Genomic DNA, 57,671 nt, shown 5'->3' with positions numbered 1-57,671 from the left:
AGTAATGCCTTTGCCATTTCTTCAAAGCTTGGGCTCCCCGACAGGATCATCGAGGCAGCCAGCGAGCAGATAAGTACAGAGGACAAGCGCTTTGAGGATCTTATCGCAGATCTTGAGATGAGCCGTAAGACCATCGAGAACGAGCGCCTTGAGATAGAGCAGTACAAGAAAGAGGCCGAGGAACTCAGAAAGCAGCTCGAGCAGAAGACAGACAAGCTGGACAGACAGAAGGAAGATATTCTGCGTGAAGCCCACGAACAGGCAAGGCAGATCCTTCAGGAAGCCAAAGACGTCGCCGACGAGACCATCAAGGTATACAGAAAAGCCGGTCCGAATGCTTCCATGCAGGACCTTGAGAGGACAAGGACGAAGCTCAACGAGAAGATATCCGACAAGAACAAGGCGATCACTAAGAAGAAAGAGCTGCCGGCAGATCACCAGATTCTCAAGGAATCTCAGCTCAAGCTTGGCGAGAGCGTAAAGATCGTGTCCATGGGACTTAAAGGAACCATCTCATCCAAGCCCGACAAGGATGGAAATCTCTTTATCCAGTGCGGAATCATGAAGACCAAGGCCAACATCAGAGACCTGGTGCTCATTGGAGATGAGGATCCCAAGGCTGCCATGAAGAAGTTCTACGGCAGGAACACTTCGGGAGGCGGCAAGATGGACCTCTCCAAGGCTTCGACCATCAGGACGGAGATCAATCTTATAGGAAAAAACAGCGATGACGCAGTCGCTGCTTTGGATAAATACCTGGACGATGCTTACATGTCGCATCTTAATAACGTGAGAGTCGTTCACGGCAAAGGCACAGGAGCCTTAAGGCAGGCTGTGCATCAATATCTTAAGGGGGTACCCTATGTCAAATCCTTTAAGCTGGGCGAGTTCGGCGAGGGAGATGCAGGGGTTACAATTGTTACTTTTATAAAGTAAGAGGGGAATAGTATAAATGGTTAGCAAACAGAAAATTTTAATCGTAGATGATGACAACAACATTGCAGAGCTCATCTCTCTTTATCTGGTAAAAGAGTGCTTTGAGACCAAGATCTGTAACGACGGCGAGACAGCCATCAACACCTTTGACACCTTTAAGCCAAACCTGGTGCTTCTTGATCTGATGCTTCCAGGCATCGACGGATATCAGGTCTGCAGAGAGCTAAGGACCAAGAGCCAGGTGCCGGTGATCATGCTCTCTGCCAAGGGAGAAGTATTTGATAAGGTCCTTGGCCTTGAGATGGGGGCTGATGACTACATGGAGAAGCCCTTTGATTCAAAAGAGCTTGTGGCAAGAGTCAAAGCTGTCCTTAGAAGATACAAACCTCAGGTTCAGGAGGTTCAGGAGTCGGATGACAAGGTTGTAAGATATCCTGACCTTGAGATCAATATGACCAACTACTCGGTAACCTACATGGGCGAGAAAGTTGACATGCCACCCAAGGAGCTGGAGCTTTTGTACTTCCTTGCTGCGTCTCCAAACCATGTATTTACCAGAGAGCAGCTCCTTGACCAGATCTGGGGCTATGAGTACATCGGAGATACCAGAACAGTAGATGTTCATATCAAGAGACTTCGTGAGAAGCTAAACGACCACGACAAGTGGAGACTGGCTACCATCTGGGGAATCGGTTATAAATTTGAGGTACAACAGTAAATGAAACGGACCCTTTACATCAAATTTCTGCTGGCATATCTTTTGTTCGGCATATTTGGTTTTATTGTGGTTGCGACCTTTGTGTACAGTATGACACTTGACCGCTTAAGGCGAGACAAGGCGGATAACATGTACCAGGTTGCCACACAGATAGCCAACACCTATGCAGCAGATCTTTACAATTCGGAGACGTCCCTTGAGACAGTACACGGAGAACTTTCCTCGCTGTCCAAGTACATGGATAACTCCCCAATATGGATCGTCAATCCTTCGGGCCGACTGGTTCTTGACTCCTCAAGGATGCTTGAGCCGGGAAAAGAGATTGTGATAACCGGATTTGATCCGACGATCACAGGCTCTAGCTACTATACTACCGGGAACTTCTGGAGCTCTTTTAACCAGGAAATGCTGAGTGTATTTGCGCCGATAACCGGCAATTATAAGGTTCAGGCCTACGTTGTTATCCATACACCGATAGCTACGCTGGAGAAAAAAGCCAACACTTTCCTCAACATCTCTTACCTGATGCTGATAGTTCTTTTCCTGCTGTCTTTGATAATCCTTATCTTCTTCACGGAGCTGGTATATGTGCCGCTTCGCAAGATAACCAGGGCTACCGAGCAGTATGCTGCCGGAAATATGGGCTATGAGTTTTCGGTGGAGTCTGAGGATGAGATGGGCTACCTTGCTGCTTCTTTGTCTTACATGGCAGGTGAGATCGCCCGCTCCGAGGATGATCAGAAGAAACTGGTTGCCAACGTTTCCCACGATTTCAGATCTCCTCTTACATCCATAAGAGGTTATCTTGTGGCGATGCAGGATGGAACCATTCCTCCCGAGATGCACGAGAAGTACCTTGGGATAGTAATAAACGAGACCGACAGACTTACCAAGCTCACCAATGAGCTCCTTACACTCAACAACATGAGCACCAAGGGAATGCTGCTTAAGAAGGTCGACTTTGACATCAATAGTGTCATCAGGAAGGTCGCAGAGTCTTTTGGCGGAACCTGCATGGACAAGAACATCGCCATCGAGCTTGTGCTGACAGATGACAAAATGCTGGTAAATGCTGACGTTGACAAGATCCAGCAGGTGCTTTACAACCTTGTGGACAACGCCATCAAGTTCAGCCACCACGACTCTTCGGTTAAGATCGAGACCACCGAGAAGCACAGCAAGGTCTTCGTATCTGTCAAGGACAGTGGCATCGGAATTCCCAAGGAAGACTTAAAGCTCGTATTTGACAGATTCTATAAGTCCGACGCCTCAAGAGGTAAGGACAAGAAAGGCACCGGCCTTGGCCTTGCAATTGTAAAAGAGATCATAAAGGCCCACGACGAAAATATCAATGTTATCAGTACTCAGGGCGTTGGAACTGAGTTCATCTTCTCGCTCCCTAAATCTGCAGCGATGGATGCTGATGACGAGGAGTAATAAATGCACATAGTACTGCACCAGCCGGAGATTCCGCAGAATACCGGCAATATCGGAAGAACCTGCGTTGCAACAGGTACAAGCCTTCATCTTATAGAGCCCCTGGGCTTTCGCCTCGGAGAAAAAGAGCTAAAGAGAGCCGGGATGGATTACTGGGAAAAGCTCGATGTCACAAGATACATGGACTATCAGGATTTTATGGCAAAGCACCCCGGGGCTAAGATATGGTACGCTACCACCAAGGCAAAGCGCACCTACGCCGAAGTGTCTTTTGCCATGGACGACTACATCATGTTCGGAAAAGAGAGCGCTGGAATCCCGGAGGAGATCCTGGTGGACAACGAAGAGACCTGCATCAGGATACCGATGGGCGAGGATATAAGATCACTGAACCTGTCCAATTCTGTTGCGATCGTGCTCTACGAAGCCTTAAGGCAGAATGATTTTGCAGGGCTTGAGAGACAGGGCGAGCTACATAGATTGCATTGGCGTAGCGAGTGAGCAGAACTTCCATGTGAGAGGTTATAAATGGGAAAAGAAAATTTTCTTTATAAGAAGGACGATGTTCTGACCGTGGACATCGTCGATATCGGAAACGACGGAGAGGGCATAGGCAAAATTGATGGCTATACCCTCTTTATTAAAGATGCGGTAATTGGCGATAAAGTCAGTGCCAAAGTCATGAAGGCCAAAAAGAATTATGCTTATGCGCATCTTGAGAAAGTGCTGGAGGCTTCGGAATTCAGGCAGGAGGCTAAGTGCCCAATCGCCCGTCAGTGCGGTGGTTGCCAGATCCAGAACATGACTTATGAGAGGCAGCTTGAGTTCAAGCAGAACAAGGTAAGGAATAACATTGTGCGTCTAGGCGGCTTCGATGAGGATTTTGTTGACAGTATCATGGAGCCCATCATCGGAATGGACGAGCCCTGGAGATACAGGAACAAAGCCCAGTACCCGATTGGCACGGGCAAGGATGGAAAACCCATTGCCGGATACTATGCAGGAAGAACCCACAGCATCATACCTGTTAGGGATTGTCTTATCGGGGTAAAGGAGAATCAGGAGATCCTCGATATTATACTGTCCCACATGGAAAAATATAAGGTCTCTGCCTACGACGAAGTAAGTGGCAAGGGGCTTTTAAGGCATGTGCTGATAAGGAAAGGCTTTACCAGTGGTCAGATCATGGTGTGCCTTGTGATCAATTTCTACGGAAAAGGCGCAGAGTACATTCCGGGACAGAAGGAGCTTACGGATAGGCTGTCTGAAATTGACGGAATGACCAGCATCTCTGTCTCCATAAATACTGAGAAGACTAATGTGATTATGGGACTTAAGATCCGTACGATCTGGGGAGCAGATACCATCTCCGATACTTTGTGCGGGCTTGAATTTGAGATTTCGCCTTTGTCGTTCTATCAGGTTAACCCTGTTCAGACCCAGAAGCTCTATGGACAGGCCATTGAGTATGCGCGCCTTACGGGAAAAGAGACTGTCTGGGACCTTTACTGCGGAATCGGAACCATCTCTTTATCCATGGCAAAGGCAGCAGGCCATGTCTACGGAGTTGAGGTTATTCCGGACGCCGTGGAAGATGCCAAGAGAAATGCTGACAGGAATGGACTTGAAAATGCGGACTTCTACTGTGGTAAGGCTGAGGAGGTTCTGCCTGAGTTTTATGAGAAGAGGAGGCTTGGCGCAGAGGGAGATTCTGTGTCAGATGCTGCGCTTCATCCTGACGTAATCGTAGTAGATCCACCCCGTAAAGGGTGCGACAGCGCCTGCCTTGAGACCATGCTCAAGATGCAGCCCGATCGTATCGTCTATGTAAGCTGCGACTCCGCAACTCTCGCCAGAGACCTTCGAATACTGTGCGACGGAGGCTATGAGATAAAGAAGGTGCGCCCCTGCGATATGTTCAGTTGGAGCGTACATGTAGAGACGGTATGTTTATTGTCCAAACTTCATGAGGCAAAGCACCATATCAACGTAAAGGTAGATATGGACGAGCTTGATCTTACAAGTGCGGAAGCTAAAGCAACATATAAAGAGATTGAAGAATGGGTGCAGGAGCACTATGGATTTCATGTAACAAATCTGAACATTGCTCAGGTGAAGCAAAAGCATGGAATTATAGAGCGTGAAAACTATAATAAGCCCAAATCTGAGGATAGTAGACAACCTGGATGCCCGGAGGAAAAAGTTAAGGCGATAGAGGATGCTTTGAAACATTTTCAGATGATATAAAGAGTGTTGTGCTCATTCTAATAAAAAGAATAGTGGATAGTATTATGCCTGTGGGTGTTAGAATTTTAGTTCTGATGCCTGCAGGCTTTTTTACATTCATTTGGGGAACTGATTACGAAGGTGAGTCAAGAACTGTAGATATGCATGTAAAAACACTTAGGCAAAAGCTTGGGGATTACGGCAGCAGAATAAAAACAATCAGAAATGTAGGATATGTAATGGAATGAAAAATAAGATAAATACAAGACTTGTTGGAATTGCCATAATCGCGGTTATTGCTACTGTTATAGGGATAACAATTATATACTATAATCTGTTTCAGAAACAGGTGCGGTCGGATCTGTCAGTCAGCGCTAAGCTTTTGAGGGATACACATTATTTTGAGTCAGTGAATATTGATATAGATGAGATTGACTTGTCCACTGATATCGATGAACTGCGTGTAACCTGGGTTGCAAAGGACGGAACAGTTCTTTATGACAATGATACATCGGCAGAGCTTTTGCAAAATCATAATGACAGACCAGAGATACAAAAAGCATTTGCTGATGGGGTGGGTGAGGCAGTTAGAAAGTCTGACACCATGAACAAGAATACCTTTTATTATGCAGTTCTTTTGGATAATGGCACAGTTCTTAGAGTAGCCACAAATGCACAAAGCCTTTGGTCTGTATTTATGTCGGTGGCGCCGATTATTATCCTGATTATTCTTATAATCATTTCTGTATGTGTATTAATATCACATTTACTCACAAGGCAGTTATTAAGACCAATTGAAGTGATGGTTTCAAATTTGGAAAACGCAGATTATGAGTCACCATATAAGGAACTTGATCCTCTTTCCGAAGTGCTCAGGGCACAGCATACAGATATTTTAGCGGCAGCCAAAACGAAATATAAACAGATTTCCGGAAGATTTTATGTTTCAATTGACAAGAGAGGAAGTTGATTTGGTGAAGTCGCAAAATGCGACTTCACGGAATGATTCATTTTTTGAAGGGCAGGATGGTGGTAGAAGAAAAATGCCTTATGTTTTTACAGAGCAAGGAATTTATATGTTAGCGACAGTTCTTAGAGGTGAGTTAGCTGAGCAACAAAGCATTTTTATTATGCGAGCTTTTAAGGAAATGCGTCATTATATCCGTCAGAATCAGCAGTTTGTAACTCAGTCCGAAATGAGCATGGTTACTGCTAAGGTTTCAGAGTTATCTGTGCAAATGGCAGGAGCAATTGATCATCAGAAGAAAACGGATAAGGCAATTGAAGATATTCAGAAGAGTATTGATAGAAAAGATGGCACGAAGTACAGTGATTATTTCTACTATGGTTGCAAGCATCGCAACATGACCAGAGGTCACAAATGCGATTATAGGAAGCAAGTTTCGGAGACAAAACTGGATGGAGCAGTAATTGAGGTGCTAAGGAAGCTTGTGAGCAATAAGAAGTTTGCCGGAATGATGCGTGAGAAAATCAATATGGAAGTTGATACCTCAGCGCTTGATCAGGAAATATCTGCTCAGGAAAAGACGCTACGCCAAAGTTACTTGAATAAGGATGCCATTCTTTCAGATTTGGACAACTTGGATTATGAAGATAAGCATTACAAGAGAAGAAAAGCAGATTTAGAGGACCGCCTCAGTAAGACTTATGATAAAATCGAAGAGATAGAAAATGCCTTAGTAGAGGCTAAAGCTAAGAAAAGATCGATACTTGCTGAAAAGGTTTGCGGAGACAATATCTACAAAGCGCTAATCTTTTTCGATAAAATGTATGAGCCGATGAATGAAGCGGAACGCAGAGAGTTCCTGACACAATTCATAGAAAAGGTTGAGATTTACGAAGAAGAACAAGAGAATGGCCAATGGCTTAAGTCCATAGAATTCAAGCTTCCTATCATTTCAAAGGATATGAAGATAAGTTTGGACAATGGTTCGCAAATCGAAACAGTCGTTCTCTTAATGAAAACGACTGATAAGGAAGTTTGAGCTTAGAGAACGCTGCTGTTCTGGCGAGCCCCGGTTGGTTTGGCAACTTTTATTGGTTTCAACAGGTGCCCGTAGTGGGGCTTTCCTGTTGAGAATGTTGTTTTTATCAATTCCAACAGATGATTTTAGCTGTACCTCCCTGTTGAGAACGCTGTTTTTATCAATTCCAACAGATGATTTTTGCTGAATCTCCCTGTTGGAGATGTAGTTTTTGTCAAAACCAACAGGAAGAAGGCAGGGTAACAGCCTGTTGAAAATACGTATATTCAAATTCCAACAGGTGGTAATTGAAATACATGCCTGTTGGAAATAGTTGATAAGGAAAATACAACAGGGAAAATACGAGAAATATGATCAAGAGAGCGAAAGTTGAGGAAGCTAATCGAATCATAGCTTTTAGAAAGGATATTTAGATACGCATGCTCGAATTTAGGAAGTTCACGGATTTTCCGCGAGGGACAATGTATAACATCTTACAGGATTAAAGAGTATGAAGGATTGAAAAGAATTATCTGTATTATGAGATTGTGATTTAAGGGAAACATACATGATTTTGAGAAAAATAGGCAGAAATGAATATAAAGGATACCTTGAATTTGCTAATGAGTGTATTGCGAACCGTGTTTATCCAATGTCAATTGTGACCGGGACTCAGGATGGAGATATATACATAGATGATAAAGGATGCACATTGTTCTGGCATTATTGCGGCTTTGCATATATCTCGGGGAATGTGAGTGAGGATGTTCTTGAAGAAGTATATCAAAAGTTTTTTGTACCTGATACGGAACGAAGATTTGTATTGATAACAGACTCTGAGCATGCTTCGAATTACTATTCAGGTAATAACGACCTTCGAATTGATGAGAGAATTGAATATACATATGGCGGGATTCCTGAGCACCGACCGATACTTGATGATAATTATATTGTTGAGAGTATTACAGCAGACAATATAGGTGACATCCGTGGAAGAATCACACCCTCTTTTTCCTGGAAAGACAGCGATACATTTCTTAGAAATGGATTCGGATGCATCGCCAGAAATAAGGCGGATGGCAGCTTTGCTGCAGTGGCATTTTCCAGCGCTGTCAGTCCTGAAGAAGTGGATATCGGAGTTGAGACTGCTGAAGCACATAGGCACCATGGACTGGCATCATACCTTGCGTACAGGATGTGTGAAGAAATCATACAGCAAGGCAGGAGACCCGTGTGGGCACATGCTGAAACAAATGCAGGTTCGCAGAAAACTGCGCTCAGCGTTGGTTTTAAGCCATGCAGGATAAATACAGTAATTCACAAGTAAGGAGAAACGTTACGTGGTAATACTCATAACGGGAGCATCCCATACAGGAAAGACACTACTTGCTCAGAGGATGCTTGAAAAATATAAATATCCGTACCTGTCTATCGATCATTTGAAGATGGGCCTTATAAGAAGCGGAAATACTCAACTTACTCCGGAAGATGATGAGGAGATGACGTCCTATATTTGGCCGATAGTACGGGAAATGATAAAGACTGCTATTGAGAACAGGCAGAATCTGATCGTTGAAGGCTGCTATATTCCCTTTGACTGGCGCAGGGATTTCAGCGAAGATTATCTGCAGGATATCAGATTTATTTGTCTTGCGCTGACAGACAGCTACATTGATGCGAATTTCGATAAGATCAAGGGTCATGCTTCCGACATAGAATCCAGATTGGACGAGTCATATTGCACGTCCGATTGGATAAAAGCAGATAACAAAAGATTTATAGAAGGATTTGCAAAGACAGGTGAACATATTGAAGTCATAGATTCGAATTATGAACAAGTGATAGAGAAGGCCTCTCGTCTATAGGCGGACGAGAGGTCTTTTTCCATTTATACTCTGTACTTCCTGTATCTTCCAAAGAGTATTCCGTCATCCAGAAACTGCCCGGTTTCTGAAACCCACATGGGAAACTGTCCGGTTGCCAGGGCTGTCTGTCCGTTTAGCATTCCGGTGTGGAATGAGATGTGTCTGTACTGCCTGAGAACCAGTTCCATTCGGGTATATTTACAATCCTTTGGCTTTTCGTAAAGCATCTCGTCTGTGAGAGTGTCCAGGTACTCCAGCGTTTTCTTTTCAATAGAATCAAGATAGGCAAGAAGCTCTTCGTCTGAAAGGACAACATCGCATTGAACATCCGGATTGTCCAGTCCTTCTACGTGGAAGGAAGGCTCTTCATAATCGAAGGGGTTGATAAACCATTTGTCCGCGGAATGAAGTGCGTGGTAAGCCCATCTCCAGCATGGCGCGCCTACGCAGAGAGCATCCCTGTCATAAGCCCTTATTGCGGTGCGGATGTTAAGGAAATTTGGCTCTACCGTATCCTTGATGATCATACATAATTTGTTCATTTGTGATACCTCCTTGTGTTCGCTCTATTTTGAATGTATAATAACGCTGAAACATATATCTGTAAAATTGAAACAAATAATATAAATGTTCAAAATAATTGAACTCAAGAGGTATAGTGATCATGACAATAACTCAGTTAAGCACGTTTTTGAAAATTGCAGAGCAAAACAGTTTCTTGGCAGCAGCTGATAGCCTTGGTTATGCACAATCCACGGTGACAACGCAGATCAAGCAGCTGGAGGAAGAACTTGGCTGCCAATTGTTCGACAGACTGGGTAAGACGATTGTTCTTACGCCGCAGGGAGAGAAGCTCATAGCATATGCGGAAAAGATGCTTCAGCTGGAGCGAGAGATCCATCTTGAAATATCTGATGAGGAAGAGCCGACCGGAGTGCTGAAGATAGGCGTTTCCGAATCGCTGTGTTATAGCCGTGTTCCGGAGGCGCTTATGAAGTATAGAAAAGAGGTTCCGGGAATAGATATCAGGTTGGTGTTCATTACGCACGATACATTTCCCGACATGCTGCAAAAAGGGGAACTGGACCTGGTTTATACATTAAATCCTTACATGGAGGATGACAGGCTTACCATGCTGTATAAGAAAGAAGAGACGCTGGGCTTTTATACTTCGCCGGATCATCCGCTTGTGGGGAAGAAGATAAAAGAGAAAGACCTGGCAGATTATCCGCTGCTTCTGACTGGGCATAATTGCAGTTTCAGGCATATGCTCTTTGAGGATCTGGCGAAATGCGGGATAGAAGGCAAATCCCTGATAGAAACCAGCAGCAAGGAAATACTCAAGCAATTTGCATCCAATGGTTTGGGAGTCGCATTTATTCCGGATATGACTGCAACAAGAGAAGTGGAGAATGGGAGACTCAAAAGACTGGACTGGAGAGGCAGCTCTTTTCCCATTTATTCACAGATATTCGTTCATAAAGATAAGCATATAGGCAAAGCGATCAGCAGTCTGGTGGATGTTATCGGTAGTGATGCTTGAGAAATGGCAGAGGATATGATACCATTTTCCAAATAAATGCGGCGACCCACAACAAGGTGCGGCGTCGACTGGAGGAGAATGAGTTATGAAAGAGTTTTTGAAGAGGAAAAACATCGAGATTTCCTTAAGGCGCTATGGTATTGACGCTTTGGGAGCAATGGCACAGGGACTTTTTTGTTCCCTTCTTATTGGTACTATCATCAATACCATCGGTACACAGTTTCACATACCTTTTCTAATGAAGACAGTTGCTACAGTTGCAGGCGTTGAGTACACGGTTGGTGGTCTTGCAACAGCAATGAGTGGTCCGGCGATGGCAGTAGCTATAGGTTACGCGCTTCAGTGCCCGCCACTGGTTCTTTTCTCAATGATCACAGTTGGATTTGCTGCGAACGCACTGGGCGGAGCCGGCGGTCCTCTGGCAGTCCTTTTTGTGGCAATCATCGCCGCTGAATTCGGAAAAGCAGTGTCAAAAGAGACTAAGGTCGATATATTGGTCACTCCACTTGTTACAATAGCAGTGGGTGTGTTCCTCTCATGGCTTATTGCGCCACCTCTTGGAAGAGCAGCAATGTGGGTTGGAAATATTATCATGTGGGCAACAGAGCAGCAACCGTTCCTCATGGGAATCATAGTTTCAGTGGTTGTTGGTATGGCGCTTACACTTCCAATTTCTTCGGCAGCTATCTGTGCGGCTCTTGGGCTTACCGGTCTTGCAGGCGGAGCAGCTGTAGCAGGATGTTGTGCTCAGATGGTGGGCTTTGCGGTTATTTCCTTTAAGGAGAATAAATGGGGAGGCCTTGTTTCACAGGGTATCGGAACCTCAATGCTTCAGATGGGCAATATCATCAAGAACCCACGAGTATGGATCGCACCTACACTGGCATCGGCCATCACAGGACCGATAGCAACATGCATCTTCAGGCTTCAGATGAACGGAGCTCCTGTATCATCGGGTATGGGAACCTGCGGACTTGTAGGACAGATTGGTGTTTACACCGGCTGGGTTAATGACATAGCAAATGGAACTAAGGCTGCCATCACAGGCTTTGACTGGTTGGGGCTTGTTCTCATTTCCTTTGTGCTTCCTGCAGTTCTTTCACTGGTAATCCACAAGGGCGTTATGAAGCTTGGATGGGTAAAAGAAGGAGATCTTAAACTCTAATGACACAGTTACCTGTAGTGATCCTATATCTGATCCTTGCAATTATCGTGGTGCTTCTGGTTGTGCTTGTGGTGAGGGCAGTAATAAAAAGACTGCCCCATGAACTTCCTATGGACGAGATGGAAGGGCATGATTTTGAGTACTACTGCGCAGACCTTTTGAAGGCCAACTGCTTTCTGGAAGTGGAAGTCACCAAGGGAAGCGGAGACTTTGGAGCAGACATTCTGGCTGAGAAAGACGGCATTACCTACGCTGTTCAGTGCAAGTGCTATGACAAGCCAATAGGTGTCAAGGCGGTCCAGGAGGTCTATGCAGGCCGTGATTACTACGACAGAATGGTCGGTGTTGTCATGACCAACCAGTACTTTACGCAGCCGGCAGTGGAACTTGCCAGGAAGCTGAACATCATGCTCTGGGACAGAGGATACCTGGACGATATGGATAAAGCGGAGTAATTATGAAGATTACCATTAAGGATGATTTTGATCTTTCAAAAATAGCAGACAGCGGACAGTGCTTCAGATTCAATGCTGTGGGTGATGGCTACAGCGCCACAGCTCTTGATAAGAATCTTTTCATAAAGGGCCTGGGCAATAGCGAGTATGAGCTTGATTGCAGTAAGGATGAGTTTGACAGCTTCTGGAGAGGGTACTTCGATCTGGATCTGGACTATCGGAGCCTGAGAAATAGGATTGATAAAGAGGAAGACCCATATCTTTTTGCGGCTGCTGAGTTTGGAAAGGGAATCAGGATTTTAAGGCAGGACCCTTGGGAGATGTTAATCTCTTTTATCATCTCTCAGCGTAAGAACATACCGGCTATCAAGGCTTCAATTGAGAAACTCTGCGCTATGGCGGGAGATGTTATTAAAGAGGATGCGGAAGGAAAACCAATCTACTCATTTCCAACACCTCAGAAGCTGGCCGAGCTGTCTTTAGATCAGCTCTCAGCCTGCAGCCTCGGGTATAGAGACAAGTACGTTCAAAAGGCTGCCATGGACGTGGCAAGCGGAGCTGTAGACCTGAAGGCTTTTGAGTCTCTTGATGATGAGGCGCTTATGGAAGAGCTTCTAAAGTTGTTCGGAGTCGGAGTTAAGGTTGCCAACTGCGAGATACTCTTCGGCTACCACAGACTGGATGCTTTTCCAAAGGATGTATGGATCAACAGGGTTTTGGAGAATCATTACCCAAATGGATTTATGTTTGATAAATATGCCCCGTACAACGGGATAATGCAGCAATATTTATTCTTTTATTCAAGACTGTCTTCGATGTAAATCGAAGGCAGTTTATTTTTTGCTTATTTTGAGCCCTTGACTCCGTCCCTAGGGCTCATTTTGAAAATTTGTACATATACAACTTGATAAAAATGTTTATTTTTGACATTGACGATTAGTACAGGCTATGGGAACATGGTTGTGCAGGTTGTTAATGTCTTTTTTATGTGGGAAAAATCGTGGCTAAATACGTAAACGTAATTGAATGGATAACAAAGAAAATAGATAACGGAGAGCTTACCCCGGGAGCTAAGATCCCGTCTGAGAACGAGCTGAGCGAGGAGTTTAACTTAAGCCGCCAGACCATCAGACATGCCATTGCGCAGATGGTGGAGGATGGGATATTGGAGAGCCGCAGGGGAAGCGGAACCTATGTGGTTGATCTTCGTGCAGAAGAGGGAGAGAGGAATGTTGTTGCAGTAGTCACAACCTATGTTGATGACTACATTTTCCCGAGCACCATCAGGGGAATTGAGAGTAACCTCAGCGAAAAAGGCTATTCCATGCAGCTTTCCTTCACCAATAACACCGTCACAAGAGAGAGACAGATCTTAGAGGATCTTCTCCAGAGAAATGACGTTGCGGGGATAATCATGGAGCCCGTTAAGAGTGCTCTTCCAAATCCAAACATGGAGTTGTACACACAGCTACGGGAAAAGAATGTGAAGATCCTTTTCATAAATACCTTTTATCCGGAGCTTGATATCCCCCATGTTTCACTAAACGATGCGGAGTGTGCCTACAGAGCAGTCACAGCTCTTATTGAGGCGGGACATAGGAATATCGGATGCATTCTTAAGCTTGACGATGGCCAGGGAAGAGAGCGCTACAGAGGATATTTAAAGGCTGTAATGGAAGCCGGACTTCCTTTTGCCTATGAGCACGTCAACTGGATAGATACCATAGACATCAGGAATGGAAAAGAGTCTTTGGCCGGAATGAAGGACAGACTTAAGGATTGCACTGCAGTCTTTTGCTATAACGACCAGGTGGCAGGCATGCTGATTGAGATGCTTTCTGACATAGGCATTAAAGTACCGGAAGATATGTCGGTCATCGGGATGGATGATTCGGACATGTCAAGGCTTGGCGTTGGAGGAGTTACCATTTCATCGATCCCTCACCCCAAGGAGAAGCTCGGCGAAAAGGCTGCAACCAACATGATCAGAATGATCCACGAAGGTAAGCTGTATTTTAATGCTACCTACGAATTTGAAGAGGATGTAATTCTCAGGGCATCGGTTTCAGAGAGCAGAGAATAAACATAGTAAAGGGAAAATAAAGGAGAAAGCCGGGCAGCGCCGGCAGAATGGAGGCAATTTATGGGAGATGCAAAAAAGGCTATAGCAGAGGGGAAGACATATCTTGGTATCGAGTTTGGATCAACCAGGATAAAGGCTGTGCTCACTGATGAGGAGTACAATCCTATCGCTTCAGGGTCACACAGCTGGGAGAACAGACTGGACAATGGAATCTGGACATACACCCTGGATGATGTATGGGGCGGAGTTCAGGACTGCTACAAGAACCTGGCAGCAGATGTTGAGAAGCAGTACGGTGAGAAACTCACTACAGTAGGAGCTATGGGATTCTCAGCAATGATGCACGGTTACATGGCATTTGATAAGGACGGAAATCTCCTTGTGCCTTTCAGGACCTGGAGAAACACAATAACAGAAGAAGCTTCAGAGAAGCTCACAGATCTTTTCGGATATCATATTCCACAGAGATGGAGCATTGCTCACCTCTATCAGGCAATCTTAAACGGTGAGGAGCACATCTCCAAGATCGACTTCTTCACAACTCTGGCAGGCTACGTTCATTGGCAGCTTACAGGGGAGAAGGTTCTGGGTGTCGGCGATGCATCAGGAATGTTCCCTATCGATTCAGCTACCTGCAGCTACAATGAGAAGATGCTGGATCAGTTCGACGAGCTCATCGCTCCTAAGAACCTGGGCTGGAAGATCAGAGACATTATTCCTAAGTCACTTCCTGCAGGCGTATCAGCAGGCAAGCTCACTGAGGAAGGTGCTAAAAAGCTTGATCCTACAGGAACACTTCAGGCTGGCATAGCAGTATGTCCTCCTGAGGGAGATGCAGGAACAGGTATGGTTGCAACCAATTCCGTTGGCGTAAGAACAGGTAATATCTCAGCCGGCACATCGGTATTCTCAATGGTTGTTCTTGAGCACAGCCTTTCAAAGGCATATCCTGAGCTGGACCTTGTTACAACACCAAGCGGCGAAGAAGTTGCCATGGTACACTGCAACAACTGTACATCTGACCTCAACGCGTGGGTAGGACTCTTTAGAGAGTTTGCAGGCGCTATCGGCAAGGATGTTGATGACGATACACTTTACGGAACACTTTATCGCAAGGCTATGGAAGGTGATGCTGATTGCGGCGGACTCCTTGCATACAATTACTTCTCAGGCGAGAGCATTACAGGCTTCAACGAAGGAAGACCTCTGTTTGTAAGAAGACCTGATGATAAGTTCAACCTTTCAAACTTTATGAGAACACACCTTTACACAGCTCTTGGAGCACTCAAGGTTGGTAATGACATCCTCATGAAGGAAGAGAACGTCAAGGCAGACTTCTTCTTTGGACAGGGTGGATTCTTCAAGATTAGAGGAGTTGGTGACAGAGTAATGGCAGCAGCTCTTAACACATCCATCAAGCTCATGGAGACAGCAGGAGAGGGCGGCCCTTGGGGACAGGCGATCCTTGCAGGCTTTATGTGCCAGAAAGAGGAGGGTGAGACCTTAGAGCAGTACCTTGCTAACAAGGTATTTAAGAGCGGTAAGGTTGAGACCTGTGATCCTGTAAAAGAGGATGTAGAAGGCTTTGATGAGTTCATGAAGGACTACAATGCAGGACTTGCAGTTGAGAGAGCTGCAGTAGATTCTCTCAAGTAATTTTTGATAATAATAAAGCAATATTTACGGAGCATTGTAATGATGCTCCGTAATATAATGAAAAATGGAGTGAGATCATGTTAGAAGAACTTAAGAAAAAAGTATATGAAGCGAATATTTTACTGCCAAAATACGGCCTTGTTACCTTTACCTGGGGCAATGTAAGCGCTATCGACAGGGAAAGCGGTCTTTTTGTTATAAAGCCAAGTGGCGTAGAATATGATACAATGACTCCGGATGATATGGTTGTCATGGATCTTGAAGGCAACAAGGTGGAGGGCAAGCTCAATCCTTCATCGGACACTCCCACACATCTGGAGATCTACAAGGCATTTAAGGAAGTGGGCGGAGTTGTTCATACTCATTCGTCCTATGCCACCAGCTGGGCTCAGGCCGGACGCAGCATTCCCTGCTACGGAACAACTCACGCAGATTATTTCTACGGAGAGATTCCCTGCGTAAGATGCCTTAACAAGGATGAGATCGAGAGCGCCTACGAAGAGAATACAGGTCATCTTATCGTAAACGAGTTTGAGCGCATGGGAAAAGACCCTGTGGCAGTTCCTGCGGTTCTTTGCAAGAATCACGGCGTGTTCACCTGGGGTAAGGACGCTCACGAGGCAGTCCACAATGCAGTGGTTACAGAGGAAGTTGCCAAGATGGCTTTCCGCTGCGAGCTGATAAATCCTGAGGTTAAGCCTGCACCACAGGAGCTTCAGGACAAGCATTACTATCGCAAGCACGGAGCAAATGCTTATTATGGTCAGGCGAAGTGATCACCCGGCGAGAGCATAACTACCTTATTATCAATTAAAAAGTTTTAGGAGGAATTATGGAGAACAAAGAATTGCAGAAAATTGCAAACGAAGTCCGCAAGGGCATTGTTACAGCGGTTCACGCAGCTAAGGCTGGACATCCCGGTGGATCTCTGTCAGCAGCAGATATCTTCACATATCTGTATTTTGAGGAGATGAACGTTGATCCCAAGGATCCTAAGAACCCCGATCGTGATCGTTTCGTTCTTTCAAAGGGACACACAGCACCAGGCCTTTATTCAGTAATGGCTCAGCGCGGATACTTCCCTGTAGAGGAGCTCACAACTCTTCGTAAGCTTGGATCAAGACTTCAGGGACACCCAAGTATGCAGTATCTTCCGGGACTTGACATGAGCAGCGGATCTCTCGGACAGGGAATCTCAGTTGCTTGTGGTATGGCTCTTTCAGCTAAGCTCGACAACAAGTCCTACAGAACCTACACCCTTTTAGGTGATGGTGAGATTGAAGAGGGACAGGTTTGGGAAGCAGCTATGTTTGCAGGATTCCGCAAGCTCGACAACCTGGTAGTCATTGTTGATAACAACGGACTTCAGATTGACGGACCTATTGATCAGGTATGTTCACCATATCCTATTGATAAGAAATTTGAAGCATTCAACTTCCATGTTATCAATATTGATGCACATGACTTTGATGCTATCAGAGCAGCCTTCAAAGAGGCCAGAGAGACTAAGGGCCAGCCTACAGCAATCATCGCACACAGCCTTAAGGGCAAGGGCGTTTCCTTCATGGAAGGACAGGTATCATGGCACGGCGTAGCACCTAATGATGAAGAGTATGCTATTGCTATGGCAGATCTCGAGAAGATCGGCAAAGAGCTCGAAGGTTGAGAAGGAGGTTAAGGCATGAGTGAAGTTAAGAAGATAGCTACAAGAGACAGCTATGGAAAAGAACTTATAGAGCTTGCAAAGGTCAATGACAAGGTAGTAGTACTTGACGCAGACCTTGCAGCAGCAACAAGAACCGGATGGTTCAAGAAGGAGTTCCCTGATCGTCACATCGACTGTGGTATTGCAGAGTGCAACATGATGGGAATCGCGGCAGGACTTGCAACAACAGGCAAGATTCCTTTTGTAAGTACATTTGCAATGTTCGCTACAGGACGTGCTTTTGAGCAGGTTCGTAACTCAATCGGATATCCTCATCTCAATGTTAAGATCGGTGGAACACATGCCGGAATCACAGTAGGTGAGGACGGAGCCAGCCATCAGTGTAACGAGGATCTTGCTCTTATGAGAACAATCCCCGGAATGGTTGTTATGTGCCCTGCAGATGATATCGAGGCAAGAGCCTGTGTAAGAGCAGCAGCTGAGCACGAAGGCCCTGTATATATCAGATTCGGACGTGCTGCATGCCCTGTTGTCAACGACAGACCTGATTACAAATTTGAACTTGGCAAGGGAACAGTATTGCGCGAAGGCACAGATGTAAGTATAATTGCTACTGGTATCGGAGTTGGATCTGCACTTGAAGCTGCTGAGAAGCTTGCAGCTGACGGAATCAGTGCAGAGGTAGTTAACATCTGCACCATCAAGCCTATCGACAGAGAGCTTGTTGTAGCTACAGCGGGGAAGACCGGCAAGGTAGTTACTGTTGAGGAGCATTCTGTTATCGGCGGACTCGGAAGCGCAGTTTGTGATGTACTTTCTGAGGAGTGCCCTACTGTTGTTAAGAAGATCGGTATGCAGGATAAGTTCGGCGAGTCCGGATCTGCAGCAGACCTTGTTAAGAAGTACGGTCTTGATGGCGACGGTGTTTATGCACAGGTAAAGGAATTTCTTGGTTGATGAACATTTTAAGTCCTTCAATTTTAGCAGCAGATTTTAAAAACCTGGGCCAGCAGATTGTCGATGTTGACAATGCTGGGGCTCAGTATATTCACATTGACGTTATGGATGGCAGTTTTGTGCCATCCATTTCCTTTGGAATGCCACTGATAAAGAGCATCAGAAGTGCGACGGACAAGGTTTTCGACGTGCATCTGATGATAGTGGATCCCATAAGATATATAAAGGAGTTTGCAGAGATCGGTGCAGATATAATCACTTTTCATCTCGAGGCAGCGCCTGATGTTTGTGCCGTGATCGATGAGATACATTCCCTTGGTAAAAGAGCCGGTCTCTCAATTAAACCCGGCACACCGGTGGAAGAGCTTGTTCCGTACCTGGACAAGGTGGATATGATCCTCGTTATGACTGTTGAGCCGGGATTTGGAGGCCAGCCCTTCATCGAGGCAAGCTATGACAGGATAAAAGCTGTAAGGGCAATGCTTACAGAAAGAGGCCTTGATACAGATATTCAGGTTGATGGTGGTATCACCAAAGAAAACGTAAGAAGCGTCATCGCTGCAGGAGCCAACGTCATTGTGGCGGGATCGACAGTATACAGGGGCGATGCAGCCCAGAATACCAAAGATTTATTAAAGCTCATGGAATCTTAAAGTTCCATGAGCTTTTTTCTATAAGCCAGAGGTGTACAGCCAAAGGTCTCGTTAAACATTTTTCTAAAGAGCTTGTAGTTGGTAAATCCGTGTTTTTCCAAAATAAGTTTAACCGGAAGGTCAGTCTCCACCAGATCATCTCTGATCTTGGACAGGCGAAGGTCGTTTAAATACTTCGTATAGGTAATTCCCATATTCTTTTTGAAGAAATGACAAAAATACTCTTTTTGAAGACAGGCGACATTGGCAATCTCATCAAGACTGATGGGAGAAGCGTAGTTGCCATCCAGATAATCAAGTATGGTCTGTATTCTTCCGAAGGTCTTATTCTCTTTCTGGGCTTCTGCCGTCTCCATTTCCTGTGAAAAATTGTGATAGATCTGGAACAGAAACTCAAACACCAGGGAATTGAATCTTAATATTTCTCCATCGGGCTTTATCTCAAAAACCACCTGCATCTGCTTGATGATCTCGATGAGCTGCATGATCTTGGTCATGATGATCGGGTTATTGGTGTGGCAGTCAAAGCCAAATCGTCTTGACGCTATGTCCGGAATGTACCTCTCAAGGATTGGGTAAGGAATCTGTATCAGCACAGCTTTGTTTCCGTCAAGTGACTTGGTCGAGTGCGGAACTGCACAGTCCACAAGATAAACATCCCCGGGAAGCAGGACTGTTGTCTGTCCGCCAACGGTAACATCCACCTCTCCCTCCAAGATATACATGACCTCCATCGCCGAATGCCAGTGAGTCGGCACATAGGAGCTGGAGTCATTAAATACCCAAAAGAAAATATCCAGTCCGTCTGTTATTCTGTCTCTTTCATGCCTAAATACGGCGTTTTCTCTGTTTTCCATAGTGATGACATTTTAAAACAAACAAAATAAAAAAGCAATATTGACCTATTAATTCTCAAGTAAGACTCTATTCTGCCCGGCACCTTCGGTGTTAACATAAATCCCGCATAGAGGCCAAATGCACAAAATATTGGGAGGTATAAAGTATGAGAGGAAAAGTAAGTAGAATTCTTGAACGCGGTTTTGCTTTTGCGCTCTCGGCAGTACTTGCTATGGGAGCACCCGGTATGACCGTCATGGCAGAGGAGGGAGAAGCTTTGGAAGAAACCGGCGGATCTGCATTCATCAAGGCAGACGGCAAGAACCTGAGGACCAATTACGGACAGGGAGATATCATCAACCTGCGCGGTACCAATGCCGGTGGATATCTCTTGCAGGAATTCTGGATGACACCATCCGGAGAATCTGCAGATGTATACGATCAGACAACCATCATAGGTAACCTTACCGAGAGGTTTGGAGAAGACGGTGCAAAAGAGCTGATAGCTGCCTGGGAAACAGCTTATTGGCAGGAAGAAGACTTTGCCAACTGCCGCGCAATGGGAATGAACACCATCAGACTTCCTTTCTGGTGGAGAAACCTCGTTGATGAAAACGGCAACTACTACGGATATGATGAAGGGGCATCCGATCCCTATGCTACAGCCTTTGAGAGACTTGACTGGTTTGTTGATATGTGCTCAAAGTACGGACTTTACGTAGTCCTTGATATGCACGGAGCACCCGGATCACAGAATGGTAGTGACCACTCCGGACTTGATGGCAAGGATCACAAGGAATCAGCTTCAGAGTTCTTCTTTGGTGAGAATGCAGCTGCAAATCAGGAGCTGTATTTAAGTCTTTGGAGAACAATAGCAGACAGATACGAAGGAAATGCAACAGTAGCAGGCTATGATCTTCTTAATGAGCCCTACTGCACATACCGTTACAATTCATCAAAGTCTGCAGATGAGCTTCACACAATCCTTTGGGATGTTTATGACAGAGCATATAACGTTATCAGACAGGAAGATGCTGATCACGTGATCATCATGGAAGCTACCTGGAATCCTGAGGATCTTCCGGATCCCGAAGCTTATGGCTGGGAAAACGTAATGTATGAGTATCACAACTATCTCTACGATGATTACGACAACGCAGGCGGCGGCCAGATTTCCAACATGGAGAACAAGACAAACGCCATCGGAAATGCCGATTATAACGTACCCAGCTACATGGGTGAGTTCAACTACTTTAACAATTACGGTGCCTGGGATGATGGCCTTGCACTTCTTACAGAGCTTGGTATCAACTGGACATCATGGACCTACAAGACAATAACCGGCTATGGCAACTGGGGACTTTACCATCACCCCGAGTACATGGACAACGGACTTGATATCTCCACAGCTTCTTTTGACGAGATAAAAGAGCTTTGGGAGAATTCAGCAACAAGCCTGGGAAGCCCTAACAACGAGCTTATTGAAATTGTGAGCAAGTGGTGCAATGCACAGACTTATGAGAACACAACTGAGCCTGTGACAGCAGAGCCTGTAAGCGACTTTATCAGTGGCTGGCAGAAGCTTGAAGTTGAAGATGAGGCTGTTTGCGCAATTACCGGCGGTAAGCTCGAAGACCAGAGCTTTTACTCAGGTGGCAAGGCAGCAGGCAACATGAACACAGATGTTACTGCTGATAACGTTGCAGACGACTGGTCTAACATCAACTATCTCACCTTCACTGTTAAGGCAGCAGATAAGGGCAAGTACCCCATCGTTATGCATTACAACGGTGATGATGACAAGGAAATCCTTGTTAAGGTCGGTGATAATGAAGCACAGCTTGTACAGGTTCCAAGACTTTCCGGCGGAACATGGGACAAGATGCACGATGTTGTAGCTTATGTTGATCTTGAGAAGGGTGAAAATACCCTTAAGATCTCAGGTGCACTTGGAAGCGGCTGGATGAACATCGACTACATCGCAACAACAAGACACTTTGTAACAGTTAAAGAGGACGGAACACTTCGTCTTGAGGGTGAATTCTTCTACACCAATGCAGGACTTGAGGGACAGTCATTCTTCTCAGCCGGCTACGCTGTAGGAAATCTTAATACACACGTGACCTTCGAAGAGATCGCTGAAGACTGGTCAAACATGAAATATGTTGACTTCGAGATCTTTGCGGAAAAAGAGGGTGATTACCGTGTTACATGGCACTGGAACGGAAACGGCGCCGATGGAATGACTGCTGTTTACAAGCTTAACGGTGGTGAGAACACAGCTTTAACACTTGATAACGCAGGCGCACCTTGGAACTCAATGAACAAGTCAGAGCTTATTCTTCACCTTCAGCAGGGCTTTAATGAGTTCAAGCTTTCAGGAACGATCCTCAATCAGGACAACTGGGCAAACATTGACTGCATCGACATCATCAGCCTTGATGCCATTGAAGAGCCTGACGGATTCCCTGAAGCTACAAGTGGATTCAGGAGAGTTAAGGGCGACGCAGTCTCTTTTGACGAGAGCAATGTAACAGTAACTGTGGATGCAAAATATGCAGGAGAGTACCGCTTCTATGTCGGATACATGACTGACGCAGAAGAGCCGGCATTCAGAACTGTACTTGGAAAGACAGAGCTTACTGAGGGAACAAATACCATCACTTTAGATAACGAAGCAGCTTTGGGCGAAACACCCGTATTCTTCGATGTTGCCGTTTCACCGATCACAATAATTGATGAGACTGGCGCAGAGAGATACGAGGCAGAGGATCACGCTGTAAGGTCAGCAAACAATCCACCTGCTGAGCATCAGGGTTTCTATTCAGGTCGCGCAAATGAAAACGGTGTTGGCGGAATGGGCGCAACTGTCGGTTCATTCGCAGTTGGCGATGACATCATTGCCAAGAAGCTCAACTACACAGATTACAGTATCTTTGCACCAAAGGATGGAACATACAAGATCACTGTTGCCGGAAACGGTGCAGGTGTTGATCTTACAGCTGTATATCAGCTTGAGGGAGAACAGAGCGTATCCTTTGTACTGCCCAATAACGGTCAGGGATGGGATCACATGGTCTATGCAGATATCGAAGTAGAGCTTAAGGAAGGCTACAACAGACTGATCCTCGGCGGAACCTTTGATGGAGAATGGCTCAACTACGACTACATCGATGTTGTTTCAGTTGATGCAGAGAATCCGGAAGAGCCTGAAGATCCTGAGGATCCGGAAAATCCGGATGATCCGGACCAGCCCGGAACACCTGATGAACCTGATCAGCCTGATACACCAGACACACCTGATGAACCTGATCAGCCCGACACACCGGATCAGCCTGATCAGCCGGATACACCAAATACACCGGATCAGCCACATAATCCGGGACATGATACACCCACAGTTTCACATGTGGTAGTAACTGTAGTCAGAGCAATTGTAAAGACTGCGGTTAAGATTATCGGCTGGTTATCAAGCATTTTCCGCTGGTAATATAGGCCAGGAATAAAAACGTTTTTGTTGAAACGGTAGAATTTTTAATTGTTTAATTGTCGCAAATATACAAAATTACGCCAAGTATATTGTAAATATAGTCGCAAAATGCTAGACTACGAATATCAAATAAATAAAAACGTTTTTATTATGGTTTCAAGCGCTTTTGGGAGGTTTTATGAGGAAAAAATGGATTTCCGGGATCAGCGCAGTGTGTCTGATCCTGCTACTCCCATTTTTCAACTGGATAAGGGTCGTGAACCTGGTTGACCTGTTCTCAAGAATTGGTGTTACCAAGGACATGGCGGCAGATTTGCTTACAGGCTATAACCTGTACAATCTGCTTTCCTTCGTCCAGTATGCAAATCAGGGAGTTCTGGGACTGTTCGCAATGGTCCTTTTAATACTCGCAGCAGCAGCTATTTACTTCAATGTTGCATTTATCATCCGTACAATTTTCGGACTTAAGAAGGGAAAAGGAGAACTTGGACTTCTCGCAGCTGGTAAATGCGCATTCCTGTTTCAGTTTCTGACTGCACTGGCAACAATCATTTTTATTATTTTTTCAAACAGACACTTTAAGACCACCGGATTTGTTCCGGGGGCAGCGGTAATAATATCGCTGGTAGTATCTCTTTTGTCTTACATCTACATCAAGATCCTTGAGAAAAAAGAGAGAGAGAAATACAGAGAGCACGGGCTTCTCGTTGAGCTTAAGAGAAACTGGGTACTGTTCGTCATGTTGATACCTACCTTCGTCTACTTCATGATCAACAACTACCTGCCAATGTTGGGTGTGTACTTTGCTTTTACATCCTTCAACTTCAGAGACGGACTCTGGTCCTCTCCTTTCACAGGATTTAAGAACTTCGAGTTCCTGATCAAGGCTGACCTGTTCAGACTCACCAAGAATACAGTTCTTTACAACGTTGTATTCATTGGTGTCGGCAATGTTCTTCAGATCATATTTGCCATTCTGGTCAGCAGAGTAACAGTGAAGTGGTTTAAAAAGACTTCACAGACCCTGATGTTCATGCCATACTTCGTATCCTTCGTTATCCTGAAGGTTATCGTGTACAACGTCTTTGAATATCAGTACGGTCTTATCAACAACCTGGTTACACAGATGGGTGGAGAGAGGATTGACTTCTACAACAATCCATCCTACTGGCCTTTCCTGATCACCTTCTTCTACCTCTGGAAGAACATCGGATACGGAATGGTTGTATATCTGGCGACCATCATGGGCATAGACAATGAGATCTATGAGGCAGCCAGAGTTGACGGGGCTAATGATCTTCAGCAGATCTGGTACATCACTCTGCCACACATTAAGCCTACATTCATAATCCTTCTGCTCTATGCACTTGGAAGCATTATGAAGGGACAGTTTGAGCTCTTTTATCAGCTCATCGGTAACAACGGCGTATTGTTCAACGCAACGGATATCTTCGACACCTACGTTTACAGAATTACAATGACACAGCCGCTTTCCATCGGACTTGGAACGGCAGCAGGTCTTTACCAGTCAATATTTGGTTTCCTGATCATCGTACTTGTGAACTTCGCGGTTAAAAAGAGAAATCCCGAATACGCATTATTCTAAGAAAGGAGCACAGTATGGCAAGAGATTTAGATTATGAGCCTTCAGCGCCAAAGACCATTAAGAAGTCTACAGGCACCAAGGTTTTTGAGGCCATAGCATATACCCTCCTGATAATAGGATCAATCGTATGCGTGCTGCCTTTCATCATCATCGTTTCGGGTTCCTTTACGGACAACGCAACGATACTTACACAGGGTTATTCACTTCTTCCGAGAGACTTTACATTATCTGCTTATCAGACGATCTTTAAGTCTCCCAAGGATATCCTTCAGGCCTACAAGATGACTATCTACTACACAGTAGTCGGAACTGGCCTCGGACTTATGATGATAACCCTCACGGGATATGTTATTTCAAGAAAAGAGTTTAAGTACAGAAATACAGTATCATTCCTTATTTACTTTACCAGCATCTTCGGAGGCGGAATGATCCCATGGTACCTGATGTATGCCAATGTACTTGGACTCAAGGGATCAACACTGGCAATTTGGTTCCCGGCTCTTATGAGTCCTTTCCTGGTAATCCTTATGAGAACCTTCATTGTCGGAGCTGTGCCCGATGCCATCACAGAGTCAGCTAAGATTGACGGAGCAGGACACTTTACCATCTTCTTCAGGATCGTGCTTCCGGTGCTTAAGCCCGGACTTGCTACAGTAGGTCTTTTCCTGGCACTTGGTTACTGGAATGACTGGTACAGATCATCAATGTTCAGTACCAATTCATCCACCTGGCAGCTGCAGTTCTACCTCTACGATCTGCTCAATGCCACAACAGCCATGAAGCAGATGGCAAGTAACGTAAGCATGAAGACGGCAGACCTTCCTACAGAGTCGGTTAAGCTTGCAATGGCGGTTGTAGCTACAGGTCCCGTGCTTTTGTTCTACCCCTTCGTACAGAAATTCTTCGTTTCGGGAATTACTGTTGGTGCGGTAAAAGGCTGAGAGAACTCAGCATTTAATTTACAAAGAAATAAAAACGTTTTCATATCACAAAGGAGGCAAATATGAAAAAGAAAGTTTTAGCAACATTGTTATCAATGGCAATGGTAGCCGGCGTGATCACAGGTTGTGGCGGAGCCGGAACACAGTCAGCAGCTGATCAGCTCGCTGAGCAGGGCGTTACAGAGATCCCTGCAGCAGAGACAACCACAGAGGCAGCTGAGGCTACAGAGGCAGAGGCTCCTGCAGAGGCAGCAGACCTTGATCTCTCAGAGCAGGTTGACCTGGTATTCTACGTAATGGGTGATGCTCCTCAGGATGAGGAACTTGTTGAGGCAGCTCTCAATGAGAAACTTCTTGAGAAGTGCAATGCAACTGTTGATATGCAGTTCTCAACATGGACAGACTTCCAGCAGAAATACGCTAACGAGATCACAGCTCAGAGCGCAGACCTTATTTACATCGCTAACTGGCTCAACTATGGACAGCTCGCAAGTAGCGGCGCTTTCGAAGAGCTCGATGACATGCTTGATACAGTAGCACCTGACCTCAAGGCACTTGTAGGCGATGCAAACCTCAACATGTGCAGAGTAGGTGGCAAGATCTATGCAGTACCTAACACATGGGCTGAGTACGTATGTAACGGTGTTAAGTACAGAGAGGACCTCAGAGCAAAATATGATCTTCCTGTACCTGATTCACTTGAGAACCTTGAGGCATACCTTCTTGGAATCAAGGAGAACGAGCCTAACCAGGGACTTCTTACAGTAACAACAGAAGAGAGCCAGGGACTTAAGACCGGTTTCGATGCAGCTTGGGCACTTAACTTCAAGTACAACTGGGTTGCTAACAATGGTCTTGACTACGGTCTTGCAGCAAACTATGACACACCTTCAGATGTTTATGATTACTGGTACTCAGATGATTTCGTAGATGACATGAAGCTCATGAAGAAGTGGGCAGATCTTGGATTCTGGAGTAAGAGCGCACTTTCAGACACAAACAACTCAGACGCTTACAAGAACGGTCTTTGCGTAGCAGAAGTTGCAGGACAGAACCCTAACAAGCAGATCACAGCTATTGCTGATTTTGAGAATGCAGGGCAGGGCTGGGAGTCAGCTTATGTAGCATACGGCGAGACAAACGGAGTTATCTATCCCGGACATGCAACACAGAACGGAACAGCTATCGTAAGAGGCTGCAAGAATCCTGAGAGAGCACTTCTTGTACTTCAGGCAATGCTCTGCGATGACGAGATCAACTCAATCGTTCAGTACGGTATCAAGGGAACACACTATGATGTAGCTGATGGTATCTACAAGAACCTCCAGGAAGAAGCCGGCGAGACAGCAACATTCCCTTACGAAGGCTTCAACACATGGAACCTCAGAAACGGCGAGACAAAGCTTCCTCAGAAGACAGATGTTAAGCTTCAGGAGATGTTTGATAAGTACGCAGCACTTGGCGAAAAGACAAAGTTCCCTAACGTAAACATCTATGATGGATTCTCAGAGAACTATGATTCTTACAGCGCTGAGAGATCAGCAGTCAGCAACGTAATGAGACAGTACCTCGCTCCACTTGAGGCTGGACTTGTTGATGATGTTGATGCAGCAGTAGAAGAGTTCAGAAACAAGATGACTGAGGCTGGCATTGATAAGTGCCGTGAAGAGTACACAAAGCAGTGGAAAGCATACTGCGAGGAGTACAATTACAACTAATCAGGGCGATGACCTCTTGACCTGAGTCTGATATGTTATAATAGCAGAGGGCGAAAAACGTTTTTGCCCTCTGCTGAATATAGAAAATAGCGTAGTGCATGAGGAAAAGGGGAACAGGCCTTGGCTAAAAGGGAAAACGATAACAAAAAGATAACGATTAAAGACGTGGCAAGAGAAGCGGGAGTATCAATCTCCACTGTTTCAAATGCCCTTAATAATGTGAATGTTCTGCATCCCGACACCAAGGAAAGAGTCCTTGAAGTGGCAAGGAGACTTAACTATACCCCAAACCTTAACGGCAGAAACTTAAAAGCCCAGGCAACCGGTGTGTTAGGACTGTTCCTTGGAGCTATCAGAGGACCATACTACGGAGAGCTTTCTGATTCCATATACAGAGCCTGTGTGGAGAGCGGATATGAACTTGAGATATTCCTCAGCTCTGACCCGCTTCATATCATGGCAAACATTATGGGGCACAGGGTTGATGGCGCGATAATCCTCAATTCAGCCATAGGACCCGACCAGGAAAAGATCCTTAAGAACCAGCAGATACCTACGGTGTACATTGACAGGATCCTTGTGGGCGATAAGTCTTCAAGCGTTGTGTTTGATTCAAGAAACGGCGGCGAACAGGCTGCGAAGTTCTTACTTGAGCTTGGCCACAAGAGATTTATGTATATAGAAGGAGAAGAGGACAATTACGATAACCAGGAGCGTAGAGACGGATTTTTCGGAGCTTTAAAGCGCGCCGGAATTGTTGTAGATGATGACTACATTCTTCCGGGTAAGTTTGAGAGGCTTGCAGCCTACAACTCGGTTACGCAATTTGTTGATTCGGGAAAAGAGCTGCCGGATGCAATCTTTGCAGCCAACGACCTAAGTGCTATCGGTGTACTTGAAGCACTCAGGGACAGCGGAGTAAAGGTACCGGAGCAGGTAAGCGTTATGGGATGTGACGATATCGAGCTGACCAGAGTGGTAAGTCCATCAGTTACAACCATCAGAACATTCTTTGAAAAACAGGGCATTATAGCAGTGGAACAGCTTGTTCGCATGATCAGCGGAGAAGCCGGAAGACTGATAACCTTAAACGGAAGGATAATCCCGCGCGATTCGACGATAGCAAAGGATTTATGATGAAAAATATAACAGCAATTGAGACCCATTTTGCCGGCAGTAAATACTGGAGCTGCAGTACGCTTCAAGATGCAGGTCCTGCAGGCGAAATGAAAGCCCTGGTGGTTTTTCCTGATGAGAAGGAGACCACTATACGCGGGTTCGGAGGAGCCTTTACAGAGGCTGCGGCTCATACATACAATGGCCTAAGCAATGAGGCTCGAAGCAGACTCATTGCCGATATTTTTGGGGCTGACGGCCTCAGATACAACTTGGGGCGTATTCACATGAACAGCTGTGACTTTGCCCTGGGCAATTATACTTACATCGAAGAGGGCGATGAGAGCCTTGACAGCTTTGACATAGCACATGATGAAAAAGAGATCATTCCTATGATCAAGGCAGCTGAGAAAGAGCTGGGCAAGTCTTTGGTTCTTTTGATGGCACCCTGGTCTCCACCTGCGTTTATGAAGACCAACGGCGAGATGAATCACGGCGGAGAACTTAAGCCTGAGTACAGAGCGCTGTGGGCAGATTACTTTGTAAAGTTTATTCAGGAATACAAAAAGAGAGGCATCGAGATCTCTTTTACATCAATACAGAACGAACCAAACGCTACCCAGACCTGGGATTCCTGCAGATACACAACTGAGCAGGAGGCAGACTTTGCACTTAATTACCTGGGACCTGCGCTTGAGAAGGCAGGACTTCTTGATGAAGTAAAGGTTCTTGTTTGGGATCACAATAAGGAAGTAAGCTACAAGAGATTTAAGGATATCATGGAGAAGGACGGAGCCGACAAGTACATCTTTGGATGTGCTGTTCACTGGTACACTGGAGATCATTTTGAGAACCTTGGTCTTATAAGGAAGCACTTCCCTGAAAAAGAGATATTCTTTACCGAAGGATGCGTTGAGTATTCAAGGTTTGCCGGAGAAGGTGACATTCACAATGCCGAGATGTATGCACACCAGATGCTGGGCAATCTTAAAAACGGCATTACAGCCATCTTTGACTGGAACCTGATGGTAGATTATAAGGGCGGACCAAATCACGTGGGCAACTACTGTGATGCGCCTATAAAGGCCAATGAGGCAGGAGATGACTATGAAAAGAAGCTCTCCTACTACTACATAGGTCATTTTTCAAGATACGTAAAAGAAGGCGCCAGACTTATCTGGACTTCCTGTTACACAGACAGGATCAAGAGTGTAGGTTTTGTTAATCCTGACGGAGAGAGAGTTGTTATTCTCCTTAGCGAGTCAGATGTAGACACGGCAGTAAATGTTGCCGAGGGAGAATCTTCAGCAAAACTCATTGTCAAAGCGCATTCTATCCAGACTTTGACATATTACGTATAATTACGGGTTATATATTAATAAGAATTCATTGACAAAAGGTAAAGTTTAGCTTAAACTTTCTGTCGTGCAATTAGCAAGGAGTACCCATGTGCAATTCACGTGGGTATTTTTTTGCCGAAATTTTGATAACGCCTTAAATAGGCAGGAGGAATTATGAAGAGATTTTTCGCAATGATGATCGCAGGCATTTCATGTGTAACAATGCTTGCAGGATGCGGCAATTCTGCATCAACAGAGACAGCAGAGACACCTGCTGCAACAGAAACTGCAGAGACAACAGAGCAGACTGAGGCTACTGAGGTTGCTCCCGCTGCAGCAGAGAACGTAAAGGTTGACAAGCTTACAATCGGTTTTGTACCTTCACGTGACCCTGATGAGATCGTTACAGCTACAGAGCCACTTAAGGAGCTTCTTACAACAGAGCTTGCAGGACTTGGCTATGAAGTTGGCGAAGTTGACATTACAGTTGGAACCAGCTACGAGGCAGTAGGTGAGGGACTTTCAGCAGGCACTATCGATGTAGGTCTTATCCCTGGTGGTACTTATGTTCTTTATGAGGATGGCTGCGATGTTATCCTTACAGCAACAAGAGACGGTCTTTCAATAGAGAGCCCTGATGCTAAGACATGGAACGACAACAAGCCTACAGAGCCCACAGAGGAGCAGGTTACATTCTATCGTGGACTTATCATCGCAGGACCTTCAGAGGCTGGTCAGGCCATCGCTGAGAAGGTTAACAATGGCGAGGAAGTAACATGGGAGGACCTTGATGGTCTTAACTGGAGTGTTATGAACTCTTCATCTTCTGCTGGATATATTTACCCTTCACTCTGGCTTCAGGAGAACTATGAGAAGCACATCACAGACCTTACACACGCTGTACAGGCTGATTCTTATGGTAACGCTTTTGCAAGACTTGCTTCAGGCCAGATCGACGTTCTTTGCTGCTATGCAGATGCAAGACGTGACAACGAGGAGAAGTGGACAACAGAGTTTGGCAGAACTGCTTCTATCTGGGATGAGACAAACGTAATCGGTGTAACAGACGGTATCTACAACGATACAATCAGCGTAAGCAAGACATCAAAGGTTATGGATGATGCTTTCAAGGCTGCTGTAACACAGGCATTTATCAATATCGGAAACTCTGATGCAGGTAAGGAAGTTATCTCTATCTACAACCACAACGGTTATGTAGAGGCTAAGGCTGAGGACTACGAGTCAGAGAGAGCAGCTCAGGAGCTCATTAAGTCAATGCAGTAATCGGCTCTTGGCAGAAATACATTGTTATTCATATTGGGGAGGACATTACGCCTCCCCAATTTTTTCGAGTTTTGAGTTTATATCAGGAGAAAAGAAATGATCAAGTTTGAAAACGTAGGAAAAGTATACCCCAATGGTTTCGAGGGACTAAAGGATATCAACCTCGAGATCGATCAGGGAGAATTTGTTGCTATCATCGGTTTGTCCGGAGCCGGTAAGTCTACACTTATTCGTACCATCAACAGGATGCACGATGTAACCAGTGGTAAACTCACCGTGGATGGTGTTGATGTCATGAGTCTTTCCGGCAAGACTCTCAGGAGATTCAGAAGAAAGATAGGAATGATATTCCAGTCATTCAACTTGATCACACGTACTACTGTTATAAAGAACGTGCTCACAGCATTTGTTCCTGATATGCCATGGTACAGATCAGTATTTGGAATCTATACCAAGGAAGAGAAAGTAAAAGCCCTTGAGTGCCTTGATAAGGTTGGCATTCTTGACAAGGCCTTTGTTCGTGCTGACCAGCTCTCAGGTGGACAGCAGCAGAGAGTTGCCCTTGCAAGAACCCTTGCTCAGAACCCACAGATCATCCTTGCAGATGAGCCTGTTGCAGCCCTTGACCCTGTTACAGCCAATCAGGTTATGGGAGATTTTAAGAGAATCAATGAGGATATGAACATCACGATCCTCATCAATATCCACCACATTGACCTTGCCCTTAAGTATGCCAAGAGAGTTATCGGTATCAGAGAAGGTAAGATCGTATTTGATGGACCTGCCCAGGGAACACAGTGGGATGAGGTTCTTGATACCATCTATGTTGGAAAGGTTGACCGCGAAGGCAATTTACAGGAAGAGGGGTGATTTAGGTGAATCTTACTTTTTACGACAAGATTTTTAAGCCAAAAGAGTACGTCCTTCCTAACGGTAAAAAGGCCTACAAGAAGGCGTCAAGAGCACCTATCTACGTTATACTCGTTCTTGCAATGTGTGCTCTTTCGGTTAAGATTACCGGTTTTGATATGGAGGTCCTTGTTTCAAGGATTGGCCAGTTCTTCGTTATTTTGGGAGAGATGTTCCCACCAAAGACTGACTACATGCCCAAGATCTGGGAGCCTCTTTTTGACACAATAAAGATGTCACTTCTGGGATCGGTGGTAGGAGCTCTTTTGTCCGTACCATTTGCAATGCTGGCAAGTACCAACGTATGTCCCAGTAAGATTGTAGTATCTGTGATGAGAGTAATGTTCTCACTTATAAGAACACTTCCCACTATCGTAATAGCTCTGGTGGCAACTCTTGTTTTCGGACTTGGAACACTGGCAGGTACAGTTGCTATTGCAGTATTCTCTTTTGGATACATTGGAAAACTTACCTACGAGGAGATTGAGACTGTCGACATGGGAGCCTTCGAGGCTATGCAGGCCATGGGAGCTACAAGATCAGAGGCTTTCATCTCTGCTATCATTCCTCAGGTTCTTCCTTTCTATCTTTCAAACTGCCTCTTTAACTTTGAAGGTAACGTAAGATACGCAGCAGTTCTGGGATATGTAGGAGCCGGCGGTATCGGACTTATCCTCAATGAGAAGATCAGCTGGAGAGAATATCCAAGCGTTGGAATGATCCTTCTGGCACTTTTTGTAACAGTCTTCATCATTGAGTCTGTCAGCCGTATGCTTCGTAAGAAGCTCGTCTGAAGGCGGAGGTAGATAAATGAATCAGAGAATACAACAGGCATATGATAAAAGACCCAAGGACTGGGTTTACAATTTGATAACTGCCGTAATAGTAGTGGGACTCCTTGTATGGAGTGGCAGCGCTGTTGAAACCAGCGGATCCACACAGGACGGAGGACAGATTGCTCTTAACGTTTTGGCCGGAATCTTCCATCCTGACCTTAGCTTTTTATTCGACTTTTCAACAAAGGGAGTTCCTTACCTGATGCTTGAGACCGTTTGTATCGCATTTCTTGGTACAATCGTGGGAGCTATCATTTCAATACCGCTTGCATTTATCTCAGCATCAAACTTGACTCCTCTTCCGATAGCATTTGCAGGAAGACTTATCATCATGGCAGCGCGTACAATCCCGGCTTTCGTTTACGGACTTATGTTCATCCGTGTAACAGGTCCCGGAGCTTTCGCAGGTCTTCTTACCATGGGTGTGTGCTCCATCGGTATGATAAGCAAGATGTACATTGAGGCTATTGAGGACCTTGATACTCGTGTCATTGAGTCTTTGGATGCAGCAGGCTGCAACACCTGGCAGAAGATCCGCTACGGAATCCTTCCCCAGCTGATGCCTAACTTCGCATCAACAGCTATCTACAGGTTCGACATCAACCTTCGTGACGCTACAATCCTTGGTATGGTTGGCGCCGGTGGATTTGGTGCACCACTTATTTTCGCCATGAACTCCTACAGATGGAATGAGGCTGGAGCTCTTTTGGCAGGACTTATCGTTCTGATCCTCATCATCGAGTTCATCTCAACCAGGATCAGAGTAAAACTTACAAGAGGATAATATATGCGTATCATATTTACATCAGATACTCACGGAAGCTTATATCCGATAAACTATGCACAGAATCGCCCCGAGAACACGGGGCTTTTTTGTGTTGCTGCCCAAATTGAAAAGGACGGTAACACGCTTGTCATCGACGGTGGCGACTCACTTCAGGGAACTCCGCTTATTTCCTATTATCTCGAGCACAGAGATGAGTATGATTTTCATCCGATGGCAGAGGGCTTTAAGGAAATGGGCCTTGATTACTACACTCTGGGCAATCATGATTTCAATTTCGGGTATGATGCTATCCTTGATTATGTATCAGCCATGAAGGCAACACTTATCTGCGCCAACGTTGCTGATAAGAGAGGCGCACTTGGTATTAAGAAAAACGTCATCCATGTTCTTGAGGATGGCACAAGAGTTGGAATAACAGCTGCAGTAACCGGATATGTAAATGTCTGGGAGCAGAAGGAGAACCTCTCTGAGCTCGAGGTAAAAGACCCTGTGGAAAGCCTAAGGCAGGAGCTTGATAACCTTAAGGGAAGGTGCGATATTACAGTCTGCATTTATCACGGCGGATTTGAAGAAGATCTTTTAACAGGAAAGAAACTCTCGGAAACAAGGGAGAATGAAGCCTGCAGGATTGCAAGAGAATTGGATTTTGACATTCTTCTTACAGGACATCAGCACATGCCCGTGGAGGGTGTTGTAATAGATGGAACCTACGGCGTTCAGCCTCCGGACAAGGCAAGGAAGTACTGTGAAATAGAGGCTGTAAGAGGCGATGACGGATGGGACATCTCATCTGAGCTGGTTTCTGTTAAGGAGCCGGGTGAGGCTTATGACAAGATAAAGTCAGAGCACGCCTTTATGGATGATCTGAGCCTTAAGCTTGATAAATGGCTGGATATACCTATCGGGTGCCTGGAAAAAGAGATCCTTCCTGAGGACAAACTTTACGCTGCCCTCCACGGAAGCAAGGTGGCATCAATATTTAACCAGGTTGAGCTTGAATATACAGGTGCGGATTTCTCATGCACCTCATTGTCGAACGATCCCCTTGGACTTAAGAAGGAGATAACCGTCAGGGATGTGCTTGGAATCTACCAGTTTGCAAACACTGTTGAGGTCAAGGGCGTCACAAAGGCGGTATTAAAAGAGGCTCTGGAGAGATGCGCAGAGTACTTCGATTACGATAAGGAAACAGGGAAGGTGAGCATTTCCAAAGTATTCCTTCAGCCTAAGGTTGAGCACTACAACTATGATTTCTACGGCGGACTTGAGTACGAGTTCGATCTGACAAGACCTGTCGGCGACAGGGTGGTTACCATGAGAAAGCTCGATGGAAGCGAACTTGTTGATGGCGAGCAGTACACTCTGGTTACCAGCAACTACAGAGCAACCGGTACCGGTGGATATGAGTGCATCGGAAACAGCCCTACGGTTAAGAGCTACTCAGATGAGATGCCGGATCTGCTTATCGATTTCATCAGAAGAAACAGTCCTGTCGGGGAGATTGTTAACAGTAAGTTCTCCTGCAGGATGTGAGTCAGTGGGGACGTTTCAGTTTGACTCATTTTGCTACACAAAATGAGTCAAACTGAAACGTCCCCACTGACTCACTCCTTGACTCTAAAGGTTTTTGAAGGCATACTATATTTGTGTAACTATCGATAAAAGAAGGTAAATTATGTACAAAAGATTAGACAGAAACGACGTTTGCTGGTGTGGCAGCGGCAAGAAATACAAGAATTGCCACGCAGCATTTGATGACAAAATAATAAACTTCGAGCACCAGGGCATGATAGTACCCAGCAGAAATCTCTTTAAAACAGAGAAGGACATTGAGGGTATCAAGAAGAGTGCGGTCATCAACATGGCAGTGCTTGATGAGATCGGTGAGAAGATTCACGCAGGCATGTCCACACAGGAGATTGACGATATAGTCTACAATACCACCACCAAGATGGGCGGTATTCCGGCAGATCTCGGATATCAGGGATTTCCAAAGAGTGTGTGCACATCTATTAACGAGGAAGTATGTCACGGAATTCCTTCCGAGGACATCATTCTGAGAGAAGGGGACATAATAAACGTTGATTGTTCCACTATCCTTGACGGTTATTACTCGGATTCTTCACGAATGTTCTGCATCGGCGAAGTTTCTCCCGAGAAGAAGCGTCTCGTCGATGTGACCAAAGAGTGCCTTGAGGAAGGTCTTAAGGCGGTTATTCCATGGACACCTATTGGAGACATGGGTCATGCAGTTCATCAGCATGCGCTTAAGAACGGCTACACAGTAGTCAGAGAGATCGGTGGTCACGGCTGTGGCAACGATTTCCACGAAGAGCCATGGGTTAGCTTTGTAAGTAAGCCCGGAACAGGAATGCTGATGGTACCCGGTATGGTATTCACCATTGAACCTATGGTAAATATGGGTGGCGATGAGATTTTTGTTGATGAAGAAAATGACTGGACTGTCTACACAGCAGACCTTAAGCCCTCTGCACAGTGGGAGGTTGAGCTTTTGGTGACTGAGACAGGTTACGAGCTTTTATGCTGGTAATAGATTAGGAAGGTGATCAAAGTGCAAAATAAAGGAAAATACTATATAACAACAGCTATTGCATACACATCAGGTAAGCCCCACATCGGAAACAGCTACGAGATCGTGCTTGCGGATGCAATTGCAAGATATAAGAGAAAAGACGGATTTGACGTGTTCTTCCAGACAGGATCTGATGAGCATGGCCAGAAGATTGAAACAAGAGCCATCGAGGCCGGCTGCAGCAGCCCCAAGGAATTTGTAGATCAGGTATCCGATACCATCAAGGGTCTTTGGAACCTCATGGATACATCCTATGACAAGTTCATCAGAACAACAGATGAGGACCATGTTAAGCAGGTTCAGAAGATCTTCAAGAAGTTCTATGACCAGGGCGATATTTATAAGGGCTCTTATAAGGGAATGTACTGTACAGAGTGTGAGGCTTTCTACACAGAGTCTCAGCTTGTTGACGGAAAGTGCCCTGAGTGTGGCGGACCTGTTCATCCTGCCGAAGAGGAAGCATACTTCTTCAAGATGAGCAAATACGCTGACAAGCTTATCGAGCATATCAACACACATCCTGAGTTCATTCAGCCTGTAGCAAGAAAGAATGAGATGATGAACAACTTCCTTCTTCCCGGACTTCAGGATCTGTGCGTATCAAGAACCTCATTCAAGTGGGGAATTCCTGTAGATTTTGATGACAAGCACGTCGTTTATGTATGGCTTGATGCCCTTACCAACTACATCACAGGTATCGGCTACGATGCGGACGGAAACAGCTCAGACCTCTACAAGAAGTATTGGCCTGCAGACCTTCATCTTATCGGAAAAGACATTATCAGATTCCATACAATTTACTGGCCTATCTTCCTGATGGCCCTTGGTGAGCCACTTCCAAAGCAGATCTTTGGCCATCCATGGCTGTTACAGGGCGGCGAGAAGATGAGTAAGTCAAAGGGCAACGTTATCTATGCAGATGACCTTGTAAGCCTCTTTGGTGTTGATCCTGTAAGGTACTTTGTTCTTCACGAGATGCCTTTTGACAACGATGGTGTCATCACCTGGGAACTTTTGGTTGAGAGATTCAACTCAGACCTTGCCAATACCCTGGGCAATCTTGTTAACAGAACCATAGCAATGAGCAACAAGTACCTGGGTGGCGTTGTTGCTGACAAGGGCGTTGCAGAGGCTGTTGATGACGATCTCAAGGCAGTTGTTACATCCTGCTATGACAAAGTAGAAAAGAAGATGGATGAGCTTCGTGTTGCCGATGCTCTCACAGAGATATTCACTCTTTTCAAGAGATGCAATAAATATATTGATGAGACAGAGCCATGGATCCTTGGTAAGGACGAGGCTAAGAAGGACAGACTTTCAACAGTTCTTTATAACCTTGTAGAGTCCATCTCAATCGGCGCAGCACTCCTTGATCCGTTTATGCCTGAGACAGCTCAGAAGATCAGAGAGCAGCTCTCATCTCCTGAGAGAGATTTTGATACACTCGGAGAATTCGGCAAGCTTCCAAACGGAACCAAAGTTTCTGAAGCTCCTGAGATGCTCTTTGCAAGAAAAGACTTAAAGGACGTTCTCGAGAAGGCAGCAGAGATCACAAGAAAGCAGAAGGCTGAATTTGAGGAGTCACAGAAGAAGGCAGCCATCAATCTTGCTAAGGCCGGTCTTGCACCAGCACCTGTAGAGAAACCTCAAGAGGAGAGCGGCGATGAGAAGGCGCCTATCGATATACCTGCCAAGGACGAGATCTCTTTTGACCAGTTTGGTGCAATGCAGTTCCAGGTTGGCGAGATCATTAAATGCGAAGCGGTTGAGAATTCAAAGAAGCTCCTCTGTTCACAGGTTAAGATCGGAAGCCAGGTTAAGCAGATCGTTTCAGGTATCAGAAAATATTACTCACCTGAAGAGATGGTCGGCAAGAAGGTAATGGTTCTGGTAAACCTTAAGCCTGCCAAGCTTGCAGGAGTTCTTTCAGAGGGTATGCTTCTTTGCGCAGAAGATGCAGAAGGTAACTTATCTCTTATGACACCTGAGAAGGATATGCCTGCCGGCGCTGAGATATGCTGAAAATAAGCAATTTGTAAGACCATAGCGTAACAATCTGTAGTATTATATATATATAATCATTTCTTATTGGGGAGGAATTCCAAATGGTACGCAAAGAGGAACTGACTTACAAATCACGAGACAGACAAACTATGCTTCATGCGATTAGATGGATTCCGGAGGGCGAACCTGTTGCCATTTTGCAGATAATCCACGGAATGCAGGAATACATCGACCGCTATGATGAGTTTGCCAATTTCCTGGCTGAGAAAGGAATTCTTGTAATCGGTAACGATCACCTTGGACACGGCGGTTCTGTCGGAGAAAGAGGGACACTTGGTTACTTCTGCAAGAACGATCCTGCAACGGTTCTGGTTCGTGATGCACACAGACTTAAAAAGATGACCCAGGAAGATTACCCGGGAGTTCCATGCTTTATCCTTGGACACAGCTTTGGTTCATTTGTTGCCAGAGAGTACATCACAAGATACGGAACAGGTATCAAGGGTGCGATCATTCAGGGAACAGCCTACATGCCAAGCGGAACAGTTAAGAGCCTTGGCGGCCTTGTTAACTTCCTCCAGGTGGTTATGGGCGAGAAGTACCGCAGCACCATGGTAAACAACATGGCGTTCAAGGGCTACCTTAAGAAGATTCCTAACCCAAGAACTCAGCAGGACTGGCTCTCTCACAACGAAGCCAGCGTTGATAAATACGTTGCCGATCCGGCATGTAACTTTGTATTTACATTAAACGGATTCAAGACAATGGCTGAGCTCCTTAAGAGAATTCAGGACACTGACAAGATGGAAGATATTCCTAAGGATCTTCCTATCCTCATCACTGCAGGTAAAGAGGATCCTGTCGGAAATTACGGCGAGGGACCTGAGAAGCTTTACAATATCTACAAGAACGATCTCCAGATCAAGAACGTTGAGCTCAAGCTTTATGACGGAATGCGTCATGAGCTTCAGCAGGAGATAGGCAGAGAACAGGTATTTGCAGATCAGTATGAGTGGATCAAGAAAGTAGCAGGCAGTGGATCAGGTAATTGATACATCAAAAATAATGGTAAGGTGTGCTTATCATTCTGATTGGGACGGGGCGATGAAGCTTGCATGGGATACCTTTGTAAGGTTCGACGCCCCTGACTATTCTCAGGAAGGAATTGAGAATTTTTACAAATTCGTCAATGATGATATGCTGAGAAAAATGTTCGTGGCAGGCCATTATCAGCTGTTTGTAGCCGTGGACAATGATAAATATGTAGGTATGCTTTCTTTGCGTGAAAAGAAGCATATCTCTCTTTTGTTTGTGGATGAGCGATACCACAAGCACGGAGTGGCCAGCGCCCTTCTTACCTTTGTCTGCAGATATGCAGTCACAGAGGAGGGGATAGACAGACTGACTGTCAACGCATCGCCCTATGCAGTGGAGTTTTACCACAAAAAGGGCTTTAAAGACTTGCAGGGCGAAACTGTTGCCGACGGCATAAGGTTTACGCCGATGGAACTACTACTTAAGAATTAAAACGGAAAAGGGTAATTTAGTAATGGGAAAGTTTTTTGATCTGGACAGTCCTCTTATAAGGGGATTAAACAAGTTTGCGGATGTTATGTGGCTCAATATTCTGGTTTTGATTTTTTCTATTCCGCTAATCGTACAGCAGTATCTTATGTTGGGAGCTATTCTTTTTGATGAACAGGCAGCAACTTCTCAGGGAGTCGTTTTTAGCTACGTGTTCTGGGCGTGGCTGGTTGGCATTGTTGTTTCAATCCCCATTGGTCCCGCGCTTACAGCGATGCATTTTGTACTGCTTAAGATAGTAAGGGAAGAGGAAAGTTATATTACAAAGACCTTTTTCAAGTCTTTTAAAGAGAACTTTGTTCAGAGTATGATCCTTCAGATAATCCAGTTTGCAGCCGGTGGAATAATCGTAATCGATTTTCTTCTTATGAGGGGTCAGAGCCCGGTGCTTAAATATGTGACTATGGCGGTGGGAATTATCTTGTACTTGGCATCGCTTTATATATATCCTCTTCAGTCCAAGTTTGTAAACAAGATTACCGGAACCATTAAGAATGCATTCCTGGTTTCAATAATGGCACTTCCAAGAACTTTTGCTATGGCCATCGTTACACTGCTTCCATTTTTGTTCCTTTATTTCTTTGAGATGAAGGTAGTGCCGATCCTGATCCTTGTGGGTATCGCAGGTCCGGCATACCTATGTGCAGCACTTTACAATGACACGTTCAAAAAGTTCGAGCCCAAGGAAGAGACATTAACAGAAGAGCAGGAGCTTGAAAACGCAATAAAGAAGATCGACAACGAAGAGGGTACTGACGAAGAGAGGTAAGTATGAAGAGATCTCATCTGAGATGGCTGATTCCGACTGTTTTGTACTTTATAGCTGTGGCTGTAATCCTGAGCGTATACAGAGGCATTATCTACAGTCGTGCAGCTTCATCCAAGCTTACGGAAATGGCCCTTACCATTGGAGAAGAAGTTCGTGATAGGGACATTGTTATGAGCGAGGCGATGTCAGCCATGACCATGTCCGGTAAAGCTATGTCCCTTTATGTCATGAACTACAATGATAATCAGATACAAACTCTTCTTAAAGATATTGTCGATGGAACGGAATTGACCAATGCCCTTGTCTGCGATGAAGAAGGCAAGGGTTATGATTATTTGGGAAAAGACATCTCTATCGGATCCGAAGAGTATTTTCCGATTTTAAATTCCGAGTATTCCAAAGGCGGAACCGGGATGGTGCTTCCTGACAGAAGCGAAAACGCAAGGAACACCGAGTGCCTTATTGTTTCCGGTGTTAAATTTTCTAACAGAGATCGTGGCTATCTGGTGGCCACACTTCCGATTGATACACTTGTCAATCAGATGTTCAGAGAACAGTATATTATGGATAAAATTGCCGTTGTTACTATAAACGGAGATATTCTGGCTGATGGCAAAGGTAAAAGAGCTGATGATTTCAGCGAATCGGCATCTTTTTGGGAGCAACTTCCTCCCGGTATTTCAAAAGATACAATTAAACTAAGCATTTCACAAAAGAACATTTACATGGGCCAGGTACAGGACTATGGATATGTTTTTGTGATACCTTTTGCATCGGTAGGCGGTGGAGCAGTGGTATTTGTCAGGGAAAGCGCGATGGAAGCCATGACAAGAGAAACCATGAACGATTATAGCGCAGAGGCCTTCAGGATGCTTCTTGCATCTGCCTTTCTTATTGTATTTGTACTGATCTCGCATTTTCTTAGTGACCGTATTGAAAAGCGCATTAGGAAAAAGAGATATGAAGCTCATGATAAGGATGAACTGACCGGCCTTTTGAACAGAGAATCGGCCATGGTTGAGATCAAAAAATATACAGAGGCGGAAGTGGGCAAAAGAGGCATTCTGTTTTTGCTTGAACTTAGTGATGTTAAAGAAGCCAGGGAGAACAAAGGAGATGCTTTTGCTGATGAGAAGCTCAAGGAATTTGCCAGTTCTTTGGACGGAAGGTTCAGATCCACGGATATTGTCGCAAGGTTCGAAGATGACAAGTTCATGGTATTTTTGAAAGATATCTATGACCAGAAGGATATCAGAAAGCAGACCGATGAGATGCAGCTTTTCTTACACGACACCAGATTTATCGATGCGGATAAGGAAATTACCGTAAATGCAGGGGCTGCAATCTATCCGGACAACGGAAGAAATGTGCCGGATGTAGTGATCTCTGCAAAGAATGCTCTTGAAAGATCAAAGGTTGTTGGAAAGGGAGTATTATCTTTCTGAGAATAAAGCAATATACAAATTGCACAGTGTTATTTTCTTTTCTTCGTCAACATTTCGAACAATGGTGTCAATTCGAATATTTCTTGGCAGATTGGCTAAGGAAAAATAAAATATTTGTGAAATTGGTGAATAGCCAATAAACAATGGGGAATATATACTTTCTTACATAGGCAAAAAGCTTTATACAAATAGGAGGATTAATCGGTATGGCAAGTTTATCACTTGAGCATGTAACTAAAGTTTATCCTAACGGTTTCGAGGCTGTTAAAGATTTCAACCTTAATATCGAGGATAAAGAATTTATCATTTTCGTAGGACCTTCAGGATGTGGAAAGTCTACTACACTTCGTATGATCGCTGGACTTGAGGATATCTCTTCAGGAACACTTAAGATCGGTGACAGAGTAGTTAACGACGTAGAGCCTAAGGACAGAGATATCGCCATGGTATTCCAGAACTACGCTCTGTATCCACACATGACTGTATATGATAACATGGCATTCGGCCTTAAGCTTCGTAAGGTTCCTAAGGCAGAGATCGACAAGATGGTTAGAGATGCTGCTAAGATCCTTGATCTTGAGAAGCTCCTTGATCGTAAGCCTAAGGCTCTTTCAGGTGGACAGAGACAGCGTGTTGCTATGGGACGTGCTATCGTTCGTAACCCTAAGGTATTCCTTATGGACGAGCCTCTTTCAAACCTTGATGCTAAGCTCCGTGTACAGATGAGAACAGAGATCGCTAAGCTTCACCAGAGACTTGGCACAACAATCATCTACGTAACACATGACCAGACAGAGGCTATGACTCTTGGTACAAGAATCGTAGTTATGAAGGATGGTGTTGTTCAGCAGGTAGATACACCTCAGAACCTCTATGACAAGCCAGGCAACCTCTTCGTTGCTGGATTCATGGGATCACCTCAGATGAACTTCCTTGATGCAGAAGTAGAAGTAAACGGCGACAAGGCTTCCCTCAAGATTGCCGGACAGTCAATCGAGCTTCCACCTGCAAAGGCTAAGAAGGTTATCGATGGTGGCTACGCTGGAAAGACCGTTACATTCGGTATCCGTCCTGAGGATGTTGATGATTCAGAGATGGTTGTTAGCACATCTAAGGCTGTATTCGAGTCAACAATCAACGTATACGAGCTTCTTGGTGCAGAAGTTTATCTGTACTTCGATCTCGCTGAGTTCCCTATCACAGCAAGAGTTGATTCTCGTACAACAGCAAGACCTGGCGACAAGGTTAAGTTTGCATTTGATGTTGAGAAGATCCATATCTTTGATAAGGAAACAGAGCTCGCAATCACAAACTAATATGAAGTTTTAAGAGCTGCGCTTTTGGCGCAGCTCTTTTTTATTCGCCTGTTTTGTGAATTGGGCAAATGCGTGTTATACTCAGAATATAGAGGGTTTTTCACTGTTGAAAGGGGTTATAAGTATGATTTCTTCACAGATTATTAAAAGCAGTATTGAGGAACTTAGCGCCATTACTAAGGTTGAGCTTTGTGTAATGGATTTAAACGGCTCAGAAGTTGCATCTACCAGCGACAGAGATTTTCTGGATGTTTCGATAGTGACGAGTTTTGCCCATTCACCTGTTGATTCCCAGGTAATAGGAGACGTCCATCTTTTCAAGATCCTTGATGAGACAGAACCTGCATATGTACTTCTTGCAAAGGGCGATTCCGAGCATGCCTATATGGTGGGCAAGATCGGTGTAAGTCAGCTCCAGAGCCTTATTGTGGCCTATAAAGAAAAATTTGACAGGAACAACTTTTTCCAGAATCTGCTTTTGGACAATATGCTCCTGATCGACGTATATAACAGAGCAAGAAAGCTCAAGATCGAAGTAAATGCTCCGAGGGTTATCATTTTAGTTGAGACAGGAAACGCCAGGGATAACACTGCTCAAGAGCTTTTGGGCGGAATGTTCGGTACTCACTCGGGAGACTTTGTTACCGCAGTTGACGAAAACAGCGTCATCCTGATAAAGACCCTTCAGAAGAACCAGACTTATGATGATGTCCAGAGAATTTCTACAACCATTGTGGATATGATGAATACAGAGGCCATGCTCAATGTTCGCGTATCTTATGGCGCGATCGTTGATGAGCTTAAAGACTTAAGTAAGTCCTTTAAGGAAGCCAAGATGGCCCTTGAAGTCGGCAGGATCTTCTATGCTGAAAAGAGAGTTAATGCCTATAACACACTTGGTATAGGAAGACTTATCTATCAGCTTCCCGAGAGTCTCTGCAAACTCTTTATAGATGAGATTTTCGGTGGACGCGAGGTTCCCGAGGAAATTGATGAAGAGACATTAAACACCGTAAACATGTTCTTTGAGAATAACCTCAATGTCTCAGAGACTTCCAGACAGCTCTTTGTACACAGAAACACACTTGTCTACAGGATTGAGAAGCTTGAAAAGAGCTGTGGACTTGATGTGAGAAAATTCGATGATGCGCTGACATTCAAGATTGCCATGATGGTTGTCAGCTACATGAGATATTTAGAGAGCAAGAAATAAAAAGCGGCCTTGTAAAGGATGCATGTACGTTTACTCCCGGCCTAAGTAGGCGACCTTACAACACATGAAAGGTTCTACTTAGTGCTGCTTCGTTCCCGACCTGACACGGTTCGCAGATTTCCATTGCATAAGACCCGCTTAAGCACGGAAGGACTGCTACATACACCCTTTACAAAACCGCTATACTAATATACTTATTTTTCAGTCTAATGTCAAATCAAATCCTGCAGGGTAAAGCTGTCAACATATTCGTTGATGACTTTATCAAGACCTCTCCAGAAGGATACAGTGGAGCAGCTCTCTGACATGGGGCAGGTGGTGCCCTTTATGTCCGCAGTGCATCCCACCGGAGCCAGCTGGCCTTCCATCGTTCGCAGGATATCACCTATAACATATTCACTGGGAGCCTTGGCAAGTCTGTGGCCTCCGCTTACTCCTCGCATACTTTCAACATAGCCTGCTTTTCCAAGGACAGAGACAATCTGTTCTGTGTATTTGACCGCTATGTTCTGGCGAGCAGCTATATCTTTTAACGCAATATATTCTCCGTCGTTGTGGAGTGCAAGATCAGTCATTACCTTTAAGGCGTATCTGCCTTTTGTGGATATCTTCATTGTGTACCTCAGTTAAAAAACATATAATAAATGTGAAGTCGTAAAAACATAATAGCAAAAAGATTTGGGAATTTCTACCATTTTAGTATGATTTATGAATAGAGTTACGTTAACAGAAGAAGAGAAAAAAGATATTAAAAATATGAAGGCAGCCCTTTCTCAGGCAAAAAAGGCATATGCGCTGGGGGAAGTGCCCATTGGCTGTGTCATTGTCTATGAGGACAAGATCATAGGAAGAGGATACAACAGGAGAAACACTGACAAGACTCCTCTTGCCCATGCTGAGATAACAGCCATCAAAAAGGCCGGCAAGTTTATGAAGGACTGGAGGCTGGAAGGGTGTAAACTCTATGTCACCTTAGAGCCCTGCCAGATGTGCTCCGGAGCCATAGTTCAGGCCAGGATCCCGGAGGTTATCATGGCTGCCGAGAATCCCAAGGCAGGATGCGCCGGTTCTGTCATGGATATTTTAAATAACCCTGAGTTTAACCATCAGGTCAAGGTTAAAAAAGGCGTTCTGAAGGAAGAGTGCAGCGCTCTCTTAAAAGAATTTTTCGTGGAACTGAGAGCAAGGAATAAGGCTGAAAAAGAGCAGAAAGGTAACACCTGTGAGTAAGAGAATTGCAGCAATTCTACTTGTCATAACGATGCTGGGGCTCGTTGCCTGCGGAGCAGAGGAAAAAGGTCACTATCTGCACAGTAAGGCAGCAGATGAAATTGACTTTGGAGAAGATCCTGTCACCATCACCTACCTGACCATCGGAGATAAGCCAACCAACGGAAGGACCGAAGAGGCCATAGAGAAGCTGAACAAAATACTGGTCAAAAGGCTTAACGCTAAGCTGGATATCTTTTACGTCGGTTGGAATGATTATCTCAGAAACTATAACAGAGCCGTAAGCTCTGATGATATTTCCATTGATCTTGTTGCAACGGGAACTGACTGGCTCGACGCCTGGCCCAACATAATAAACGGAAATTTCATGCCTCTTACTGAGGACATGCTAAGAGAATACTGTGGCATCACCTACACCAATGTCACAAAGTCACAGTGGCAGGATGGCAGCTATGACGGAAACATCTATCTGATCCCGGAAAATGAATATACTCAGTGGACCAATCATGGCTTTGTTTATCGAAAAGACCTTGCTGAGGAAGCGGGGCTTTCTGAAGTTGCTTCCTGGGATGATCTTGATACATACTTCAGGAGCGTTGTGGCCAATCATCCGGATATGATTCCATGGGATAACAACGGAAACAGTGGCATAGCTACTTTGGGATATCTCATGTCAACCAAAAAATATGTGCCTATCTACGAGCTTACCACCTACGGAATATGGGGAGAAGACCTTGATCACAAGGGCAAGATCATTTCTCCCTACTACACCGGCAATGAACTAATAGAATATGCAAGGCTCATGAAAGAGTGGAATGAGCTTGGAGTATGGAGACAAAATCTTACACTGGCAGGTGATAATGAGGAGGAGTTTTACAGAGGAGAGACTTCTGTAATACAGCATCACACTCAGAACTACTATACGATAATAGAACCATCCATGAAGCTTTCAATGCCCGAGGTGAAGCTGGGATTCTACTGGTTTGGCAGGGAGAGCGGAACACTGATGAGGGTCAGCAATCTGCACGGAGCGATGGCTGTTTCTGCAAGGTCCAAGAATCCAGAGAGAGCGCTGATGGTCTACGATATGCTAAGGAACGACGAGGAGTGTTACAGACTTCTGAGGTTCGGCATAGAGGGCGTTCAATACGAACTGACTCCGGATGGAAGACTTGAAAAGCCCAGTGGATATAACGAGAGTAAGGATGGCATTGTCACGAATTTCTGGTGGGGCAGAAGGGATGAGTATGAGATCCCGGATTCAGGCTACTCGTGGGATGAATACTACTCTCTGGTGGACAGCTATGAACATGTGGCTGTCGATTATCCATGGGATGGAGTACCTTTTTCCACACCTCAGATAAATGCACAGCTGGGACCGATTGTGGAAGTATTTGATAAGTATATTCCGCAGATTGCAACGGGCCAGTACAGTGAATCACCGGAAAAGAAAGTCGCGGAATTCAGAGAAGAGCTTATGAAAGTCGGCTTTGAGAGGATAACCGGTCAGATTCAGAGAATTTATAACGCACAGTAAAAAACATCCTACACAGTCCCCGGGATTAATGTTAAAATGGTGGCTATGGATAATTGTATACATGTATAGCGGATAAAAAGGTTAGGAGGAATCGCGATGGTAACCACACTGGATAAGGGATGCTACCTTGTAAACGGAAGCACTGTTATTCCTGATGACAACGAAGCTAAGGCTGCACTGGCCTCTATGGGCGTTACAGAGGACGAGATCGGAAACGCCAAGAAGAACACAATTGCTTACGGAATTTTAAAAGAGCACAACACATCTGACAATATGGACAAGCTCTGCATCAAGTTTGATAAGCTTGCTTCACACGATATCACTTATGTTGGTATTATTCAGACTGCCAGGGCATCAGGCCTTGAGAAGTTCCCCATTCCATATGTGCTCACCAACTGCCACAACTCACTTTGCGCAGTAGGTGGTACCATCAATGAGGACGACCATGTCTTTGGTCTTACAGCAGCTCAGAAGTACGGCGGAGTTTATGTACCACCTCATCAGGCTGTCATTCATCAGTATGCAAGAGAGATGATGGCAACCGGCGGCGGAATGATCCTTGGATCAGACTCCCACACCAGATACGGTGCACTTGGTACCATGGCTATCGGTGAAGGCGGACCGGAACTTGTTAAGCAGCTTCTTTGCCAGACCTATGATGTTGATATGCCCGGAGTTGTTGCTATTTACCTTGAGGGTGCGCCCAAGAAGGGAGTAGGTCCTCAGGACGTTGCTCTTGCCATTATCGGTAAGGTATTCGGCGACGGATATGTTAAGAATAAAGTTATGGAATTCGTAGGACCCGGTGTCAAGAACCTCAGCGCAGATTTCCGTATCGGCGTAGATGTTATGACTACTGAGACTACATGTCTTACATCTATCTGGGAAACTGATGATGAGATAAAAGAGTTCTACGACATCCACGGAAGAAGCGGCGATTACAAGGAACTTAAGCCCGGTAAGGTTGCATATTACGACGGCCTTGTTAAGGTTGATCTGGATTCACTTAATCCTATGATCGCTATGCCTTTCCATCCAAGTAATGTATATGAGATTGCTGAGGTCAATGCCAATGCTGCTGACATCTTAGCTGATGTTGAGAAGAGAGCTAAGGTTAGCTTTGGCGATAAGATAGAGTATTCACTGATGAACAAGATAAAGAACGGCAAGCTCATGGTTGATCAGGGAATCATCGCAGGCTGTGCCGGCGGCGGATTTGAGAATATCTGTGCTGCAGCTGACATTCTTAAGGGACACTTCATCGGAAATGACAAGTTCACCTTAAGTGTTTATCCTGCATCAACACCTATCTACATGGAGATCGTCAAGAACGGAGCAGCAGCTACAATCCTTGAGACCGGTGCGATCCTTAAGACAGCCTTCTGCGGACCTTGCTTTGGTGCAGGAGATACACCTGCCAACAACGCCTTCAGTATCAGGCACTCCACAAGAAACTTCCCGAACAGAGAAGGTTCTAAGGTTCAGAACGGACAGGTTGCTTCCGTTGCACTCATGGATGCACGTTCAATTGCAGCAACAGCAGCTAATCAGGGAGTTCTTACTCCTGCAACTGAGTTTGACGGAGAGCTTAATAAGTACAAATATCACTTTGACAGTGCTATTTATAAGAACAGAGTATTTGATTCACAGGGCAAGGCAGATCCATCAGTTGAACTGGTTCTTGGTCCGAACATCAAAGACTGGCCCAAGATGAGTGCACTTCCTGAGAACCTTGTGCTCAGGGTTGTATCAGAGATCCATGACCCCGTTACAACAACAGATGAGCTCATCCCTTCAGGTGAGACTTCATCCTACAGATCCAATCCTCTTGGTCTTGCAGAGTTTACACTCTCAAGAAAGGACCCTAATTATGTAGGCCTTGCAAAAGAGATCAGGGCAGCCCAGGAAGCACTGACAGAGGGCGGTGATCCAATCAGCGCATGGGGCGAACTTAAGGGCGTAATGGATGCGATCACAGGGCAGTTCCCTGACGTCAACAATTCAAACCTTGGCTTTGGATCAACTATCTTTGCTGTTAAGCCCGGTGACGGATCAGCAAGAGAACAGGCTGCATCCTGCCAGAAGGTACTCGGAGGCTGGGCTAACGTAGCCAACGAATACGCTACAAAGCGTTACAGATCAAACCTTATCAACTGGGGTATGCTTCCATTCATTATTAAGGAAGGCGAGCTGCCATTTAAGAATAAGGATTACATCTTCCTTCCGGGCATCAGAACAGCAGTAGCCGAAAAGAGCGATGACATCAAGGCCTTTGCTGTAAAGGATGGTAAACTTGAGGAGTTCTCATTAAAGCTTGGTAATCTCACAGATGATGAGAGACAGATAATCCTCGACGGTTGTCTTATAAACTTCAACCGCGTAAAATAATAGTATGAAAAAAGTAGTGACATCATTATTAACAATGATAATCTTGGGAAGCGTCGCAGGCTGCGGCGCTTCTTCTGCTGAAATGACAACGGAGGTTTCTGAAGTCTCGGGCAGTGCCACATCTTTAGTAGACTATGAAGCTCCTCAGCAGATTCCCGGAATAATGGTGGACCAGGTGGGATACAGCCTTGGATCAGAGAAGGCTGTTGTTTTCAGGGGAGAAGATCTGCCGAAGACCTTCGGTGTCTATGAACTTGAGAGCGGCAAAAAGGTCTTTTCCGGAGAGATATTAAAATCTGTATATAACGAAGAACTTGATGAGTATGACAGCTTGGGCTACTTCACCGATCTCAAGGAGGAAGGAAGCTACTTTGTCAGCACGGATGTAGTGGGAGAGTCATACTCTTTTACCATTAGTGAAAATGCCTTTAAGGACGTGTTTAACAAGGCGTGTAAGAAGTATTACATCAACAGATGCGGAATAGCGCTTTCGGAAAACTATGCAGGGGATAACATCCACAGCGCTTGCCACACACAGCCGGCGCATCTTCAGGAGGACCCTTCGACAGAGATTGATGTAACCGGTGGCTGGCACATGGATGAGTCGGCAGGAAGAGATACAGCTCTTGGGAGCAACATTGCAGAAAACCTTCTTCTTGCCTTTGAGATGAACCCTTCTGCCTTTACGGATGATATGGGTATTCCGGAGAGTGGAAACGGGATCCCGGATATTCTCGACGAAGTAAAGTACGAAGTGGAGTGGCTCCTAAAGATGCAGGATTCAAGGACCGGAGGCGAGTATGCAGCGGCGCTCACGAATCCGGTCAGAGGAGGAGAGGCCATCAATACTCCGGTAATTGTGACACCGGTGTCCATGGAAGCCACGATCTCTTTTGCCTCAATGATGGCGAGATTTAGCTACACATATCAGCAGTATGATGCGGAGTTTGCCACAACCTGCTTAAAGGCTGCCGACAGAGCTTACAGCTGTTATTTAAACAATCAGAAAGCCATGGACAACACAGCTGCATTCAAGGCAGCAGCGCAGCTTTACAGAGCTACGGGAGCAGAAGCTTACAACGAAGTTTTAAATGCATATTTCCAGAGCGATGATTTCCTCGAGCTCTTTGCTACAGATGACAACGTGTTTATCGGAGGCGTGACATATCTGTCCATCAATCATGCTGTGGATGTGGAGGAGTGCAGGATTCTCATGAAGGCTTTGATGAAGAAGTCTGAGAAGATAGCATCACGGGCATCGAAGTCCACCTATCTGGTGACGGACCTTGGAAATAAGGATAACTTTGATAAGATGCTCAGGGACATGATGTGTCTTACTATCACGGACCACATTATTTACAACTATGAGTACACTACCATAATCGAGGATCATGCACATTTCCTTATGGGCAGAAACCCGGATGCCATCAACTATGTGACAACGGATACAGAGAGAACATACCAGGAGGTCGGCAAGGCTGGAATCGCAGGCGATCCAAGGAGCGATTCGATGCTGATTTTTATGCTGAGTGTACTGGAAAAGTAACGCCACTGGTGTTAATATGGATGGGTCATGAATACAACAATTAATGGATTAAATATCAACTATATAGACGAGGGAAACGGGCCACTTCTTATAATGCTTCACGGCTGGGGCTCCAACGTTGAGCTCTTTAAGGGTGTCATAAATTTCGCCAAGAAGAAGTACCATGTTGTAGCCATGGATATGCCCGGCTTTGGTAAGAGTGATGAGCCGGCAGAGTCCATGAATGTGGATGATTATGTGGACTTTGTTCTGGAGTTTATTAGGACTCTTTATCCCGAGGAGAAAGAGATCATCTTCCTTGGACACTCCATGGGAGGAAGGATCATCATCAAGCTCGCATCGGGACTTAAGGACGGAAGGCTCAGCGCTGGATTTACGATTCCCAAGATTGTGCTTACTGATGCTGCCGGAGTTAAGCCGGTTAAGACAGAGGGCCAGAACAAGAGAACAAAGAGATATAAGTTTTATAAGAATATCCTGACCAAGACCGGAATTGCCAAGGCTTTCCCCGGAACAATTGATGCTCTTCAGAAGAAATTCGGAAGTGCGGACTACGCAGCAGCATCTCCCGTTATGAGGCAGAGTCTTGTAAAGGTGGTGAACGAGGATTTGGTTCCCTATATGCCGTCAGTAACAATGCCGGCGCTTCTGATCTGGGGAGATAAGGATACAGCAACTCCTTTATCCGATGGACAGAAGATGGAAAAAGAGATGCCGGAAGCAGGCCTTGCTGTTATTGAAGGCGCCGGACACTATTCATTCCTTGATAACCCGTATCTTTTCTACAAGATCCTTGGAAGCTTCCTTGGAATCGAAATGTAAGGAGCAGTTTTAGATGATCATTATTATGTTGCCGCTTATATGCCTGGCGATTTTGGCTCTCAGATTTTATACACATATGCTGCAGCTTTCCAGCTACCAGTTTCAGGGGTACTTCAGGTTCCTCAGAGGTAACTGGGTTAAGCCTTTATTTCATTTGTTGTTCATCGTAAGTGTACTTTTGGCGTTCCCGATTTTTAACGTTCAAAAGGGAATTCAGCTTGTGGCTGCAATCGCCATCTGCCCGATCCTTATAGGACTGATAATTGCAAACATTCCCAGAAAGGCCAAGAAAAAGTTTGTAGTGACCGACAGAGTAAAGAGACTGTTTGTGACCTACGTAGTGCTTGCACTTATCTTTTCACTGGTGCCTTATCTGGTAGCAATAAGCTCCGGCGCAGATTCTACCAAGGCAATGTTCTTTGCAATCTTTGGAATGGTGTTCTACTGCGGACTTATTCCTTTTATCACTGCTCTTGCAAACCTTATCAACAAGCCTATTGAGAAGAGGATCAGCAAGTGGTACATAGATGATGCCAAAAGGATACTTAATGAACACGAGGGACTTCGCATTATAGGTATCACCGGAAGCTACGGCAAGACCAGCGTTAAGTACTATCTGACCACTCTTTTATCAGAAGGCTTCAGAGTTCTCATGACTCCCGAGAGCTACAATACTCCAATGGGTATAGTAAGGACCATAAGAGAGCACATGCAGCCGACTCACGAGATCTTCGTCTGTGAGATGGGCGCAAGACATCTTCATGATATAAAAGAGATCACGGATATCGTTCATCCTGATGACGGAATTGTCACATCTATAGGTCCTCAGCACCTTGAGACCTTCCATTCAATGGAGAATATCATCAGCACCAAGTACGAACTTCTCGATGCTGTTGATGAGAAAGAGAAGGCAGAAGGCGGGAAACAGGAAGGCAAACACCTTAAGTTTGTAAACTATGACAATGAAGTTATAAGAGAAAACATGAAGTACTCAGATGCCATTACCTACGGTATGTCTGAGGAGTGCGATTACAGAGCCACAAATGTAAAGGTCACAGGCGGAGGAACAACGTTTACAGTAACTTCTCCACAAGGAGAGAGCGCAGAGTTTAACACAAGGCTTGTGGGTGAGCATAACGTACAGAACATCCTTGGAGCAATTGCCTGTGCAAACGCTCTCGGAATCTCAATGACCAAGCTTAAGATGGCTGTAAGACGACTTCAGTCGGTTCCGCACAGACTTGAGCTGACTAAGCACGGCAACGTATCAATCCTTGATGATGCTTACAACGCCAATCCAAACGGAGCAAAGGTTGCTCTTAAAACACTTTCGCTCTTTGAGGATTGCGTCAAGATCCTGGTTACACCCGGTATGGTTGAACTGGGAGATAAATCAAAAGAGTACAACACTGCATTCGGTGCTCAGGCAGCGGAAGTTTGCGATTACATGATCCTTGTTGGGGCGGTAAACAGTGCTGATATCAAAAAGGGTGCAGTCGATGCGGGCTTTGATCCCGAGAAGATTTTCATTAAGAATACCTTTACCGAAGCCAGCGCTTTAATGTATGAACTTGACGCAGGCAGAGAAAAGGTTATACTACTTGAGAATGATCTTCCGGATAACTATAAGTAAATTTTTAGTATGTAAGATGAAAGAAGGAACAAAATGAAGCTGAAGGTAGCAGTATTATTTGGCGGAAAAAGTACAGAGCATGAGATATCAATCATCTCAGCAATTCAGGCAATCGGATATATCAACAAAGAAAAGTATGATGTTATCCCTGTTTATATGACCAAGAACAATGACTTCTATGTTGGAGACTCCATCGGAAACATCGAGGAGTACACCCACATCAAAGAACTTCTTGCAAAGAGCACTCAGGTTATCTTTGTTAAGGAGGGAGATAAGGTTTCTCTTATGAGATACCCTATGAAGAAGTTCGGAAACAACGTCATCTCAACTGTTGATGTTGCATTCCCTATTGTTCACGGAACCAATGTTGAGGACGGAACACTTCAGGGATACCTGGCTACAATGGGACTTCCTGTTGTTGGCTGCGATGTTCTCTCATCAGCAGTAGGAATGAACAAGTACGTAATGAAGACAGTTCTTAAGGACAGCGGAATTCCTGTTCTTGACTGCAAGTGCTACACCTGGAAGGACTACGAGGATGTTGACAGCCTTGTTTCAAAGATCGAGTCAGGTTTTACATATCCCGTTATCATTAAGCCATTGAACCTTGGTTCCAGTATCGGTATCAAGGTTGCCAAGGACAAGGACGAGCTTTTAGAGGCTCTTGACCTTGGCTTTGAGTTCTCCAAGAAGATCCTTGTTGAGCGTGCTATCACAAACCTCAAGGAGATCAACTGCTCAGTTCTTGGTGATTATGAATCAGCAGAGGCTTCCGAGTGCGAGGAGCCTGTAAACTCAGACGAGATCCTTTCATTTGAAGATAAATATATCAGTGGTTCCAAGGGCGGAGCTAAGAGTAGCGGCTCTAAGGGAATGGCTTCTCTTAAGAGAAAGATCCCTGCAGACATCACTTCAGAAATGAGAGACAAGATCAGAAAGATGGCTGTTGATGCCTTTATTGCTCTTGGATGCTCAGGCGTATCAAGAATCGACTTCATGATCGATATGGATACCAATGAGGTATACCTTAACGAGATCAACACCATTCCGGGATCCCTTGCTTTCTACCTCTGGGAGCCTCTTGGAATGAAGTATGAGCACCTTTTAGACAACATGATCCAGCTGGCTCTTAAGGCAGACAGAGAAAATCACAAGGTTGTATATTCCTTTGAGACCAATGTTCTTGAGGGAGTTAAGCTTGGCGGAGGTGCCAAGGGCAGCAAGATGTAAACAAAAACCGCTTTGTATCACCTTTACGGGAGATGCAAAGCGGTTTTCTATGTCTGTATATCCTGATTTATCAGATTTCCAGGTTTTCGTTTTTGATATAAGTCTGTTCGATAATGTTCTTAACGTACTGGTCGATGTTCTTCTGGTCTTCTTTCTCAAGCTCTTTTATCCTGATGGGCTCGCAGTACTCAATGACAACCGTGGTCTTCTTGATCCAGGGCATGTGGTTCTCAAAGCAGTCTCTGGTGTGGTTAACGACTACGGGAACAATGGGACAGCCGGACTTCTGAGCAATCTTGAAGCTTCCCTTGTGGAACTCGCCCAGGGGCTTATCGGTTTTGTTCCTGGTGCCCTCGGGATAGATGAAGATTGAAATGCCGTTCTTGACCTTGTCGATGGCTGTGAGCACCATCTCAAGACCCTTTCTGATATCTGACCTGTCGAGGAAAAGACAGTCGAGATATACCATCCAGAAGCTGATAACAGGGAGCTTCATGGATTCCTGCTTGGCGATATAGCCTGTGCGTCTCGGAACTCTTGGGTAGGTGACAACGATATCAAAGATACTGCGGTGGTTGCTGACATAAAGAACTGCCTCATCCTTGGGAACGTTGTTCTCACCGATGACAATGCGCTTAATTCCGCCCAGGAACAGTATCACGTTGAATGCCCAGCTGACAATTGCCAGGGATGCTTTCCTTGCCTTGTCGTCATTGAACTTGTGCATGATAAAGAGCACCAGCTGCATCGGAAGTGAGACGATCAGGAAAATAACAAGAAATATAAAAATAATTATTGTACGAATCATTTATTTGAGCCTTTCTTAGAAAATTTTCCGTTATTATTTTCTCATGAGAAGCGCAAAAATGGAATAGATTTCTCGTTTTATGTTAAAGTATATAAGAGCGTACCACGAAGGAGGCATGCATGCTGCTGATAAAGAACGGAAGGATCATGGATCCTGCTACTGAGACAGAGGGTGTTTTTGACATCCTCATAGATAAAGAGAAAATCGTTAGGATAGGACTGTGTGGCAGTCTTGATGAGATAGCAAGAGAGAGCGCCTCCATGATGGAGGCAGGCGACGACTATACAGAGATAGATGCCGGAGGATGCATTGTGGCTCCGGGCCTTGTGGACGGGCACGTTCATTTCAGAGATCCCGGATTCACTTATAAAGAAGACATTGAAACAGGAGCGAGGGCAGCAGCCAAGGGCGGTTTTACCAGCGTCATAATGATGGGCAACACCAATCCCCACATGGACAATGTGGCTACAATAAAGGACGTGCTGGAAAGAGGCAGTAAGACCGGCATCAACGTCTACACCTGTGGTAACGTCACCATGAATATGGAGGGAAAAGAGCTTGTGCCGATGGAAGAGCTTAAAGAGGCGGGAGCAGTTCTTTTCACCGATGACGGTAAGCCCATTATGGATGCAGCGCTGATGGAGAGGGCGTGCGAGAAGGCAACAGAGCTTGACAGAGTAATAAGCCTTCATGAGGAGGATCCTTCATTTATTTCAGAAAACGGAATCAACGCCGGAGAAGTGGCAGCGGAGCTCGGTCTTACAGGATCTCCCAGGGAAGCCGAGATCTCCATGGTCAAAAGAGATATCGAAATAGCCAGAAAGACCGGCGCAACAATAGTTGTTCAGCACATAAGTGCAGCTGAGTCGGTGGATCTTATAAGACAGGCAAGAAGAGAGTGGGTCAAGGTCTTTGCGGAGGCAACTCCACACCACTTTACGCTGACAGAGGATGCGGTAAGAAAGCACGGCACTCTGGCCAAGATGAATCCGCCCCTTCGCCTTGAGAGCGACAGACAGGCGATAATCGAAGGTCTGAGGGACGGAACCATAGATATGATCGCGACGGATCACGCGCCACACTCCAAAGAGGAGAAGGAAAAGAGCTTTAAGGATGCGCCAAGCGGAATCACAGGACTTGAGACATCGCTGGCACTGGGCATCAGGGAACTGGTAAAGCCCGGGCATCTTAGCCTTATGGAACTTCTATCTAGCATGAGTGCCAAGCCGGCGGCTCTGTACGGGCTTGAGGCAGGAGCCATAAGAGTTGGTGATAATGCGGATCTGATAATCTTTAACCCTGATGAGGAGTGGGTGTTTGACAAGAGTCTTTCCAAGGCATCAA

50 protein-coding genes, 1 other RNA gene and 1 pseudogene (2 of these 52 cut by a window edge) are annotated in these 57,671 nt (G+C 45.2%); 47 read left to right on the top strand and 5 right to left on the bottom strand.

Annotation, left to right across the window (positions count from 1 at the left end):
- The 10 genes and pseudogenes from G633_RS0103615 to G633_RS0103570 form a co-directional block, all read left to right on the top strand.
- Positions 1 to 936: the final stretch of an endonuclease MutS2 gene (locus tag G633_RS0103615; protein WP_026512386.1), read on the top strand. It extends 1,458 nt beyond the left edge of the window; the window shows 936 of its 2,394 coding nt (coding positions 1,459-2,394); its start codon lies beyond the left edge, outside the window; it ends in the stop codon at positions 934 to 936.
- A 16-nt stretch (positions 937 to 952) separates the two neighbouring features.
- Positions 953 to 1,654 (top strand): response regulator transcription factor, encoded by a 702-nt coding sequence (locus G633_RS0103610; protein WP_022767853.1) that lies wholly within the window; start codon positions 953 to 955, stop codon positions 1,652 to 1,654.
- Positions 1,655 to 3,091: a HAMP domain-containing sensor histidine kinase gene (locus G633_RS0103605; RefSeq protein ID WP_026519100.1), complete on the top strand. Its 1,437-nt coding sequence runs from the start codon at positions 1,655 to 1,657 to the stop codon at positions 3,089 to 3,091.
- A gap of 3 nt (positions 3,092 to 3,094) precedes the next feature.
- Entirely contained in the window at positions 3,095 to 3,592 is a 498-nt protein-coding gene (locus tag G633_RS0103600) for a tRNA (cytidine(34)-2'-O)-methyltransferase (RefSeq protein ID WP_026519099.1), read from the top strand.
- Positions 3,593 to 3,619: 27 nt separating this feature from the next.
- Positions 3,620 to 5,338 carry a 23S rRNA (uracil(1939)-C(5))-methyltransferase RlmD gene (rlmD, locus tag G633_RS0103595; protein WP_026519098.1) on the top strand — a complete coding sequence of 573 codons (1,719 nt, stop codon included), beginning with the start codon at positions 3,620 to 3,622 and terminating at the stop codon, positions 5,336 to 5,338.
- 98 nt (positions 5,339 to 5,436) lie between these two features.
- Positions 5,437 to 5,565: pseudogene (locus tag G633_RS0103590) on the top strand (winged helix-turn-helix domain-containing protein); the annotation flags it as partial.
- Positions 5,562 to 6,287: a hypothetical protein gene (locus G633_RS17225; protein ID WP_051199891.1), complete on the top strand. Its 726-nt coding sequence runs from the start codon at positions 5,562 to 5,564 to the stop codon at positions 6,285 to 6,287. The pseudogene G633_RS0103590 and the gene G633_RS17225, both read left to right, overlap by 4 nt.
- Positions 6,259 to 7,323 carry an ORF6N domain-containing protein gene (locus tag G633_RS20230; RefSeq protein ID WP_081664672.1) on the top strand — a complete coding sequence of 355 codons (1,065 nt, stop codon included), beginning with the start codon at positions 6,259 to 6,261 and terminating at the stop codon, positions 7,321 to 7,323. Before G633_RS17225 ends, G633_RS20230 begins: the two co-directional genes overlap by 29 nt.
- Before the next feature lie 547 nt (positions 7,324 to 7,870).
- A complete protein-coding gene (locus G633_RS0103575) occupies positions 7,871 to 8,629 on the top strand; it encodes a GNAT family N-acetyltransferase (RefSeq protein ID WP_026519095.1) in 759 nt (252 codons plus the stop codon).
- A gap of 13 nt (positions 8,630 to 8,642) precedes the next feature.
- On the top strand, positions 8,643 to 9,167 hold the full coding sequence (locus tag G633_RS0103570; protein WP_026519094.1) for an AAA family ATPase: 525 nt from the start codon (positions 8,643 to 8,645) through the stop codon (positions 9,165 to 9,167).
- Between the two features lie 23 nt (positions 9,168 to 9,190).
- Here the strand turns inward: G633_RS0103570 and G633_RS0103565 are convergent, their stop codons facing one another.
- Positions 9,191 to 9,709, bottom strand: a complete 519-nt coding sequence (locus G633_RS0103565; RefSeq protein ID WP_026519093.1) for a hypothetical protein — start codon at positions 9,707 to 9,709, stop codon at positions 9,191 to 9,193.
- 122 nt (positions 9,710 to 9,831) lie between these two features.
- Here G633_RS0103565 and G633_RS0103560 point away from each other — a divergent pair, with 122 nt between their 5' ends.
- The 10 genes from G633_RS0103560 (at position 9,832) to rpe (ending at position 19,345) form a co-directional block, all read left to right on the top strand.
- On the top strand, positions 9,832 to 10,710 hold the full coding sequence (locus G633_RS0103560; protein ID WP_026519092.1) for a LysR family transcriptional regulator: 879 nt from the start codon (positions 9,832 to 9,834) through the stop codon (positions 10,708 to 10,710).
- An 85-nt stretch (positions 10,711 to 10,795) separates the two neighbouring features.
- Positions 10,796 to 11,875, top strand: a complete 1,080-nt coding sequence (locus G633_RS0103555; protein WP_022767845.1) for a PTS transporter subunit IIC — start codon at positions 10,796 to 10,798, stop codon at positions 11,873 to 11,875.
- Positions 11,875 to 12,330, top strand: a complete 456-nt coding sequence (locus G633_RS0103550) for a restriction endonuclease (RefSeq protein ID WP_026519091.1) — start codon at positions 11,875 to 11,877, stop codon at positions 12,328 to 12,330. The genes G633_RS0103555 and G633_RS0103550 overlap by 1 nt, the downstream gene beginning before the upstream one ends.
- Positions 12,331 to 12,332: 2 nt before the next feature.
- Positions 12,333 to 13,151, top strand: a complete 819-nt coding sequence (locus G633_RS0103545; RefSeq protein ID WP_026519090.1) for a DNA-3-methyladenine glycosylase family protein — start codon at positions 12,333 to 12,335, stop codon at positions 13,149 to 13,151.
- A 179-nt stretch (positions 13,152 to 13,330) separates the two neighbouring features.
- A complete protein-coding gene (locus G633_RS0103540) occupies positions 13,331 to 14,413 on the top strand; it encodes a GntR family transcriptional regulator (RefSeq protein ID WP_242838823.1) in 1,083 nt (360 codons plus the stop codon).
- A 60-nt stretch (positions 14,414 to 14,473) separates the two neighbouring features.
- Positions 14,474 to 16,069: a xylulokinase gene (locus G633_RS0103535; RefSeq protein WP_026519088.1), complete on the top strand. Its 1,596-nt coding sequence runs from the start codon at positions 14,474 to 14,476 to the stop codon at positions 16,067 to 16,069.
- A gap of 77 nt (positions 16,070 to 16,146) precedes the next feature.
- Positions 16,147 to 16,845: an L-ribulose-5-phosphate 4-epimerase gene (locus G633_RS0103530; RefSeq protein WP_022767840.1), complete on the top strand. Its 699-nt coding sequence runs from the start codon at positions 16,147 to 16,149 to the stop codon at positions 16,843 to 16,845.
- A gap of 56 nt (positions 16,846 to 16,901) precedes the next feature.
- On the top strand, positions 16,902 to 17,735 hold the full coding sequence (locus G633_RS0103525) for a transketolase (RefSeq protein WP_026519087.1): 834 nt from the start codon (positions 16,902 to 16,904) through the stop codon (positions 17,733 to 17,735).
- Positions 17,736 to 17,750: 15 nt separating this feature from the next.
- Positions 17,751 to 18,692 (top strand): transketolase family protein, encoded by a 942-nt coding sequence (locus G633_RS0103520; protein ID WP_026519086.1) that lies wholly within the window; start codon positions 17,751 to 17,753, stop codon positions 18,690 to 18,692.
- Entirely contained in the window at positions 18,689 to 19,345 is a 657-nt protein-coding gene (gene rpe / locus G633_RS0103515) for a ribulose-phosphate 3-epimerase (RefSeq protein ID WP_026519085.1), read from the top strand. The genes G633_RS0103520 and rpe overlap by 4 nt, the downstream gene beginning before the upstream one ends.
- Here the strand turns inward: rpe and G633_RS0103510 are convergent.
- A complete protein-coding gene (locus G633_RS0103510) occupies positions 19,342 to 20,202 on the bottom strand; it encodes an AraC family transcriptional regulator (protein ID WP_022767836.1) in 861 nt (286 codons plus the stop codon). The two genes, rpe and G633_RS0103510, sit on opposite strands and share 4 nt — an antisense overlap.
- 146 nt (positions 20,203 to 20,348) lie before the next feature.
- On the opposite strand from G633_RS0103510, the gene G633_RS0103505 reads away from it, so the two are divergent.
- The 19 genes from G633_RS0103505 to G633_RS0103415 all read left to right on the top strand — a co-directional run bounded on the left by G633_RS0103505 (position 20,349) and on the right by G633_RS0103415 (position 45,133).
- Positions 20,349 to 23,672 (top strand): cellulase family glycosylhydrolase, encoded by a 3,324-nt coding sequence (locus tag G633_RS0103505; protein ID WP_026519084.1) that lies wholly within the window; start codon positions 20,349 to 20,351, stop codon positions 23,670 to 23,672.
- A gap of 178 nt (positions 23,673 to 23,850) precedes the next feature.
- Positions 23,851 to 25,278, top strand: coding sequence for an ABC transporter permease (locus G633_RS20225; protein ID WP_242826422.1), 1,428 nt, complete (start codon positions 23,851 to 23,853; stop codon positions 25,276 to 25,278).
- A gap of 14 nt (positions 25,279 to 25,292) precedes the next feature.
- The gene (locus G633_RS0103495) at positions 25,293 to 26,219 is read left to right on the top strand and encodes a carbohydrate ABC transporter permease (RefSeq protein WP_051199886.1); all 927 of its coding nucleotides are present in this window, start codon (positions 25,293 to 25,295) and stop codon (positions 26,217 to 26,219) included.
- Positions 26,220 to 26,281: 62 nt separating this feature from the next.
- Positions 26,282 to 27,937 (top strand): DUF3502 domain-containing protein, encoded by a 1,656-nt coding sequence (locus G633_RS0103490; protein ID WP_022767832.1) that lies wholly within the window; start codon positions 26,282 to 26,284, stop codon positions 27,935 to 27,937.
- 120 nt (positions 27,938 to 28,057) lie between these two features.
- On the top strand, positions 28,058 to 29,074 hold the full coding sequence (locus tag G633_RS0103485) for a LacI family DNA-binding transcriptional regulator (RefSeq protein WP_022767831.1): 1,017 nt from the start codon (positions 28,058 to 28,060) through the stop codon (positions 29,072 to 29,074).
- Positions 29,071 to 30,414, top strand: a complete 1,344-nt coding sequence (locus tag G633_RS17220; RefSeq protein WP_035770639.1) for a glycoside hydrolase family 30 protein — start codon at positions 29,071 to 29,073, stop codon at positions 30,412 to 30,414. Before G633_RS0103485 ends, G633_RS17220 begins: the two co-directional genes overlap by 4 nt.
- A gap of 153 nt (positions 30,415 to 30,567) precedes the next feature.
- Positions 30,568 to 31,677: a phosphate/phosphite/phosphonate ABC transporter substrate-binding protein gene (locus G633_RS0103475; protein ID WP_026519081.1), complete on the top strand. Its 1,110-nt coding sequence runs from the start codon at positions 30,568 to 30,570 to the stop codon at positions 31,675 to 31,677.
- Between the two features lie 96 nt (positions 31,678 to 31,773).
- Entirely contained in the window at positions 31,774 to 32,547 is a 774-nt protein-coding gene (gene phnC / locus G633_RS0103470) for a phosphonate ABC transporter ATP-binding protein (RefSeq protein WP_022767828.1), read from the top strand.
- A 5-nt stretch (positions 32,548 to 32,552) separates the two neighbouring features.
- Complete coding sequence (gene phnE / locus G633_RS0103465; protein WP_022767827.1) at positions 32,553 to 33,380, top strand: phosphonate ABC transporter, permease protein PhnE; 828 nt, start codon at positions 32,553 to 32,555, stop codon at positions 33,378 to 33,380.
- 16 nt (positions 33,381 to 33,396) lie between these two features.
- Positions 33,397 to 34,206, top strand: a complete 810-nt coding sequence (gene phnE / locus G633_RS0103460; RefSeq protein ID WP_026519080.1) for a phosphonate ABC transporter, permease protein PhnE — start codon at positions 33,397 to 33,399, stop codon at positions 34,204 to 34,206.
- 3 nt (positions 34,207 to 34,209) lie between these two features.
- Positions 34,210 to 35,742 (top strand): bifunctional metallophosphatase/5'-nucleotidase, encoded by a 1,533-nt coding sequence (locus tag G633_RS0103455; protein ID WP_026519079.1) that lies wholly within the window; start codon positions 34,210 to 34,212, stop codon positions 35,740 to 35,742.
- A gap of 142 nt (positions 35,743 to 35,884) precedes the next feature.
- Positions 35,885 to 36,760 (top strand): methionyl aminopeptidase, encoded by an 876-nt coding sequence (locus G633_RS0103450; RefSeq protein ID WP_022767824.1) that lies wholly within the window; start codon positions 35,885 to 35,887, stop codon positions 36,758 to 36,760.
- Positions 36,761 to 36,781: 21 nt separating this feature from the next.
- On the top strand, positions 36,782 to 38,824 hold the full coding sequence (metG, locus tag G633_RS0103445; protein WP_026519078.1) for a methionine--tRNA ligase: 2,043 nt from the start codon (positions 36,782 to 36,784) through the stop codon (positions 38,822 to 38,824).
- An 83-nt stretch (positions 38,825 to 38,907) separates the two neighbouring features.
- The gene (locus G633_RS0103440; RefSeq protein WP_022767822.1) at positions 38,908 to 39,858 is read left to right on the top strand and encodes an alpha/beta fold hydrolase; all 951 of its coding nucleotides are present in this window, start codon (positions 38,908 to 38,910) and stop codon (positions 39,856 to 39,858) included.
- 52 nt (positions 39,859 to 39,910) lie between these two features.
- The gene (locus tag G633_RS0103435; protein ID WP_081647068.1) at positions 39,911 to 40,333 is read left to right on the top strand and encodes a GNAT family N-acetyltransferase; all 423 of its coding nucleotides are present in this window, start codon (positions 39,911 to 39,913) and stop codon (positions 40,331 to 40,333) included.
- Positions 40,334 to 40,355: 22 nt separating this feature from the next.
- Complete coding sequence (locus G633_RS19055) at positions 40,356 to 41,159, top strand: YesL family protein (RefSeq protein WP_051199885.1); 804 nt, start codon at positions 40,356 to 40,358, stop codon at positions 41,157 to 41,159.
- Between the two features lie 2 nt (positions 41,160 to 41,161).
- Positions 41,162 to 42,604, top strand: coding sequence for a GGDEF domain-containing protein (locus G633_RS0103425; protein WP_026519077.1), 1,443 nt, complete (start codon positions 41,162 to 41,164; stop codon positions 42,602 to 42,604).
- 206 nt (positions 42,605 to 42,810) lie between these two features.
- Positions 42,811 to 43,920, top strand: a complete 1,110-nt coding sequence (locus G633_RS0103420) for an ABC transporter ATP-binding protein (RefSeq protein ID WP_022767818.1) — start codon at positions 42,811 to 42,813, stop codon at positions 43,918 to 43,920.
- Positions 43,921 to 44,044: 124 nt separating this feature from the next.
- Positions 44,045 to 45,133: a PucR family transcriptional regulator gene (locus G633_RS0103415; RefSeq protein ID WP_026519076.1), complete on the top strand. Its 1,089-nt coding sequence runs from the start codon at positions 44,045 to 44,047 to the stop codon at positions 45,131 to 45,133.
- Here G633_RS0103415 and ffs read toward each other — a convergent pair.
- Both ffs and G633_RS0103410 read right to left on the bottom strand, forming a co-directional pair.
- An RNA gene (gene ffs / locus G633_RS19670) (signal recognition particle sRNA large type) lies at positions 45,130 to 45,338 on the bottom strand. The two genes, G633_RS0103415 and ffs, sit on opposite strands and share 4 nt — an antisense overlap.
- Positions 45,339 to 45,345: 7 nt before the next feature.
- Positions 45,346 to 45,747 (bottom strand): RrF2 family transcriptional regulator, encoded by a 402-nt coding sequence (locus G633_RS0103410; protein ID WP_022764778.1) that lies wholly within the window; start codon positions 45,745 to 45,747, stop codon positions 45,346 to 45,348.
- Between the two features lie 94 nt (positions 45,748 to 45,841).
- Here G633_RS0103410 and tadA point away from each other — a divergent pair, with 94 nt between their 5' ends.
- The 7 genes from tadA to G633_RS0103375 all read left to right on the top strand — a co-directional run bounded on the left by tadA (position 45,842) and on the right by G633_RS0103375 (position 55,519).
- Positions 45,842 to 46,363 (top strand): tRNA adenosine(34) deaminase TadA, encoded by a 522-nt coding sequence (gene tadA, locus G633_RS0103405; protein ID WP_051199883.1) that lies wholly within the window; start codon positions 45,842 to 45,844, stop codon positions 46,361 to 46,363.
- The gene (locus G633_RS0103400) at positions 46,356 to 47,900 is read left to right on the top strand and encodes an ABC transporter substrate-binding protein (RefSeq protein ID WP_026519074.1); all 1,545 of its coding nucleotides are present in this window, start codon (positions 46,356 to 46,358) and stop codon (positions 47,898 to 47,900) included. Before tadA ends, G633_RS0103400 begins: the two co-directional genes overlap by 8 nt.
- 96 nt (positions 47,901 to 47,996) lie before the next feature.
- Positions 47,997 to 50,288, top strand: coding sequence for a hydratase (locus G633_RS0103395; protein WP_026519073.1), 2,292 nt, complete (start codon positions 47,997 to 47,999; stop codon positions 50,286 to 50,288).
- Between the two features lie 4 nt (positions 50,289 to 50,292).
- Positions 50,293 to 51,834, top strand: coding sequence for a glycoside hydrolase family 9 protein (locus G633_RS19050; protein ID WP_081664671.1), 1,542 nt, complete (start codon positions 50,293 to 50,295; stop codon positions 51,832 to 51,834).
- A 27-nt stretch (positions 51,835 to 51,861) separates the two neighbouring features.
- Complete coding sequence (locus G633_RS0103385) at positions 51,862 to 52,656, top strand: alpha/beta fold hydrolase (RefSeq protein ID WP_026519071.1); 795 nt, start codon at positions 51,862 to 51,864, stop codon at positions 52,654 to 52,656.
- Between the two features lie 13 nt (positions 52,657 to 52,669).
- Positions 52,670 to 54,289, top strand: a complete 1,620-nt coding sequence (locus G633_RS0103380; protein ID WP_051199879.1) for a Mur ligase family protein — start codon at positions 52,670 to 52,672, stop codon at positions 54,287 to 54,289.
- A gap of 33 nt (positions 54,290 to 54,322) precedes the next feature.
- A complete protein-coding gene (locus G633_RS0103375) occupies positions 54,323 to 55,519 on the top strand; it encodes a D-alanine--D-alanine ligase family protein (protein ID WP_026519069.1) in 1,197 nt (398 codons plus the stop codon).
- A 70-nt stretch (positions 55,520 to 55,589) separates the two neighbouring features.
- Here the strand turns inward: G633_RS0103375 and G633_RS0103370 are convergent, their stop codons facing one another.
- Complete coding sequence (locus G633_RS0103370; protein ID WP_026519068.1) at positions 55,590 to 56,327, bottom strand: lysophospholipid acyltransferase family protein; 738 nt, start codon at positions 56,325 to 56,327, stop codon at positions 55,590 to 55,592.
- 119 nt (positions 56,328 to 56,446) lie between these two features.
- Between G633_RS0103370 and G633_RS0103365 the strand changes: the two genes are divergently transcribed.
- Positions 56,447 to 57,671, top strand: partial view of a dihydroorotase gene (locus G633_RS0103365; protein WP_026519067.1) — the 5' portion only. 83 nt of this gene lie beyond the right edge of the window; only the first 1,225 of its 1,308 coding nucleotides appear in the window; it begins with the start codon at positions 56,447 to 56,449; the stop codon falls past the right edge of the window.

The sequence above is a fragment of the Butyrivibrio sp. FCS006 genome, from assembly GCF_000424525.1.
Lineage (GTDB): Bacteria > Bacillota > Clostridia > Lachnospirales > Lachnospiraceae > Butyrivibrio.
Note: the sequence above shows the minus strand (reverse complement) of the source record. Positions and strands in the feature narration are given on the sequence as shown.

What these genes read in the sequence shown, in the direction of transcription:
- G633_RS0103610 (WP_022767853.1), top strand. Translation starts at nt 953, where the DNA reads ATGGTTAGCAAACAGAAAATTTTAATCGTAGATGATGACAACAACATT.
- G633_RS0103605 (WP_026519100.1), top strand. Translation starts at nt 1,655, where the DNA reads ATGAAACGGACCCTTTACATCAAATTTCTGCTGGCATATCTTTTGTTC.
- G633_RS0103600 (WP_026519099.1), top strand. Translation starts at nt 3,095, where the DNA reads ATGCACATAGTACTGCACCAGCCGGAGATTCCGCAGAATACCGGCAAT.
- rlmD (WP_026519098.1), top strand. Translation starts at nt 3,620, where the DNA reads ATGGGAAAAGAAAATTTTCTTTATAAGAAGGACGATGTTCTGACCGTG.
- G633_RS17225 (WP_051199891.1), top strand. Translation starts at nt 5,562, where the DNA reads ATGAAAAATAAGATAAATACAAGACTTGTTGGAATTGCCATAATCGCG.
- G633_RS20230 (WP_081664672.1), top strand. Translation starts at nt 6,259, where the DNA reads ATGTTTCAATTGACAAGAGAGGAAGTTGATTTGGTGAAGTCGCAAAAT.
- G633_RS0103575 (WP_026519095.1), top strand. Translation starts at nt 7,871, where the DNA reads ATGATTTTGAGAAAAATAGGCAGAAATGAATATAAAGGATACCTTGAA.
- G633_RS0103565 (WP_026519093.1), bottom strand. Translation starts at nt 9,709, where the DNA reads ATGAACAAATTATGTATGATCATCAAGGATACGGTAGAGCCAAATTTC.
- G633_RS0103560 (WP_026519092.1), top strand. Translation starts at nt 9,832, where the DNA reads ATGACAATAACTCAGTTAAGCACGTTTTTGAAAATTGCAGAGCAAAAC.
- G633_RS0103555 (WP_022767845.1), top strand. Translation starts at nt 10,796, where the DNA reads ATGAAAGAGTTTTTGAAGAGGAAAAACATCGAGATTTCCTTAAGGCGC.
- G633_RS0103550 (WP_026519091.1), top strand. Translation starts at nt 11,875, where the DNA reads ATGACACAGTTACCTGTAGTGATCCTATATCTGATCCTTGCAATTATC.
- G633_RS0103545 (WP_026519090.1), top strand. Translation starts at nt 12,333, where the DNA reads ATGAAGATTACCATTAAGGATGATTTTGATCTTTCAAAAATAGCAGAC.
- G633_RS0103535 (WP_026519088.1), top strand. Translation starts at nt 14,474, where the DNA reads ATGGGAGATGCAAAAAAGGCTATAGCAGAGGGGAAGACATATCTTGGT.
- G633_RS0103530 (WP_022767840.1), top strand. Translation starts at nt 16,147, where the DNA reads ATGTTAGAAGAACTTAAGAAAAAAGTATATGAAGCGAATATTTTACTG.
- G633_RS0103525 (WP_026519087.1), top strand. Translation starts at nt 16,902, where the DNA reads ATGGAGAACAAAGAATTGCAGAAAATTGCAAACGAAGTCCGCAAGGGC.
- G633_RS0103520 (WP_026519086.1), top strand. Translation starts at nt 17,751, where the DNA reads ATGAGTGAAGTTAAGAAGATAGCTACAAGAGACAGCTATGGAAAAGAA.
- G633_RS0103510 (WP_022767836.1), bottom strand. Translation starts at nt 20,202, where the DNA reads ATGGAAAACAGAGAAAACGCCGTATTTAGGCATGAAAGAGACAGAATA.
- G633_RS0103505 (WP_026519084.1), top strand. Translation starts at nt 20,349, where the DNA reads ATGAGAGGAAAAGTAAGTAGAATTCTTGAACGCGGTTTTGCTTTTGCG.
- G633_RS20225 (WP_242826422.1), top strand. Translation starts at nt 23,851, where the DNA reads ATGAGGAAAAAATGGATTTCCGGGATCAGCGCAGTGTGTCTGATCCTG.
- G633_RS0103495 (WP_051199886.1), top strand. Translation starts at nt 25,293, where the DNA reads ATGGCAAGAGATTTAGATTATGAGCCTTCAGCGCCAAAGACCATTAAG.
- G633_RS0103490 (WP_022767832.1), top strand. Translation starts at nt 26,282, where the DNA reads ATGAAAAAGAAAGTTTTAGCAACATTGTTATCAATGGCAATGGTAGCC.
- G633_RS17220 (WP_035770639.1), top strand. Translation starts at nt 29,071, where the DNA reads ATGATGAAAAATATAACAGCAATTGAGACCCATTTTGCCGGCAGTAAA.
- G633_RS0103475 (WP_026519081.1), top strand. Translation starts at nt 30,568, where the DNA reads ATGAAGAGATTTTTCGCAATGATGATCGCAGGCATTTCATGTGTAACA.
- phnC (WP_022767828.1), top strand. Translation starts at nt 31,774, where the DNA reads ATGATCAAGTTTGAAAACGTAGGAAAAGTATACCCCAATGGTTTCGAG.
- phnE (WP_026519080.1), top strand. Translation starts at nt 33,397, where the DNA reads ATGAATCAGAGAATACAACAGGCATATGATAAAAGACCCAAGGACTGG.
- G633_RS0103455 (WP_026519079.1), top strand. Translation starts at nt 34,210, where the DNA reads ATGCGTATCATATTTACATCAGATACTCACGGAAGCTTATATCCGATA.
- G633_RS0103450 (WP_022767824.1), top strand. Translation starts at nt 35,885, where the DNA reads ATGTACAAAAGATTAGACAGAAACGACGTTTGCTGGTGTGGCAGCGGC.
- G633_RS0103440 (WP_022767822.1), top strand. Translation starts at nt 38,908, where the DNA reads ATGGTACGCAAAGAGGAACTGACTTACAAATCACGAGACAGACAAACT.
- G633_RS0103435 (WP_081647068.1), top strand. Translation starts at nt 39,911, where the DNA reads ATGAAGCTTGCATGGGATACCTTTGTAAGGTTCGACGCCCCTGACTAT.
- G633_RS19055 (WP_051199885.1), top strand. Translation starts at nt 40,356, where the DNA reads ATGGGAAAGTTTTTTGATCTGGACAGTCCTCTTATAAGGGGATTAAAC.
- G633_RS0103425 (WP_026519077.1), top strand. Translation starts at nt 41,162, where the DNA reads ATGAAGAGATCTCATCTGAGATGGCTGATTCCGACTGTTTTGTACTTT.
- G633_RS0103420 (WP_022767818.1), top strand. Translation starts at nt 42,811, where the DNA reads ATGGCAAGTTTATCACTTGAGCATGTAACTAAAGTTTATCCTAACGGT.
- G633_RS0103415 (WP_026519076.1), top strand. Translation starts at nt 44,045, where the DNA reads ATGATTTCTTCACAGATTATTAAAAGCAGTATTGAGGAACTTAGCGCC.
- G633_RS0103410 (WP_022764778.1), bottom strand. Translation starts at nt 45,747, where the DNA reads ATGAAGATATCCACAAAAGGCAGATACGCCTTAAAGGTAATGACTGAT.
- tadA (WP_051199883.1), top strand. Translation starts at nt 45,842, where the DNA reads ATGAATAGAGTTACGTTAACAGAAGAAGAGAAAAAAGATATTAAAAAT.
- G633_RS0103395 (WP_026519073.1), top strand. Translation starts at nt 47,997, where the DNA reads ATGGTAACCACACTGGATAAGGGATGCTACCTTGTAAACGGAAGCACT.
- G633_RS19050 (WP_081664671.1), top strand. Translation starts at nt 50,293, where the DNA reads ATGAAAAAAGTAGTGACATCATTATTAACAATGATAATCTTGGGAAGC.
- G633_RS0103385 (WP_026519071.1), top strand. Translation starts at nt 51,862, where the DNA reads ATGAATACAACAATTAATGGATTAAATATCAACTATATAGACGAGGGA.
- G633_RS0103380 (WP_051199879.1), top strand. Translation starts at nt 52,670, where the DNA reads ATGATCATTATTATGTTGCCGCTTATATGCCTGGCGATTTTGGCTCTC.
- G633_RS0103375 (WP_026519069.1), top strand. Translation starts at nt 54,323, where the DNA reads ATGAAGCTGAAGGTAGCAGTATTATTTGGCGGAAAAAGTACAGAGCAT.
- G633_RS0103370 (WP_026519068.1), bottom strand. Translation starts at nt 56,327, where the DNA reads ATGATTCGTACAATAATTATTTTTATATTTCTTGTTATTTTCCTGATC.